General features: G+C 48.7%; 63 protein-coding genes. 42 read left to right on the forward strand and 21 right to left on the reverse strand.

Annotated features, from left to right (window positions below):
- On the forward strand, positions 1-300 hold a 300-nt coding region (locus tag Q1A48_RS13240), incomplete at its 5' end, for a site-specific integrase (RefSeq protein ID WP_299945643.1).
- A gap of 45 nt (positions 301-345) precedes the next feature.
- Complete coding sequence (locus Q1A48_RS13245) at positions 346-786, forward strand: hypothetical protein (RefSeq protein ID WP_299945645.1); 441 nt, start codon at positions 346-348, stop codon at positions 784-786.
- Positions 787-1,158: 372 nt separating this feature from the next.
- On the opposite strand, the gene Q1A48_RS13250 is transcribed toward Q1A48_RS13245, so the two are convergent.
- The 10 genes from Q1A48_RS13250 to Q1A48_RS13295 all read right to left on the reverse strand — a co-directional run bounded on the left by Q1A48_RS13250 (position 1,159) and on the right by Q1A48_RS13295 (position 6,268).
- Positions 1,159-1,800 (reverse strand): Fic family protein, encoded by a 642-nt coding sequence (locus Q1A48_RS13250; RefSeq protein WP_299945647.1) that lies wholly within the window; start codon positions 1,798-1,800, stop codon positions 1,159-1,161.
- Positions 1,801-1,824: 24 nt separating this feature from the next.
- A complete protein-coding gene (locus Q1A48_RS13255; RefSeq protein WP_299945649.1) occupies positions 1,825-2,070 on the reverse strand; it encodes a transcriptional regulator in 246 nt (81 codons plus the stop codon).
- 39 nt (positions 2,071-2,109) lie between these two features.
- On the reverse strand, positions 2,110-2,637 hold the full coding sequence (locus Q1A48_RS13260; protein WP_299945651.1) for a hypothetical protein: 528 nt from the start codon (positions 2,635-2,637) through the stop codon (positions 2,110-2,112).
- 88 nt (positions 2,638-2,725) lie between these two features.
- A complete protein-coding gene (locus Q1A48_RS13265; protein ID WP_299945653.1) occupies positions 2,726-2,965 on the reverse strand; it encodes a hypothetical protein in 240 nt (79 codons plus the stop codon).
- A 373-nt stretch (positions 2,966-3,338) separates the two neighbouring features.
- Positions 3,339-3,599, reverse strand: a complete 261-nt coding sequence (locus tag Q1A48_RS13270) for a hypothetical protein (protein WP_299945655.1) — start codon at positions 3,597-3,599, stop codon at positions 3,339-3,341.
- Positions 3,600-3,603: 4 nt separating this feature from the next.
- Positions 3,604-3,939, reverse strand: coding sequence for a hypothetical protein (locus Q1A48_RS13275; protein ID WP_299945658.1), 336 nt, complete (start codon positions 3,937-3,939; stop codon positions 3,604-3,606).
- 52 nt (positions 3,940-3,991) lie between these two features.
- Positions 3,992-4,264, reverse strand: coding sequence for a hypothetical protein (locus Q1A48_RS13280; RefSeq protein ID WP_299945660.1), 273 nt, complete (start codon positions 4,262-4,264; stop codon positions 3,992-3,994).
- 90 nt (positions 4,265-4,354) lie between these two features.
- Positions 4,355-4,885, reverse strand: a complete 531-nt coding sequence (locus Q1A48_RS13285; protein ID WP_299945662.1) for a hypothetical protein — start codon at positions 4,883-4,885, stop codon at positions 4,355-4,357.
- 97 nt (positions 4,886-4,982) lie between these two features.
- Positions 4,983-5,402: an antirestriction protein gene (locus tag Q1A48_RS13290; protein ID WP_299945665.1), complete on the reverse strand. Its 420-nt coding sequence runs from the start codon at positions 5,400-5,402 to the stop codon at positions 4,983-4,985.
- A 266-nt stretch (positions 5,403-5,668) separates the two neighbouring features.
- Positions 5,669-6,268, reverse strand: a complete 600-nt coding sequence (locus Q1A48_RS13295; RefSeq protein WP_299945667.1) for a DNA-binding protein — start codon at positions 6,266-6,268, stop codon at positions 5,669-5,671.
- A 167-nt stretch (positions 6,269-6,435) separates the two neighbouring features.
- Here Q1A48_RS13295 and Q1A48_RS13300 point away from each other — a divergent pair, with 167 nt between their 5' ends.
- Together Q1A48_RS13300 and Q1A48_RS13305 are read left to right on the forward strand one after the other, a co-directional pair.
- Positions 6,436-6,651, forward strand: a complete 216-nt coding sequence (locus Q1A48_RS13300) for an AbrB/MazE/SpoVT family DNA-binding domain-containing protein (protein WP_299945669.1) — start codon at positions 6,436-6,438, stop codon at positions 6,649-6,651.
- Complete coding sequence (locus Q1A48_RS13305) at positions 6,648-7,070, forward strand: type II toxin-antitoxin system VapC family toxin (protein ID WP_299945671.1); 423 nt, start codon at positions 6,648-6,650, stop codon at positions 7,068-7,070. Before Q1A48_RS13300 ends, Q1A48_RS13305 begins: the two co-directional genes overlap by 4 nt.
- Positions 7,071-7,262: 192 nt before the next feature.
- Here the strand turns inward: Q1A48_RS13305 and Q1A48_RS13310 are convergent, their stop codons facing one another.
- Both Q1A48_RS13310 and Q1A48_RS13315 read right to left on the reverse strand, forming a co-directional pair.
- Positions 7,263-7,460: a hypothetical protein gene (locus tag Q1A48_RS13310; RefSeq protein ID WP_299945672.1), complete on the reverse strand. Its 198-nt coding sequence runs from the start codon at positions 7,458-7,460 to the stop codon at positions 7,263-7,265.
- Between the two features lie 129 nt (positions 7,461-7,589).
- Positions 7,590-8,834 carry a tyrosine-type recombinase/integrase gene (locus tag Q1A48_RS13315; RefSeq protein ID WP_299945674.1) on the reverse strand — a complete coding sequence of 415 codons (1,245 nt, stop codon included), beginning with the start codon at positions 8,832-8,834 and terminating at the stop codon, positions 7,590-7,592.
- A 404-nt stretch (positions 8,835-9,238) separates the two neighbouring features.
- Here Q1A48_RS13315 and Q1A48_RS13320 point away from each other — a divergent pair, with 404 nt between their 5' ends.
- Positions 9,239-11,044: a ParB/RepB/Spo0J family partition protein gene (locus tag Q1A48_RS13320; protein WP_299945677.1), complete on the forward strand. Its 1,806-nt coding sequence runs from the start codon at positions 9,239-9,241 to the stop codon at positions 11,042-11,044.
- Between the two features lie 112 nt (positions 11,045-11,156).
- On the opposite strand, the gene Q1A48_RS13325 is transcribed toward Q1A48_RS13320, so the two are convergent.
- The 4 genes from Q1A48_RS13325 to Q1A48_RS13340 form a co-directional block, all read right to left on the reverse strand.
- Positions 11,157-11,465 (reverse strand): hypothetical protein, encoded by a 309-nt coding sequence (locus tag Q1A48_RS13325; protein ID WP_299945679.1) that lies wholly within the window; start codon positions 11,463-11,465, stop codon positions 11,157-11,159.
- 8 nt (positions 11,466-11,473) lie between these two features.
- Complete coding sequence (locus Q1A48_RS13330; RefSeq protein WP_299945682.1) at positions 11,474-11,788, reverse strand: hypothetical protein; 315 nt, start codon at positions 11,786-11,788, stop codon at positions 11,474-11,476.
- A 55-nt stretch (positions 11,789-11,843) separates the two neighbouring features.
- Positions 11,844-12,245, reverse strand: coding sequence for a hypothetical protein (locus Q1A48_RS13335; RefSeq protein WP_299945684.1), 402 nt, complete (start codon positions 12,243-12,245; stop codon positions 11,844-11,846).
- Positions 12,246-12,372: 127 nt separating this feature from the next.
- Entirely contained in the window at positions 12,373-12,513 is a 141-nt protein-coding gene (locus tag Q1A48_RS13340) for a hypothetical protein (RefSeq protein WP_299945687.1), read from the reverse strand.
- Between the two features lie 352 nt (positions 12,514-12,865).
- Between Q1A48_RS13340 and Q1A48_RS13345 the strand changes: the two genes are divergently transcribed.
- Both Q1A48_RS13345 and Q1A48_RS13350 read left to right on the forward strand, forming a co-directional pair.
- Positions 12,866-13,057 (forward strand): hypothetical protein, encoded by a 192-nt coding sequence (locus Q1A48_RS13345; RefSeq protein WP_299945689.1) that lies wholly within the window; start codon positions 12,866-12,868, stop codon positions 13,055-13,057.
- 200 nt (positions 13,058-13,257) lie between these two features.
- Positions 13,258-13,725, forward strand: a complete 468-nt coding sequence (locus Q1A48_RS13350; RefSeq protein WP_299945691.1) for a hypothetical protein — start codon at positions 13,258-13,260, stop codon at positions 13,723-13,725.
- Between the two features lie 416 nt (positions 13,726-14,141).
- Here the strand turns inward: Q1A48_RS13350 and Q1A48_RS21860 are convergent, their stop codons facing one another.
- Both Q1A48_RS21860 and Q1A48_RS13355 read right to left on the reverse strand, forming a co-directional pair.
- Complete coding sequence (locus Q1A48_RS21860) at positions 14,142-14,507, reverse strand: DNA topoisomerase (RefSeq protein WP_366523416.1); 366 nt, start codon at positions 14,505-14,507, stop codon at positions 14,142-14,144.
- A gap of 26 nt (positions 14,508-14,533) precedes the next feature.
- Positions 14,534-14,971: a toprim domain-containing protein gene (locus Q1A48_RS13355; protein WP_299945694.1), complete on the reverse strand. Its 438-nt coding sequence runs from the start codon at positions 14,969-14,971 to the stop codon at positions 14,534-14,536.
- 111 nt (positions 14,972-15,082) lie between these two features.
- Here Q1A48_RS13355 and Q1A48_RS13360 point away from each other — a divergent pair, with 111 nt between their 5' ends.
- On the forward strand, positions 15,083-15,925 hold the full coding sequence (locus Q1A48_RS13360; RefSeq protein ID WP_299945696.1) for a ParB/RepB/Spo0J family partition protein: 843 nt from the start codon (positions 15,083-15,085) through the stop codon (positions 15,923-15,925).
- 296 nt (positions 15,926-16,221) lie between these two features.
- Here Q1A48_RS13360 and Q1A48_RS13365 read toward each other — a convergent pair whose 3' ends face one another.
- Positions 16,222-16,476 (reverse strand): hypothetical protein, encoded by a 255-nt coding sequence (locus Q1A48_RS13365; protein ID WP_299945698.1) that lies wholly within the window; start codon positions 16,474-16,476, stop codon positions 16,222-16,224.
- Positions 16,476-18,524, reverse strand: coding sequence for a type IV secretion system DNA-binding domain-containing protein (locus Q1A48_RS13370; RefSeq protein ID WP_299945700.1), 2,049 nt, complete (start codon positions 18,522-18,524; stop codon positions 16,476-16,478). Before Q1A48_RS13370 ends, Q1A48_RS13365 begins: the two co-directional genes overlap by 1 nt.
- Positions 18,525-19,525: 1,001 nt before the next feature.
- Between Q1A48_RS13370 and Q1A48_RS13375 the strand changes: the two genes are divergently transcribed.
- The 25 genes from Q1A48_RS13375 (at position 19,526) to Q1A48_RS13495 (ending at position 42,048) form a co-directional block, all read left to right on the forward strand.
- Positions 19,526-20,335, forward strand: a complete 810-nt coding sequence (locus Q1A48_RS13375; RefSeq protein ID WP_299945703.1) for a hypothetical protein — start codon at positions 19,526-19,528, stop codon at positions 20,333-20,335.
- 68 nt (positions 20,336-20,403) lie between these two features.
- Positions 20,404-20,883 carry a lytic transglycosylase domain-containing protein gene (locus tag Q1A48_RS13380; RefSeq protein WP_299945705.1) on the forward strand — a complete coding sequence of 160 codons (480 nt, stop codon included), beginning with the start codon at positions 20,404-20,406 and terminating at the stop codon, positions 20,881-20,883.
- The gene (locus Q1A48_RS13385) at positions 20,834-21,526 is read left to right on the forward strand and encodes an OmpA family protein (protein ID WP_299945708.1); all 693 of its coding nucleotides are present in this window, start codon (positions 20,834-20,836) and stop codon (positions 21,524-21,526) included. The genes Q1A48_RS13380 and Q1A48_RS13385 overlap by 50 nt, the downstream gene beginning before the upstream one ends.
- 16 nt (positions 21,527-21,542) lie before the next feature.
- A complete protein-coding gene (locus tag Q1A48_RS13390) occupies positions 21,543-21,890 on the forward strand; it encodes a hypothetical protein (protein WP_299945710.1) in 348 nt (115 codons plus the stop codon).
- A 66-nt stretch (positions 21,891-21,956) separates the two neighbouring features.
- Positions 21,957-22,256, forward strand: coding sequence for a type IV conjugative transfer system protein TraL (gene traL, locus Q1A48_RS13395; protein ID WP_299945712.1), 300 nt, complete (start codon positions 21,957-21,959; stop codon positions 22,254-22,256).
- Positions 22,256-22,867 (forward strand): TraE/TraK family type IV conjugative transfer system protein, encoded by a 612-nt coding sequence (locus Q1A48_RS13400; RefSeq protein WP_299945715.1) that lies wholly within the window; start codon positions 22,256-22,258, stop codon positions 22,865-22,867. Before traL ends, Q1A48_RS13400 begins: the two co-directional genes overlap by 1 nt.
- Before the next feature lie 18 nt (positions 22,868-22,885).
- Positions 22,886-23,614 (forward strand): type-F conjugative transfer system secretin TraK, encoded by a 729-nt coding sequence (locus Q1A48_RS13405; RefSeq protein WP_299945718.1) that lies wholly within the window; start codon positions 22,886-22,888, stop codon positions 23,612-23,614.
- The gene (locus Q1A48_RS13410; protein WP_299945721.1) at positions 23,595-24,896 is read left to right on the forward strand and encodes a TrbI/VirB10 family protein; all 1,302 of its coding nucleotides are present in this window, start codon (positions 23,595-23,597) and stop codon (positions 24,894-24,896) included. The genes Q1A48_RS13405 and Q1A48_RS13410 overlap by 20 nt, the downstream gene beginning before the upstream one ends.
- A complete protein-coding gene (locus Q1A48_RS13415; RefSeq protein WP_299945724.1) occupies positions 24,883-25,293 on the forward strand; it encodes a hypothetical protein in 411 nt (136 codons plus the stop codon). The genes Q1A48_RS13410 and Q1A48_RS13415 overlap by 14 nt, the downstream gene beginning before the upstream one ends.
- The gene (gene traC, locus Q1A48_RS13420) at positions 25,283-27,886 is read left to right on the forward strand and encodes a type IV secretion system protein TraC (RefSeq protein ID WP_299945726.1); all 2,604 of its coding nucleotides are present in this window, start codon (positions 25,283-25,285) and stop codon (positions 27,884-27,886) included. The genes Q1A48_RS13415 and traC overlap by 11 nt, the downstream gene beginning before the upstream one ends.
- 17 nt (positions 27,887-27,903) lie before the next feature.
- Positions 27,904-28,341: a hypothetical protein gene (locus tag Q1A48_RS13425; protein ID WP_299945728.1), complete on the forward strand. Its 438-nt coding sequence runs from the start codon at positions 27,904-27,906 to the stop codon at positions 28,339-28,341.
- 31 nt (positions 28,342-28,372) lie between these two features.
- Entirely contained in the window at positions 28,373-28,840 is a 468-nt protein-coding gene (locus tag Q1A48_RS13430) for a S26 family signal peptidase (RefSeq protein WP_299945730.1), read from the forward strand.
- On the forward strand, positions 28,803-29,417 hold the full coding sequence (locus tag Q1A48_RS13435; RefSeq protein ID WP_299945732.1) for a hypothetical protein: 615 nt from the start codon (positions 28,803-28,805) through the stop codon (positions 29,415-29,417). Before Q1A48_RS13430 ends, Q1A48_RS13435 begins: the two co-directional genes overlap by 38 nt.
- Positions 29,414-30,487, forward strand: a complete 1,074-nt coding sequence (locus Q1A48_RS13440; protein WP_299945734.1) for a TraU family protein — start codon at positions 29,414-29,416, stop codon at positions 30,485-30,487. The genes Q1A48_RS13435 and Q1A48_RS13440 overlap by 4 nt, the downstream gene beginning before the upstream one ends.
- The gene (gene trbC / locus Q1A48_RS13445) at positions 30,472-31,302 is read left to right on the forward strand and encodes a type-F conjugative transfer system pilin assembly protein TrbC (protein ID WP_299945736.1); all 831 of its coding nucleotides are present in this window, start codon (positions 30,472-30,474) and stop codon (positions 31,300-31,302) included. Before Q1A48_RS13440 ends, trbC begins: the two co-directional genes overlap by 16 nt.
- Positions 31,289-34,867, forward strand: a complete 3,579-nt coding sequence (traN, locus tag Q1A48_RS13450; protein ID WP_299945738.1) for a conjugal transfer protein TraN — start codon at positions 31,289-31,291, stop codon at positions 34,865-34,867. Before trbC ends, traN begins: the two co-directional genes overlap by 14 nt.
- Positions 34,867-35,634 carry a conjugal transfer protein TraF gene (gene traF / locus Q1A48_RS13455; protein ID WP_299945740.1) on the forward strand — a complete coding sequence of 256 codons (768 nt, stop codon included), beginning with the start codon at positions 34,867-34,869 and terminating at the stop codon, positions 35,632-35,634. Before traN ends, traF begins: the two co-directional genes overlap by 1 nt.
- The gene (locus Q1A48_RS13460) at positions 35,631-37,100 is read left to right on the forward strand and encodes a conjugal transfer protein TraH (protein ID WP_299945742.1); all 1,470 of its coding nucleotides are present in this window, start codon (positions 35,631-35,633) and stop codon (positions 37,098-37,100) included. The genes traF and Q1A48_RS13460 overlap by 4 nt, the downstream gene beginning before the upstream one ends.
- A 9-nt stretch (positions 37,101-37,109) precedes the next feature.
- Complete coding sequence (locus tag Q1A48_RS13465; protein ID WP_299945744.1) at positions 37,110-39,845, forward strand: conjugal transfer protein TraG N-terminal domain-containing protein; 2,736 nt, start codon at positions 37,110-37,112, stop codon at positions 39,843-39,845.
- 29 nt (positions 39,846-39,874) lie between these two features.
- A complete protein-coding gene (locus Q1A48_RS13470; RefSeq protein WP_299945747.1) occupies positions 39,875-40,105 on the forward strand; it encodes a hypothetical protein in 231 nt (76 codons plus the stop codon).
- Between the two features lie 175 nt (positions 40,106-40,280).
- Positions 40,281-40,592, forward strand: coding sequence for a hypothetical protein (locus Q1A48_RS13475; protein WP_299945750.1), 312 nt, complete (start codon positions 40,281-40,283; stop codon positions 40,590-40,592).
- Positions 40,593-40,788: 196 nt separating this feature from the next.
- Positions 40,789-41,004: a hypothetical protein gene (locus Q1A48_RS13480; protein WP_299945753.1), complete on the forward strand. Its 216-nt coding sequence runs from the start codon at positions 40,789-40,791 to the stop codon at positions 41,002-41,004.
- Between the two features lie 90 nt (positions 41,005-41,094).
- A complete protein-coding gene (locus Q1A48_RS13485; RefSeq protein ID WP_299945756.1) occupies positions 41,095-41,271 on the forward strand; it encodes a hypothetical protein in 177 nt (58 codons plus the stop codon).
- A 119-nt stretch (positions 41,272-41,390) separates the two neighbouring features.
- Positions 41,391-41,864 carry a hypothetical protein gene (locus Q1A48_RS13490; RefSeq protein ID WP_299945758.1) on the forward strand — a complete coding sequence of 158 codons (474 nt, stop codon included), beginning with the start codon at positions 41,391-41,393 and terminating at the stop codon, positions 41,862-41,864.
- A complete protein-coding gene (locus tag Q1A48_RS13495) occupies positions 41,857-42,048 on the forward strand; it encodes a hypothetical protein (RefSeq protein ID WP_299945760.1) in 192 nt (63 codons plus the stop codon). The genes Q1A48_RS13490 and Q1A48_RS13495 overlap by 8 nt, the downstream gene beginning before the upstream one ends.
- 45 nt (positions 42,049-42,093) lie before the next feature.
- Here Q1A48_RS13495 and Q1A48_RS13500 read toward each other — a convergent pair whose 3' ends face one another.
- A complete protein-coding gene (locus Q1A48_RS13500) occupies positions 42,094-42,300 on the reverse strand; it encodes a hypothetical protein (protein WP_299945762.1) in 207 nt (68 codons plus the stop codon).
- A 204-nt stretch (positions 42,301-42,504) separates the two neighbouring features.
- Between Q1A48_RS13500 and Q1A48_RS13505 the strand changes: the two genes are divergently transcribed.
- The 9 genes from Q1A48_RS13505 (at position 42,505) to Q1A48_RS13545 (ending at position 48,190) form a co-directional block, all read left to right on the forward strand.
- Entirely contained in the window at positions 42,505-43,449 is a 945-nt protein-coding gene (locus Q1A48_RS13505) for a zincin-like metallopeptidase domain-containing protein (RefSeq protein WP_299945764.1), read from the forward strand.
- A 61-nt stretch (positions 43,450-43,510) separates the two neighbouring features.
- Positions 43,511-43,756, forward strand: a complete 246-nt coding sequence (locus Q1A48_RS13510; RefSeq protein WP_299945766.1) for a hypothetical protein — start codon at positions 43,511-43,513, stop codon at positions 43,754-43,756.
- Positions 43,757-43,853: 97 nt separating this feature from the next.
- Positions 43,854-44,396: a hemerythrin domain-containing protein gene (locus Q1A48_RS13515; protein ID WP_299945768.1), complete on the forward strand. Its 543-nt coding sequence runs from the start codon at positions 43,854-43,856 to the stop codon at positions 44,394-44,396.
- Positions 44,397-44,433: 37 nt separating this feature from the next.
- The gene (locus Q1A48_RS13520; RefSeq protein WP_299945770.1) at positions 44,434-44,826 is read left to right on the forward strand and encodes a group 1 truncated hemoglobin; all 393 of its coding nucleotides are present in this window, start codon (positions 44,434-44,436) and stop codon (positions 44,824-44,826) included.
- Positions 44,827-45,337: 511 nt separating this feature from the next.
- Positions 45,338-46,087, forward strand: coding sequence for a ParA family protein (locus Q1A48_RS13525; protein WP_299945772.1), 750 nt, complete (start codon positions 45,338-45,340; stop codon positions 46,085-46,087).
- Between the two features lie 2 nt (positions 46,088-46,089).
- The gene (locus tag Q1A48_RS13530) at positions 46,090-47,145 is read left to right on the forward strand and encodes a ParB/RepB/Spo0J family partition protein (RefSeq protein ID WP_299945779.1); all 1,056 of its coding nucleotides are present in this window, start codon (positions 46,090-46,092) and stop codon (positions 47,143-47,145) included.
- A complete protein-coding gene (locus Q1A48_RS13535) occupies positions 47,142-47,498 on the forward strand; it encodes a hypothetical protein (RefSeq protein ID WP_299945773.1) in 357 nt (118 codons plus the stop codon). Before Q1A48_RS13530 ends, Q1A48_RS13535 begins: the two co-directional genes overlap by 4 nt.
- On the forward strand, positions 47,495-47,824 hold the full coding sequence (locus Q1A48_RS13540) for a hypothetical protein (RefSeq protein ID WP_299945775.1): 330 nt from the start codon (positions 47,495-47,497) through the stop codon (positions 47,822-47,824). The genes Q1A48_RS13535 and Q1A48_RS13540 overlap by 4 nt, the downstream gene beginning before the upstream one ends.
- A 57-nt stretch (positions 47,825-47,881) precedes the next feature.
- Entirely contained in the window at positions 47,882-48,190 is a 309-nt protein-coding gene (locus Q1A48_RS13545; RefSeq protein ID WP_299945777.1) for a hypothetical protein, read from the forward strand.
- Positions 48,191-48,219: the final 29 nt, after the last annotated feature.

Raw genomic sequence — 48,219 nt, forward strand, 5'->3', positions numbered from 1 at the left:
TGCACAGGATTTTACGGTTTGAGATGGGACAGACAGGGCGAAACCGTAAGTTTCTGTTCAGATGCTCCCGCTAGGCCAGGCAGGCGAGTACAACCGGCCCTGCCGTTGGCAATCAATCCACATACCCTGCGCCACAGCTTTGCCATCAATCACCTGATACACGGCAAGACGCCTGACCAGGTGCGGCTTCTCCTGGGCCATACGGACAGGCGCTCCACTGACGTCTACCTGCGGGTACTGAGTGCGGATATTAGCCACCACGGCGCGGGGACACCGTTTCGACTGCCGATTGAGGCGTAGGGAAACAGGTTAAACAAACGCGGTAAAATACAAGAGGAGAAAGTTATGCACTGCGCTAACCAACCAGTATGGACGATTACCAACCACCACAGCAGTAAGGACGGGAAACACCAGTTCGTGATTACCAAAAAACGAGAACGAAATATACTGCTGGTATTTTTCGCAGTATTGCTATTTTTTGGGCCTGGAATAAGCCAGATTTCGCTGTATGAACAGCGTATGAAGCTGGACCAGTTGCGCCCACAAATGACAGAGCTGGCGGATAGTGGGCAGGATGCAGCGGCGCTGTGGTTGGTCCAGCATTTTTACGCTGAGGAAAAGGGTCGGTTGCCGGCATTGGTATTGAAGGGATTGCCGGAGGCTATCTATACGAAAGGTCGCATGGAAGTCATTGAAGGGGATCGGGCCGCAGGAGAGGCGTTGATTGCTCAGGCTGCCGCGCAGGGCTTTGCCCCGGCGATACAATACACGAAAACAGGAGACTAATGCTCTTACGAGGCAATTGGCTATCGCCTCGCTTCGCTCGTTGCTGACCTACTGCGGTGGTACATGAACCCGGCTATGCCGGAACCCTGGCACCACCTCAGTAGGTGGGTTTTTTGTGCATCTGTAATTCATTTTTTATTGGCAATTCTCTAACTTTTTTACACGTCTTCGCGCCACAATAAATAACGTGATTACAGTAACAATAAGTACCTGGAGAAAATCTTTATAAAAACTACCATTGCCCGTTACTATAGCAGTCAATAAACTAGCAATTGCTACTACAGTGAAACATGACAACAAGTCTATTACATTCAATGTCTTTAGATATTTTCTGGCAGTGTTCATCGCGATACCCTTCCTTTGCTTTCATCTTTAGTCAAACTTTATGTAGTGCTTCATTAAAAAATTGATCATCTCTGATTCATTTCCGCTATCGTAGAATCGAATCATTTTGGTATTGAATTCAAGTTTTGCTTTTGCCGGCACCAAAATAGGTGAAATCCCCTCAGACAATAGAACACCATTCATCATCAGCCGACCGGTACGCTTGTTTCCATCCCAAAAAAATTGGTTGCGAGCCATCTGTAAGAACAGGGAACAAGCACGTGTCTTGGTGTCTTTGATCGTCGCGACCTTGCCTACCATTTCGTTCCATCTGGCATCCAGGTTTTCAGGCTTCGGCGGAGTATACTCAGTACCAGATATACGTATATTTCCAGTTCTAAAGCATCCCCACTCCAGGGCCTCTTCTTTGGCAACCAAGTCTTGAAGACTGCACGCTACCTCTTTTGTCACCGCAAAGCGTTCGGACTCAATCAAGCCAAATAGCTTCTTCCAGCTCGCCTTCTGGTTTAGCACCAAATTCTGTTCGCTCAGGGTATGCCCGCCAATGGTAATTCCGTCTAGCAGAGTTTGTACCTCTGGCAACGTGAATGGTGAATCTTCCAAAGCGGCGGTATCAAATACGAACTGAGTTATGTATCTCTTGCATTGAAAAAGTAATTTCTTATCCATAGAAAGCTCACTGGCGTTTGTCTTTCAATCCTCATTTTCCCAGATTGTCCCTAAACCGGCGAAACTGCATAGTAACGCCCAGGACGGATAGGGAATCGGTGTTTCCTCGGCAACCCAACGTCTGATCGTTCGGCCACCCTGGTTTTTTAAACCGAGCTTCTTGGCTGCCTGACTGCCGGTAAGTCCTGCCAGGCGCAGCACTTCTCGAACTTCCTCACCTGTGGGCTGCTCCCATGTTTCACCTGGTCGGAGACATTGTTTCCGAATCATAATCATACTTGATCCTGTTTTTTACGATGTTCTGACAAATCAAGCGTCCAATGGCGGATATCCTGATAATGTAAACAGCTCACCAGACGCTATATTCATATCATTAGGTAAAGATTCTATTTCATCATGAGACCACTTGATAAAAGTTCTATCAGTAAAGTCATTACTCATAATTGGAACAAGCAGTGTGTCAACAATTTCTTGTGCTCTAATATCTTTATAGGCACACCATTGAGCTATTACTCTCAACACCCCATCAGAAAGAAATAAAGTGCAATCTAAAGTTGCTTTTACTGCTTTGTTCTGGTCGGTTCTTTGTCCAATATAAATGCAGTCAATTTCATGTTTTGGTATTTTTTCCAGAAAGCGTTCAAAGTCAGGACATGAAGAGTAATGAATAACATCAACTTTACCGTCATTATCACGCAACAATCGCCCTAGCTGATTTTTAAATGATTGAGCCGGCAACCTATCGGCAACGTCTGTAACGTTTGAAAGATCAACTCTGGGTGTTGATTTTCGCGTATCTATCTCACCGAATAACGGGTCTATATAAACACCTTTCATGTTTCTAGAATCTCCTATTTAAAGTACAAAATTAAGCCTTTCCGAATTTCTCATATCCCCACCTATTTGTGAATTCCATTGATATTCGCTACTCCACATCGCTATCGCGTACTGATCGGCTTAGATCCTCCATTTTCTGTCGATCCTGGTCAAAACGGTTACTATCCAGGTCATGGGCGACCTGCAACCACAAAAGGAAAATGCCGTGGGCTACCCCGCTTTGGTGTGTCCAAAACGCACCACCGGGGTCATCGCTTTCCCTCCTTTTGAGTGCGTCCGTAATCAGTCTTCTGGCCGCGCCTGTGATCTTGTCGTAATCCCCGTCCATTTTAAAATCCTCAAAATTACAAAACAGAAATGTATTGGTACTGCGAAGAAATGTAGTTCGATCAATTTATGCACTACTGGGTACACTGAAGCGATGTAATCAACACTATTACTTGTTAGTTACTTCCGGTTGGTTTTACACTATTTATCTGCGGTCACGATTCTTCCCATCTTCCATAGAGACAAGGAGGGAAACCCTAAAATCAGTGCTGTCATTATCAATTTTTCAGAAAAGCTCCAATGCTCGATGTCATTTCTCATGAGAGAAATAAAGATAGCAAGCACAAAGCAAAAAATGGTTAGAGATAATGACCACGTACGAAATCCCATACTTCAATCTCCCTTTGTTTGGCTTTACCTTACCGATCAAAACCTTAATATTGAGAATTCTTGTTGTAAAGTTTGAAAACCCCAGTCATAAGCCTTGAGGATTTTAGATACAACAATCGCTCGATTTCTAAGCGCTGCTTTTCATACTCGCTTAAACTCTCCGAGAGTTCGATTGATTTTCCGTTATAAAGAACCTTACCGTTATCAATACATTTCTGTAGTCGTCTTTCTGCAATCTTTCCACGGATTGCAATGACAATCACACCAATAAATAAGAAAAATAAAGCTGCTATGAAAATTTCCATATTCCTACCACTCCCCTAATCTACGCTTAGCAATGACAGTCAACACGACAATAGTGATGCCTAACGATACAAGAGCAGACACTAGGTGGCTTCCTGTGAAGTCTCCCAAAGTCAAAACAAGAAAAAATACAATCGCAAAGGTGTACAAAACATCTTTATTGTAAAGCACTTTTAGAAGTTTTCTAGATTTATCCATTCTTCCTCCATATAAGGAAAAAAGAGATAGCGTGATCATTACCGCCGTATATGCAGGAAGATATTTCAGCTCATCGAGAAATCCAAAAATAAGTGGCAATGCCATGACTACCGCCAGTCCTGCTGAAATATCTGAGAACTTCATATTCTGATCTCCCGATTCCTATTTAAATCCTTTAGATTTTCCACTTAGGCCATCAAGAATTTCCCGTTTCCTCCAGCTCCTCCAACTCCTCCAATTCTATTTCTATTAGCCTGATCTGGTGAACAATGCTCTCTATGTCCCTGTTGTAACCACCAGCACCGGCTCCCCTGGTCCGGCCTTTTGATATTCGCTTTATTTGGCGGTCTCGTAAATCAGATATTTTCTGCTCTAGACGCTCTCGCTTGGTTAGTCGTTTGGGCGTCAAGTCCACCTCATAACCCAAAGCGTCACTCAACAATTTTTGTATTTTATCCCTTCTGTTCATCGGATTTCTCCGGTTTTGACCTTGGCGGTATGCCCGGCCTTCAATTAGTATTATTGGACATAATGTCCTAATCATCAAGGGATCTTTTTCTTAAAAAAGGGATATTTGCTTATGCGCTTCCCCTTGTCGCGCCGCTGACAGGACCATCATTGCTGCCAACTGCACTTCGGGCTTGGCCCGGCTACCTGGCTCCAGGAGAGGCTTTACCAGGGCCTGTAGAGTACACTGATCTAAGTGTGCTGGAGCATCCAAAAAGAGATTTGGCCTATCAACCAGGACAAACCCCTGTCGCTCCAGCTCGGCCAACAGCTCGCCAGTGTGCCAATGAGGCAAGCGGATTTGCGGTGCGCCTGTAGTCCAGTTTTTACTAATCTCCCGCCATGACTCGTGGTCATACTGGCCGATCAGGTAGGGGGCTTTCAGAAACGCCTCTATATGCGCCTGAACTAACGAAATCAGCACTGTCTTATTCGGGATGCCGTCTCGCGCGGAGACGCTATGATAGCCTGTGTGGCTCGCTGCGCGGCCATGGTATTCAAACCCAATACAATTTTGCTCGACCTGGATACTCTCGCCGCGATGTTCAATATCCAGTTGAGAGAAACTATTCTTATCAATCATCGGTTTTATCCGGTTTTGACCTTGGCGAAATGCCCGGCCTTAGCGATTAATATCTTGCCTGGCCCCGACTTAAAACCGGGGCCGCACCTTATTAGTATTAGTCAATAGCCCGGAAAATGGCAGCACTTTCCGGGTGTTCACTGGCGAAGTTTTGTAAGAGGTAGTATCGGTCTATCAGTCTATCCTTGTCGGCGCCCTTGGCCCTGGATGCAATTGTTTGTATAGCAAATAAGGTCGTCACAATCCCCGCTGCGTCAGATGAAAGCTCACCATCAAAATAATTGCCAACAACCTGCAAACGCATCGGTTCGTTTACTTCCGGTGCCATATAAAAGCCGCCATTAGATAGCGTATAAAAATGCCAGTAACCACCGTTGTAGTCCTCGCACAGTTTATCCATCCATGAATATACAGATGCTTCTCCTTTCATCATCAGACGGCGACCAAAGCAGGCGGGAAGAAAATTCATTCGGACTTCATCATCAACTAAAGACGCGATTATTGTTTTATCGTTCATCGGAATTCTCCGGTTATGACCTTGGCAAAACGCCCGGCCTTCGATTAGAATGTTAGGACATAATGTCCTAATTATCAAGAGATATTGTCCTTATTTTCTCTTTCTTCAGTTTTGCTTTCGTCCTCTTCGTAACACTCAAGAAACCTGATCAAATCACAATCTGGCGTCTCGTCAATAGTGTCTTGCATCTGATACCACCACTCAGCCGGACAGCAAGCCTTAACTCTACTTTCAAGCTCATCTCTCTGGGACATTGTGTTTCACCTTTAACTATTTTTCGATCTGTTCTTGCCCTTAGCTATTGCAATAAGTTCCTTTTGCAACGCCTTATTATCTGCGCGTGCTTCTTTCAACTCGGATTTAAGGGATTCGACCTGTATAGATCGGTCGTCTACGCGAGCGTGCAGAGCGGAGTTTTCCGTGGTCAATTTAGATAATTGTTTTTCAGCCAGCTCGCCCTTTTGTTCACACTCTAATGATTTTGATTTCAGGCTTTCTATCTCAGTCTCCAAACGAGATACTTCAGACAGAGCCTCTTCCAGCTCCCGCTCCGCTGTATCAATTTTGGATTGCGCATCCTCTCGCAATTTCTCGATACCCGCATTAGCCAGTTTACTAGCGGCAGTCCAAATTTGAGCGAGTGAGGTTTCAACAACCCGCTTTAACTCTGCCGGCATTTCCAATGCGGCAGCAATTTCGGTTTTCCGCTGCTCTTTCCACTCCCGCATTACCGGGCTGATATGGGCCAGCGAGCCCTTCCCCATTTTTTCCCGAACCTGATCGTTAGTCGGAGTTCCGACGCCTTCAGCTACCAATTCCCTGGCTGCATTTAGGATACGGTCGCGGATTTCAGGCTTTATCTTCATTTCATTCTCCTTTTGTATGTATTTGTATGCTGTATTATACATACATATTCATACATAACAAGGCAAATGATGGATATGGCGCCAGTAATGTGCTTTTTCTTTACTTGTTGCAAAAAGTAAAGAAATGCGGTATCTTTACAACTAGCAAATAGTAAAGAGAGTTTTTTATGCCTAGAGTAAGTGCGAAGCGGCAAATCACACTACCCGCCTCTGGTTGTGATGAGTTAGATATTCATCCAGGGGATGAGGTGGAAATCCTGCGCCACGGCAACCAGTTCAATATCGTTAAAAAGCAAGTAGGTGCGGCAGCAGGGCTTCTCCGGGGCACCAAAGCGAATAGTGCTGTCAGTGACAAACAATCGCGCCAGGGGCATTTCGAGTGATTGCCATAGATACCAACGTGCTGTTGCGTTACCTGCTGGCCGACGACGCCAAGCAATTCCGCAAAGCCAAGACATTGATCGAAACGCGGCGCCCGGTGCTGATTACTGATGTTGTATTAACAGAAACCGTGTGGACGCTCACCGGCAAGCGCTATCAATTGGATAAGACTGGCATCTGCGAGGTTGTGCGAGGGATGATTGCTGACGGGGCGTTTCGGTTTGAGGACAACCAGGTCGTGTGGTCCGCATTAATGGACTATGAAGAAGCAAAGCCTGTGCGTGGCAAGGCGCTAGATTTTCCAGATGCGTTGATCATTCACAAGGCGCTATTTGTGGCGGATCAGAAGCATCAAGCGCTCGAAGGTTTCTACAGTTTTGACAAGGCGTTAGAGCCATTAAAAAAAGCAGTTTTATTGTAGTTGTAAAGAAATCTCACCTGCAAGTGACGGTGTAAGGGTTCTAGCCATAGGCTAGGTTCGTTACGCCGCCGCTGTAGGTCAGCAACGAGCGTAGCGAGGCGATAGCTCGAACTAGATATTCATCAGAGATTATCAAAATTATTCATACTGACTCATTTATATAGACTTTTTTGCATTCACTATTTAGTTTATTTATACTTCTGATTCAGTCTGATAAATAGCCTGCTGCATACGTTGACTAGATACGATAGCACCATCTTTAGCAATCAAATATCCGGTAATTATTAGAAAAAATGCTCCCGCGCTAGTCATTCCAAAGCTGAGATGTTCAACTGCGAATGCTATCACACCCAAAAGAAGGCAGCCAAAATATATTAGTTTATTTCCCATATCTCCACCTATCCTTTCACTTGTTTGTCAGACACAAATTTCCACGTATCAAAGAATATCCAGACCGCCGATAAATAGATACCTATCTTCAAAGGCAGAAATATCAAAAGCAATAGGCTTGCTGGTGATTCACTTCACATCCCTCCCTTTTCCGCTTTCTGCTCGAACCTGGCTTTCTGTATGGACATAAATAGTATCGGTCGTGGCCATGCTGGAGTGCCCCAAGTCCTCAGATAGATCTTTGAGAGCACGGCCGCGTTCAATCTCCATACTGGCGCCAGTATGCCTTAACCAATGAGTAGAAGCTTCCTTTAACTTGTGTGCCTTGTCCTCACTCTCTACTCGCCGCATTTTACTGTAGGCACGATCAAAAACTGTTTGAACTACTCGGTTAAGTTGTCTGGACGTCATGCCGCCTTGTCCACGAATTTTTTCAACGATAGGCTGGTTTTCTCTTGAAGTTGGTAGTGGGCTTAAGTTTCTATAGGTGCGGTAGCGCTTTAGGAAGGGGATAAAACTGTCTGGAACGGTAATATCGCGCAATTTTCGGCCTTTACCGAAGATTTTTAGCCACCAACTACCATCCGAGTCCTGCCAAAAGTGGCTCATGATCGGAGTCCATTGGGGGCGTTCAGACAATTCCGAAATTCGCAGAAACAATGTCTTTAGGGCACAAATTACGAATAGACTTCGCTCATAGATTGGATTTTCCTCGGCCATGGTCATTGCAACGTTGAATACATATTGCCACTGAGCTGTGGTCAGTCGTCGAACCTCTTTGATCTGAGCATCCTTGATGAAATGGCGACAATCCGGTTTGGCAATCTGTGCGGGGTTTCCGTACAGGATCTCCTCGCTCATTAAGTACCTATAGAAAGCAATGATTGCAGTAAACATCGCTACTAAGGTTTGTTGTGATGGCTTGTATTTTTTTTTGTCTGGCTTGGGGCCTGAGTTGTTACTCTTTTTCGGCTGTTTGAGCCTAAACGGAGCCCAGGAAGGGTTCTGTATATACCGTCCGTTATTGACCTGGAACTTTTCATGATTAGCCAAGCAGATCCAGGATACTGGCGGTTGCCAGCAGAAATCTGCGTACTCTAGGATGTCGGCTTTGCGCAGTCGCTCCATAGGCGTGCTTTTAACCAGGAATACCCACAATAAGAAACGTTCGGTTTCATTGCGGAAACGTGTAAAGGTATGCTCAGACTTGTTGCGTCCCGTGTAGCTCAGGAATTCCTGGCCCCAGCGCCAGTGAGACAGCCACCAGGAATCACCAGATTGCAAAAACTCTTGAAGATCTGCGTAGTCATTGAAGCTGAAATTCTTGAGTTCGGCATAGGTTGGATACAGCGAAACGGGTTTTGGAATTGCCATGAAGGGGCCTGAAGTCCAGTTTTTCGATAGTGGACATATTTAAGTTGTTCCAACAGGTTATGTCAAATACTAAACAGTATTTGATATAAGATAAATTATTGCCTGGTATAGAGAATTCACTCCCTGAACCTCCACGCTACGCTAGAGTTTCATCCCTTCGGGTAACGATCCCTTTTTCCTTCGGGCTGCGCCCTGCGCGCTCCGCTTACATTCTAAGGGGCGCCGCCCCTCGCGTACTCCAAGGGGTGTCCCCAACCTTCCGCGTTCGCTTCGCTCTCTTGTGCAGGTCGGGCGATCCCCCTCCCCTGTTCCGTTTGCTACCCCCGCGCTTCGCCAGCGTGTCAGGGTTTGCAGCAGCAGCTGCAACCCATTAACAAAAAGTACCAATAGGCAGGATTAAGACCATGACTCAAGAAATCACTTTTATTCCTTTTAAGAACCTGGAAATATCTCCCGTGAATGTCCGCACAGTGGACCCACATAAAACGAAGGACAAAGAATTAATTGCCTCAGTACGTCTTCGTGGCATTCTTCAAAATCTGGCTGTATTGCCCATCGACGAAGATCGCTTTGGTGTTAGTTCTGGGGGGCGCCGCTTTGCTGCGTTGACTTTGTTGCATAATGAAGGGGCTATTAGCGACGATACTCTAATACCCTGTATCATTGCCGGCAGTGAGCAACAGGCACGCGACTGGTCATTAGCAGAGAATCAAGGGCGTGAAGATATGCACCCCGCAGATGAATTTATGGCATTCCATGCACTGTCAGAGGATGGACAATCTATTGCCGATATTGCACGCAACTATGGTGTAGCGAAAGCTCATGTCAAACGGTTACTCAAACTCGCCAGTGTGGCACCTAAATTGATTGAAGAGTTTAGAGACGGCAAATTAAGCCTTGATGAGGTGCAAGCATTTACCGTAACTGACAATCACGAAAAACAAGTTGCTGTATACCAACAGCAGCCGCAGCGTAAACGCTCGGCTCGATCTATTCGTGTTGCTCTTGTTGGCGGAGCGGTGAGAAGCGATGATCGCCTTGTAAAGTTTGTTGGTTTGACTGCGTACAAACGCGCAGGTGGAAGTGTTTCTTCTGACTTGTTTCAGAATGTTAGTTATCTTGACGCTGAGTTGTTAGAAAGCCTTGCGTTGGAAAAACTTGGGGCTATTGCAAGCAAGGAGTTTGAGGGGCATGGATGGAAATGGGTTCGAGTGGACATGCAATATAGTCATTTATACCGTGGAGACTATGCGGGTTTTCTACAACCTGACCCGCTAACTGCACCCGCAAAACTGCGAGATGAGCTTAAAGCGAAAGAGAGTGAACTAGAATCTTTGCTAAATAAAGTTGATGATGAATGGACAGATACAGATGATGAAATTTACGAGACGCTTTCTGATAAGGTAGCCTCCCTGGAAGAAGAGGTGAAAAAAAACGCAGTTTATACAGAAGCAGATAAAGCGAATTCAGGTGTCTTGTTGCTAATCAATAATCAAGGCGAGATGGAGCCACACTACGGAATTATGACCAGCGAAGACGCTGGGGCGCGTAAAAAGACCGAAACCAAGGTAAATGATGATGGATTTGAGGATGATTCTCCTATCGAGCCAATGACACTTCAACATGATCTCAAAAGCTATAAACTCCAAGCAATGCAGGCTAAAATGCTTAGTGATCCCTCCTTGGCGAGCGATCTATTGGTGTTCACTCTGGCTGAGGAGTTGCTTGCAAAGGTTCAACTTCACTCTTTGCCTCTGTGTGTCTCTACTCACGCTGATTCCACATCGAAGCCCGCTGATATTGAAGAAACTATCGCTGCCACGCAGCTATCCGCGCATTTTCGCAAATTGAATATGAGTTGGAAGGATTATACAGGCCGATCAGAGCGCTTTCTTGATTTTGTTGGCCAATCAAAGAAGGATAAACAAGCGATTTTAACTCATTGCGTAGCTGTGATTTTGAAACGAGGAGCTGCGGAGCTTGATGAAACGCTGTCGGAGTTGATGAAATTCAATCTTAAAGATTACTGGAAACCAACTGCTAAAAATTATTTCAATCGGGTTACGAGTAGAAATTTACTTACAATAGCTCGTAAGCAATTGGGAGATAGTTGGTGCAAGGAGCGCATTTCTCTGAAAAAAACACAACTGGCTGAAGCGATGGCAGAGAGTGAGGATATGGAAGGCTGGCTTCCAGACTTTATCAAATAGTTATAAAGGAATTGGGGCCAAAATACTGGTCCCTTTGTTTTATTCTATCAAGAAAAGAGGATATTAGGAAAAGGCCAGCCCGAAGGCTGGCTGTATTGATAGAATACGTTAATCAGACTGTTTTTTTCAGTCGATTCTGGTACTCAAAAAATAGGTCTTCATATTGATCCCTATGACCGCAGGGATTATCCCAATAATGAACGATAAAGACCTCACCTTGCTCCTTCAGGAGAATAGGTTCGGGTTTCCCTCTCGGGCCACTGCATTTAGGGCAATAACTGGATACTTCTATTTCCATAGGAAAATAAATCCACGGATCAGCGCAGTGAAAAATACCGCGATACATGATCGTGATCTTCATTGCGTCTCTATTCTCCGGAAAAGTAGAATTGCTCACCATTTCCAGATTAACCTTAGACATAAATCCTCCTAATATTCCACTGGAAGAAGTACAGCAGTTGTTTTTCTATCTGCCTCTGTGATCACCCAAATTCGGTGGTTCACACCTTTAAGGCAGACGTTATACTGCGAAAACAGCCGACCACCTTCCTGTAGAGCAAGTTCATTTTGCTCGCGGTCTTCCTCATCCAACTGACCCCAATCACCTTTAGCGTGGCGTGCAATCAGAGACCATACCGAAAGGCCATCATCTACCAGACTAGAAATCCTCTGGGTCATTACAACGGCACCCAGAGGAAATAATAATCTGTTATCTCCAACTGTTTTATCGACTGACGATTGCATAAGATTCTCCTCATATATAGCCACTGAAAAAGGTCGCGGCGCACCTACCAATGATTTAGACTCTGAAGTTGAGTCCCGTGCCCTTCTCTATCGCCGCCGGCGAAGAAAAAGATTGCCCTGAGAATTTGAAAAGGTTTGGAGGGAGTTCTTTTCCAAACTCTCCAGAGAAAATACCCTTAATTTCAAAATTCTCTGTGCAACGATTTCTGGTTATTGTTATGTGATATTTGAAGTCCTTGGTGACTAAGCAATCACTTAACAATGCACAGGTGAAACGAGTTGAATCTTCATGAAAAATCAATCGCGCTCCACCACCTTCTTGGAAAACAAACTGCCGAAGTCCCATATCCACCGGGGGTAGTACTTCTAAGTAATACCAGTAGATTCTTTCCGACACTTCAACCTCTCTTTTTGCTTCCCATAATGATGGACGCAGATTAAACATTTCAGTGATCATCTTTTACTCCATAGCCACTGACAGCCGTGGCGCGCTTCCTTACCGGTAACAACTTTTTTCTGTTATGTCTGATAGCCGGGCCGGTCAGTACCTTGCCAAACTGCTCGACGACATCCAGGGGCATCTGTTACAGCAAATAACGCCATTGGATTTCAGAATTTAAAGTTGCTTTAGGCTTGGTGATTTCATCGCCACAGAGGTAAGGCTGCGGCGCACCTTGCTCAAACTTTGAGCACAAAAAAACCAGAAACGTGTGTTTCTGGTTCATCGAATACATTCCAGGACAGGAATGCGAGGTCGATTTTGCAAACAGGAACCAAGGTTCTCACCCAAGTAACCAGTTTGTAACTAGCTTTTCAGCCAGTAAAAATCAGCTTCTCAGCCGAACACTTTAAAGACTACTCCGTTGTAAAGTCATTGGCAACAGTTGAGAAAATACTACCGCCTAGCTGTTCCAGCATCAGATAAGACTATGGCGTCCTGCGATATAGTCAGTTCCCCTCCCCGTCTGCCAGCGCCTGTCATCGACTTTAATATTAATATCTGTTAATGAAGTGATTGGTAAACATGAGTTCAAATACAACACTGGATTCAGTGTTTCTTTAAAATAGGGAGATAAAATGGCGGAAGATGAAATTCTTTCAAAAGAAGCCTGGCCTTTGAATGGAATCCAATATTACTGTTGTATTGAGGACGGAGACTGGGGCTATCTGGTACATTATAAAAGTCGTGGTTTGATTTATGAGGCTAATAGGCCCTCCAATGAAGAGATTTTGGAGCGCTGGGGTTCGCGATTCTCAAAAGAATTATAAGCTTCAGGATATAGAGAGAGACGTTGTATTTTTTTTGTAAACAACCTTTTCCTTTTGCAGTCGAGAGCGCCGTATATGCAGCATTGTTCTAATTTTTTTTAAAAAATAGAACAAAAACTCTTGATTTATTGTCAACAAGGTAATAACGTTTTTTTCTGAAAACCGTATGTTATTCATCGGGATTCATAGGAGACTCAAAAATGACCTACATGGAGCGCTCCAGGATTGGACGCGCAGTTGTTTATGCGCTCGCTAATCAAGAGGAACTTGACTGTACGTGGCTTGAACTCGGACCACAAGGGAGATATTGCTGCGAGTTGGTGCTTAGTCCGACAATGACGGTTATCAATCTTCCCCAGATACCATTAGACCTCTATAAAGAAATTCATGCTCGTATCATCCCTCGTTTTGCCCGATTTTGGCAGCGCCGCACTTTAGAGAGCGATGCTGATAAGGTTGAATACTATCTAGTGGAGATGGCTGGCGAGCGTTACCCAGCTATTTTTACTCGCTACGACGCTTACGGAGCTATTGAGATCACCCACTGTCCACCGGCCCTGGGGAGAGCGATTGCCCGGACCTTGGCGGAGGTGGGGTTCTTTTCATATTGTAAAGGAGTGAATGTTCAAATTCTGGAAGCCGAATTGCCGCAGAGAGCAACTGCCTAGCAATTTCTTTCCTTATTCTGCTGCTGGTCTTGCTCCGCAGGCCAGTGCATGTCTGATCCATAAATCCCGATTATTCTTTAAATTTTCCGGCTGAGCACAGTAGATGGTGGCCAAGGCGTCAACAGCATTGTCAAATCGGACAGGTAAGATCTTCCGAGTCTGGCATCCAGGCTCGTAGAGTGACCACCCTCCGCTTTTCAACTCCACGGCTACTAGGCTGTGGTCCCCTGGAATTTGCTGAATAATTTTGTGTTGCATTGACGCATTCCATGCTTATGAGATAGCTTCGTAGAATCAAGTAGAAGGTATCACAGGTTCGCCATCAGAATCCCTGATGAACTGCACACAGTTGTCTATATCGCTATCCTGCAAGTGTATCCAAAAATGGAACTCTTTTGATTTGCAAAAAACTCGTTTTATGAGCTTTTTGCAGTTGGGACATTCTGTTGATTTAATCTGTGGCTCATGGCGGTATAAGTAGATGGCCTGCCAATGCCCAAGGCTTCCATTGCACGGATTAATGTTGCCTCGCTATAGCGTTTGGGGGGCCTTGGTGCGTTTTTTTTCGATAAACCCTGTCCCCGCATACTCAGCTCCCACTTTCGGGAGCTGATTGAACTGAATTTCCTGTTTTTCTTTTGCACTTTTAATATCGATTTTCTAAATGCGAGCGAGCGCTCGAAACCCGGCGCTGCGTTCACTCTTTGCCACGGCGATGAAAAGCAGCTTTGGGTTTTCCCTTTGAGCTGCACTTTTAATACCGCGTCCACCGCATCCGGCATCGAGGCCAGTAGGCTCTGTTGCCGGATTACCCAACCAAGCGGTCCAGCACTCTGCGGGTTTCCTGGGCCTGGTAAAGCGCCTTGTCGAGGGTTCGTGGATGCCGGTATGCAGCAATCACCGCCTTTGGTGTGATTTCCGCAAAACTGATTCGCTTAGGTGAGTGAATTTTCAGTTCGCGCTGCAAATGGAAGGCGGTGGCCTCCCCTTCCCTGTCCGGATCTGTCGCCAAGTATACTTCTTTTGCTCCTTTGACAAGTTTTCGCAGGTAGGCAACCGTTTTCTTACCGCTGGTGGTCAAGTTGTACTGAGGCCGCAAGTGTTCATCGAGTCCCAGACCCCTTTCGGGCAGATCCGCAATATGTCCAAATGAGACCACCACCTTGATGTCATTTTCTCCGGCCTCGACAAAAAATTTCTCGATCTTTTTTACCTTGTTGGATGACTCCACGATGATCAGTTTCATTGCGTGTTCCTCTGAATCAATATGGTATATTTTAATTTTTAAAATATACCATATTGATAAGAAGGCGATGCTTGCATGTGCGAAGAAAAGAAAACTCAGTTGGAAGAGGTTATGACTAAACTACCGATTTCCTTGATCGAACCCGATCCCGGCCAACCCCGCACTCAATTTAACGAAAAGGGGCTTCAAGAGTTGGCCAGCAATATTCGGGCTTGTGGCCTAGCTCAACCGATATCGGTTCGTCAGGACGGGGGGCGTTACCTCATAATTGCCGGTGAGCGTCGTTGGCGTGCCCACCAGTTGGCTGGTCTCAGCCATATTGATGTGATTATTCGTGGGGAATCCGTGGTCAACGGGTCTCAGCAGTTGGCCGAAAATTTTTTTCGGGAGGACCTAAACCCCTACGACAAGGCGATTGCGGTTCTAAACCGTATTACCAAGCTTGATGCTGAAGGGGATGGTCGGAAAAAGTTCTGCACTGAGCTGGGTGTTTCCGCCAGCTGGGTGTCCAAGGCTCTGGCTCCGTTAAATTTAAGCAAAGACATTCTCGCGCTGGTCAAGAAAAATTTGGTTCGAGATTACGCGTTGTGTAAGAAGCTGGATAAGCTGCGCGGTGATCGACGGCAGCGAGCGATCCAGCAGATCCGGAACGGGACCTTCAGTTCGGTGGAGTTTTTTAAACGCAAGCGGCCGCAGCGTAGTTCTGTGTCTGAATCACAGGAAAATTCCGCTCAGGAGGCTAACCCCAGTGTTCCCCGTGGAACGATGGCCATGAGGCGGAGACAGCCCAGAGCCAGCCTGCCCAGTGACCTCCTTGTCAACCTGCTAGATCGCGCTGGGCTGGGCGAACAGCTTGATGACGAGGTGCCAGGCTGGCGCGAGGCCCCAGACCCCCAGAAGAAAGCTCTGGATCGGGTTGCAGTCCTTTTGGCGGAATGTAGCGAGTCTGCTTAATTTACTGACAAGCTAGATTTTTTCGTTTGCTGGTGGGTGTTAGCTGTAGTGCATATCTGCCAGCAAGCTGTCACTGTAAATACAAAAGTTTCACACGTGAAACTTTATTGCTCGGTTTCATTCGCTTTAGCCTGAGTTTGCTGTTTCTCGAACTCCGTATAAGCAACATCGAATATTTCTCAGCACCCTGCCCTACTCATAAACGCCACTTTGTCTTTCCAAGCAACTCCTGAAATCGTTATACAGCTAGTCCAAAAAATAAGACAACTGTGTAATTGTTAAAAGACAAAAAACTATCACCCTACAGTAATGCCATAACTGCCCTTCCCTTCCCGACAGGCTTTATTAAAAGCTACCACACTCATTGGCTTGCCATCCATCAACAGCTGGTCCCCCACATCAAGCGCATCCCGGTGACAGAAACGCAGAGCCTCTTCCAGCTTGCGGGACCAGCAGCAGCTGGACACACTGCTACAGTATTTGGCAAGAAACAGTTCCTGCTCTCCGTAAATAAGCTGAATGACGTAATCCCGATTATCTACCAGTTTCATCAATCCTCACCCTCCTCCAGCGCCGACAGTTCGGATAGTTGATCTTGGTCGGACCGTTGTTGTTGGCTGAGATCTTGTAAGTAGGCGTTCAACTGGTCCTCATTCTGCGAATCTGCAGCTGGTGACGTGGATGCCTGCTTTTTAGGCCCCGACTGTTTCACGCGTGAAACTTTCTTCTCTTTACGCTTCGTTTTCCCAATGCCCCCCTTTTTGGCGTCACCTTTATTCGCGACGGGAATATCGCTCCTCTTCTGCGTTATCTCGTTTGGAGGGGTTTCACTTTTGGAATGTTTCACGCGTGAAACTTTTTTACTTTCGGGCTTTTCTTCTTCGCCCTTGCCGCTGGTTTTTTCTTCCAGCTTGGCGACGTACTGATTTAGAGGGTCAAAGCTCTTTACTGGCACGGGGCTGGTATATGCGATGATGGCTAGGTGCCCTGGCTGCACGAAGGCGCAGACCCTTCTGGGCAGAGTGAGTACCTTGTTAGTGGTAATCAAGTTCTCTTCAACCGATCCGATGGTGCGGCCCTTTTCCCAGACCTCGGCACCGCCGTCTTGAATTTCGGTCTTCTCTGTACGGGTGGTCTCCTTAAAGGTTGAGCCTGATATTTCAGCAATCCATTGGGCAGTTTGGAAGTCACTACCACCGTACACTGCCTTGATTTGCGAGTTAATATTTACCGACTGCTTGAGTGCCTGGCCGTTCAGGGTTTTGTCGTCTGGGTTCAGGAGATCGTCCAAGGACTGGTAGCCGAGTACCATATTCACTCTGAACCCAACAACTGTTGCACAGGCTTCTGCAACTTGGCGAGATACCAGAAACTTGACTTCATCGATGATGAATGTCAAATGGTGTTCCCGCTCACGGTCCAGTCGGCGAGCCTCCTGGATGACTTCGATGATAAAGGACTTGGTCGCAGCCTTTACCACTTGGTCATCGAGAGAGCCTTGTACATAAACAACCGCACCTTCCTTTAGTGCTTTTTCAATTGAGAAACCTTTGCGTTTAGGTGGGCACAGGGATTTCACATAGGACCAGCTTTTCAACTCTGAAAGTAGACGGTTAGCGTCGGAATCCGCTAACTCATTAAGCAGGCCATCAATTCGCCGAGTATGCTCAAATGCACTTTCCAACGAATTGCGCTCCTGTGACTTATAGTAGTCGGTACCTGGGTCGCCGGTCATTTCTAGTCCCAGGATTGTCTGCAGGCGTGCCAATGCATCGCGCTTGTCACCGCCGACAAACGGACCCCAGCGTCCCGGTCCTTTATCGTGTAGGGCCAGATAATAGAAGGGACGGCTTTCGCGTTGTGCTGCTGCATATAAGATGTGAGGGGCATACTTGTCATGCTTGGGGTCGATGTAGATCACAGCGTTGCCATGTTGAATAGCTTGATCCATCCAGCCCCCCATGATGATGCCTTTACCGTATCGGGTGGGGCCGATGACCTGAGCGTTGGTTTCGATAAAGGTATCGAAAGGAATCCAGATCGGCTTCCCATTTTCGTCGATGCCGACACAGATGCTGCCTTTCCGATAATGCTTGGTGATGTCAAAGTCCTTGGCGCGGTTTGTTTCAATCTCCTCTTTCACATCGGATAACTTATCATCGCTCTGAACATTTCGAATCTTTCGTTTGATCCGGCTTAAGATGGTAGCGCCATAGCGGAAGCAGGTAAAACGAATAAGAAAGCCGATCATTGCGGCGCCGGGTATCAGAGGCCATTTTTGCAGGGTGAGTTCGCGAAGCCACTGTAGAAAAACCCCGGCGCCCTCCCCAAGTTGGTAGCGCATTGTGATGTCGTAGACATACCACTCAATGATCGGCAGGGCGAGAAGTGCAATGCCAATTCCGATAATGATTTTCCTGACCCAGATGGTACAGACCTGAGGGAAGGAATGTTCGTGGTGCATCCTCAAGGGCGACATTGCAATCAAGGAACCGATAAAGAAGAGTAAGGCCCAGCTTTCGAACCACGATTCATTGGTCCAGCGCATTAACTGGTAGTTGGCGTTGGCCATCCAGTTGAGAAGCGTCCATTCATCCATCGATATTTCCTCCAATCTGCTGCCGCGCAAATAGTTGATTGTTTCTTGAGGCGGCCAGAAAGTTTCACGCGTGAAACCTTTTGAGGTTTTCCGCCGCACCGATTAAAAATTTCCGGGCGGAAATTTTTAATTAAAAAAATCAATACATCATCAATTGATCAATCAAGTTTACCCATTTTGATTTATGCTGTAAATTTGATGGAAGGTGTGATGGTGTATTTGATGGTGCGACGGGAGAGCGTTTTGCGGGGGAGCGCCCCGCAAAACCAGGCTTCGCCTCTTCGACGGACCTTGCGCTGGGACGCGCGGCGGCCCGACGAATTCACCGACCTACGGCGGGAGCGCCGCCTTCGGTCAGGGCTTCGCCCTCTTTGCTGCACTGGCTTGCTGAACGCTTAAGCCAGTGCAGCAAATTCACCCAAGCCGCCGTCAAGCCTCGGTGGTGCCCACCGAGTCTCGACCCCCCCCTTTCGGGGCGCTGCGTCGCAGCTCGCCTTCGGCTCACTAAGCGCTCCTTGTCCTTGGGCGGCTTCGCGCCCTGCGGATTGGTCTGGAACGACCAACCCCCGAAAGGGGGGGTCGAGACTCGCTGTACGCGAGGCTCGACGGCGGCTTAGCCGACCAGCAGCGCACGCCTGGGGGCGCGCCCTGCTTCTGTGTGGCTGGGGCCACTCAGTCGGCTTCGTGGTGGCTTGCCATCGCGCTGGGGCGCAATGGACCGCGCCATCCTGCGCAAAGCGCAGGATAGGCACGCCTTACGCGGTTGGGACCGCTTCAGGCTCAGCGTGCGCTGGGGCGCACGCCGGCCTACCGGGGCCGCGGTCTGGGGACCGCTCTCGGGCGTGTACTGCGCTGAAACGCGCTAGCACACGCCCTCACAATAAAGTTTCACGCGTGAAACTTTATTGTGCGCGCCTGAACGGAGTGACCCTCATTGCGCTCCGCGCTAAAACCAGAGCGGGCTTATTTTTAAATACAAATGAATGAAAGGAGAGACTGTTTTGATACTACGCACTCGCCAGAATGGCAACAAAAATGGCAGGCAGATACATAAAGAAAAAACCTTGCTGGTGCTTGATTGGCTATTGGAGTTTGGGTTTTCCAGTTACGAGCTACTCGCTCGTGTCCTGGAAAGTCCCGCCGCAGCCAATCAATCGCGCTTCTTTAATACTTTGGTGCGCGACAGTCTCGTTCAAGTATTTTCCAATGTTCATACGGCCCATTGTCGCCTGGTGCATTTGCGCCGCGGTGGCGTCGATTTCCTGGCAGGTTGCGGGCGCGATGTCAGCCGTGCGCGCACCCGCACCGGCTGGATGGGCTACTACAGCACCATTCTGCATGACCTGGGGGTTCAAAATTGTGTTTTGAATCGTCGCGAGCAATATCAGCAGGTCCGGTACGAGTGGCATTTACGCTGGAAGGGTAATCGGCCGGACGCGATTCTTTACAGCTCCGAAGGAGATTACTGGTCCGCGCTGGAATATGAGCGCAGTCGCAAATCTCGTTTGCGAGTGTTCGAGAGCTTCCTTTCAAACTGGAAACATATCCAGGAGAAACGCTTCGCCGGTGTCGTGTATACCTTTCAACGGAAACCGGATATGGCTATCTACCAGCAACAATTTTCAGAAATGGAGTGGCCAATCCCGAAAAGAGGGGGAGATAAGAAGTTGCGAGACTCAGGCCGAGTGTTAAGCGGAGAGCGATTGGAAAAAATAAAAAAACGTTTCGTTCTCCGCTTTGAGCCCTTTTGGCTAACACGGGGTGAAAGGGAGTTTGAACACCTGGCGCTGGTAACTACCACGAAGAACTAATGGGAATATTTAATTTTAAAATCAAAATAATCATTGCATACTATTTTGATGCACAATAATATCAAGCTATGAACATTTTACGCGCTCCGTTGATAGTGTTGATCGCGCTGGCCGCCTCTTCCCCCTTGGCGGTCGAGCGCGGATCTTTTTCATCCATTCCCTATTGGGACTGCTTTGCGCGTGCAGCTGAAGAATACAGTTTGAATCCTCTTCTGCTCGCGGCTATCGCCGAACAGGAATCTTCTTTTAATTCCAGCGCGATCAACACTAACAATGGTCGCGCGGTGGGGTTGATGCAGATTCATTCCTGGTGGTTCCCCAAACTTTCCGTTTACGGCATTTCAGAAAAGGACCTTTATAACGCTTGCACCAATGTGGCGGTTGGAGCCTGGATTTTCTCACAGAAAACGGCTCGATATGGCAATACCTGGAAGGCGGTGGGTTCCTACTTCGCGGGGACCGGAACCACCAAAGAGACCAACGAATTGAGGATCAACTATGCGGCTTCTGTTTCTCGCCGCTACCAGCGGCTTGCTGGCCGCTTGTAGCGCCCAGCTGACGCTGGAGCGGGTGTCTCCGCAAAAGCTGGGGACCATTGAGGTGCCGAACGAAGATACTGAGGGAGGCTACCAGTATGTCTACTGCATTGTCGGGGAGGGTGCATATAGCTGTGATCGCATGAGAGGGCGTTACGGTTTGGCCCGGCCTGATAAGGAAGGTTCCATGAGTGTCCGTAAAGAGGACGAGGGAGAAGACGGCGAGAAAGTTTCACAGGTGAAACTTTCTAATTCATTAGTTCAGGCTTTGAAAGAAGAGTTGCAGGTCAAGAACAAGGTGATACGAGTTCAGTTCCCATTTGATGTTTTCCACCTTCATCAGTCTGAAAAAGAAAAGATCGCTGCCGAAGCCTTAAGGCTGCGGGGTGAACAAATTTCTATTGTCGGTTTCACCGACGATGTTGGCACACAAGAATATAACGATGCATTGGCGCTTCGGCGCGCAGAATCCGTGGCGGATTTTATCCGCAGAAAAATTCCAGGGGTAACCATTATAAATATTGAGGGTAAGGGCCGTTGTTGTTACTTGGAAAAGAATATCGGAGAAATTAAAAGGCAAGGCAATCGACGCGCAGAGGTGATCATCACATTGAATAAATCCCGGCTGAATACAGCCAAGACTGAAACCAAGTAAAAAAGGAGTGAATGAAATGCAAAACATTTTGCAGAAACCCCAAGCAGCCATGAATCAAATTAATTGGGAGGGTATGGCCCGCAAATGGGCATTTTTTGCCTTGCTTGCAGCACTTCTATTAATTTCAACCGTCGCGGATGCTGGGACTGGGGGAGAGGCTTTCAAATTTATTTATGACTTTGTTAATGAGGCCGCGACTGGCTATCTTGGCCGGTCAATCTGCATTATCGGCGGCATCATAGGTCTTGTTTATGCGGCCCTTGCGGGGAAAATGATTCTTGCAGGTAGCGGTATTCTTCTGGCAATTTTTGGAATACTTGGCCCTCAAATTATTGATTTCCTGTTCCAGAGCGCGCTTATCTAAAAGACCTTTGGAAGTGAAATAATTCACTTCCAGTATTCATTTAAAGCTATTTCAAAAGGCTTGCCAATGACGGAAGAAGACCTCAGTAATTTTGCCATTCCCCGAACACTGGATGCACCGAAAATGTTTCTGCTCTGGGAATTGGATGTTGCAATGCTGTTCCTGATAATCGTCATTTTGTTTGCCGCAATGGGGGCGAAGGGGTTCCTTTTCGGAATAGGCGTGGCAATTGTTATCAGTCGCGGTTTCCTTCGACTGAAGGTGGAGGGTGGTAAGGGGCTTCTCAAGAGAGTTCTTTACTGGTTCGCCCCTTCCGAATGGGCATCCCAGAAACTGCAGTCACACATCAGGGAGCGGGTAGGATAATGCTCAAGAGTAAGTATGTCAGCGCAATTAGGAACGCCCTCAACAGAGCTAATATCAACCTGGTCTTTGCTATCGGAATGTTAGCGACAAATCTCCTGCTAGGTGTCCTTCTCTTGAATATCTCTACCGCTGAGAAAACCATCGTTGTCCCGCCGGGGGCTGACCAGAAGTTTGTAGTTGAGGGTGATCGCCTAGACCCGAATTATATATCCATGATGACACGTTGGATAACAGGCTTACTGAAGAATTACCACACAGCCAGCGCGCGGACTCAATTTGATGAGGCTGTGCGTTACATGACCCCGGAATACTTCAGCCTACTGAATGCGGGCTTCGATGCCGAAGTTAAGCGTATTCTCAACAAGAATGCTTCCAGTGTCTGGTATCCCGTTGGAATGGATATTAAGCAAAATACTGCTTATATCACCGGTGAGTTAATTGGCTACATCGGTTCTCGCGAAGTAAACCGAGAAGAAAAAACCTACGGTTTAATGTGGACCTTCAAAAATTCCAAAATGGAGCTGGAAGAAATCGGGGTTTATTTCAAGGACATGGGCGGAAAAGAGTGGATAAGAGATGAAAGGGAAACATTTTTAGATGTGGAAGGTTAAAGGCGAAAGGGCTGAATAATGAAGACGTGGATATTGATAGTTCTTTTGGGTTGGTCAGTAATGGGGGCCGCGCAACAGCGTTATCCCGTTAAGGACGGCGAAACGGTGCTTGTGACCGTTTCCCGCTATGAGATGAATAGGATGACTGCCGAAGGGGAAAATCGATTGGAAGGAGCGGTAGTGATCAAAGGGGAATATGAGGTTCTGAATAATAAGGAGCTGAACGAAGGGCTTTTTATCAAACCGAAAAACGACAAACCGTTTTCCTTCTTCCTGGAAGACAACATGGGTAATACCTTTACTGTGGTGGCTGAGCCCAAGAACGTGCCCTCGCAGACCATCATTTTCCAGGGTAAGGCCAAGCCGATTGCCGCTAATGAGCGGGCACGGTTCAGGGGCGACCCCCATCTGCAGAGAATCGCGGATCTCAACAAAGCGATGAGCAACCGCACGCCCCTGAAAGGGTACAACCGTTATGACCATGATGCGAAGCGGGATAAGGTCTGGCCGGATACGGAGCTTCGCCTGGTGATGACCTACGAATCTGCGATGTATCTCGGTGAGATATTTGAGCTGCGCAATATTTCCAGCAATACAATCACCTACCGAGAAGAGGATTTTATGAATTTTGGGAATGGCGTTTTGGCGGTCGGCCTAGAGCACCTGACGGTACCGACAAATCGGCGCACATTCGTCTTTGTAACCCGGAGCGCGGAGGCCGTTGATTATGTCTCAGCAGCCAAATGAAATTCGCAAAAAGCAGATACGTACCGCCTTAATCTGCACCGTAGGTCTAGGGTGTATGGTCTTTTTTGGGTTGTGGTTTTCAGACCCAAATAAAGGAAAGCTATCTGCCTATGAGCTTGCCAAGCTGAAAGAGCAGGAAGTGCAAGAAAAGTACCGAATACGGTCCAGCGATAGCGTCTCGGATGAGGATGAGTGGATTGCGAAAAGCGAGGAACGATTTGCAGCTTTGGAGCAGGCATTGAGGCGGTCGAATAACGAGAATCGGACCTTCAAGAATAAGCTGGATTCGCTGGAAGGTCAGTTAAAGGATGCTGGCAACCGGGGCTCCTCAGAGGGCAGGTTTACCAAGGTACCTCTGCAAGAGACGCAACCGCCAGGAGCAGGGAGCACGGGGCAAGAGGAAAATATCGATCTGGATGGCCCGCTGCCGCCGGCACCGATTCCTATTGGCCAAACTACAAATCAGCCAGAGGAAGAAGACTATGGGCGGGAGAAAGGTGTTTTGAGTTTACCTAACCTCCCTCCGGGGCCAGGCCGCGGTGGGCGAAGGGCTGCAGACCAGCAGGGAACCTCCATGGTGTATATCGACCTCAAAGGGGAAGCCAGCAGCAACAAGAAGGCCCGAATGAATATCGCCAGCGCTTTGCCTGCGGGTACTTTCGGCCGCGCTGTGCTGTTGTCGGGTATGGATGCGCCGACACTCAACAAGGGGCAGAGTAATCCCATACCGGCCTTGTTCGAGATGAAGGATCTCGGCCACCTACCAAATCTATTTGAAAGTGATATCAAGGGTTGCTTTGTAATTGCCCAGGGCTGGGGGGATATTTCATCCGAGAGAGCAAAGTACCGTCTACTGACATTGAGCTGTGTGCTTGATAACGGCGATATCGTTGATGCGCCTTTGAAAGGCACTGTGATCGGTGAGGATGGCAAAGAAGGGCTGCGTGGGAAACTCATAGAACGCAATGGTGCACTTCTGGGTAAGACCTTCGCCGCCGGTGCGCTTTCGGGAATAGGCAAGCTGGCAGCACAGGCTGCGCAAACACAGAGTACCAGCGCCCTGGGGAGTGTTGCGACACTGGACTCCGGTGACGTGGGCCAGGCTGCGGTGGGCGAAGGGCTGTCATCGGGAGCGGAGAAATTGGCCGATTACTATATGCAACGGGCAAACGAGGTACACCCGATCATTGAGGTGGGTCCAAACCGGATTGCGGAGATTTTTATCACAGAGGCGGTAGATCTGGATTTTGTTATCAGGGGGAATATCAATGGGAGTCGTTAACAATAGTGGTTTGATTGGGGTAATAATTTTGATAGCTCTGTCGGGCTGTGCCAACAACGATTTTACCTGTTCTGAGTATCCCGATACGGGCTGTCAGCCCATGAGTCATGCCTACCAGGAAAGCAACAGCAGTAATTTCCAGGATTACCGTTCCAGCTTTTATAGCAGTACTGCGGGCCAGGTGCAGAAAGCTAAAAGCAAGGTTGTGATTGACCGGACCTACAATGTGCTGCAAAGCGTTTATGAAGGGGATGCGGTGCTGACCCGCCCGAAACAGATGCGCATCATGGTGAATCACTTTGTTACTGAGAATGATGCGCTGGTGACTGGTGCGGTGATGTTTATCAAGACTGCTGAGAGCCAGTGGTTGTTGGAAGGGGGGGTGAATGAAAAATAATCTCACCCTACAACAGCGCTGGGCTCGGATTCGCAATAGGCTGGTGTCCTCCATTACCAATGTGCTTCTGGATGAAACGCCACCGGGGGAGCACTACATGAAGTCCGGTACCACAGCTACCATTGAGCAGATTAGGGCTTTTGGGGAGCGCCACAGACTGGCAGATATCCTTCCCTACGAGAGCTTTGATCCGGAAAGCGAGTTGTATTTTAACGAAGATACCTGCGGTTTTGTACTGGAGTGCGCGCCGGCCACGAGTCTTACTCCGGATACCTTAGGAGCGCTCAATTCCATATTCGCGGGCCGCCACGAGGCGGGTACTGTCATTACGGTGCATATGGTGCCGGAAACCAATATCAAGCGGAAACTGGCTATCTGGCGCGAGCACAACCAAAACCCTCCGGGAGAAATCAGTGATGTGCTCCAGGAGTTGGCGCGCCGTCGTATTGAATACTTGAAGCAAGGGCGCTGGCGTTCCCTCTTTTCGGATGAGGAAGTGTTGCTGCGTAATTATACGTTAGTGCTTTCCTATTCCCGTCCAGTAGGGGAGGGGGTAAGCCCACATGAGCTGGGAAGCGTCGAGCTGGATTCTCTACGCAAAATACGGCAGCAGATCTCTGCGGCATTGTGCAGTGCACATATTCCCAGCGTAGTAATGTGTCCGGAGCGCTTAGTGAATCTACTATGGGATGTCCTCAATCCGTCTAACAAAGACCGCAAGAAACTGCAATACGACGAGAACAACCTAATCCGTGACCAACTAGTGAGTGCGGATACTGTGGCGCTATTCGATGCGGGCTGCAGTTCGATCATCCATGAGGAGGAATGTTTTTCCTATATCCCATTTCATGTGCGACAGTTCCCGAAGTTTTGGCCAGCCTTCAAGAACCGTGATCTGATCGGCCATTTCGAAGATGCCAGCAAGCGGTTGACTTGCCCTTTTATCGCCACGCTGGTTGTGCATGTGCCTGACCAGGTTGCCGAGAAGGGTAAGGCGAAACAGCACATGACTCGCGCAACGCAGATGGCGGACACACCGGTTGCCAAGTATGTGCAGACTTGGAAGGACCGCAAGGCGGACTGGCAGTTTGCCTCGGAAAAACTAGAAGCTGGTAACAAGATGGTGGAGAGTTTTTTCACTGTTATGTTGATCACGCCGCAGGGGGCTGAGAAAAGTGCTGAGCAGCAACTCAAAAGCCTGTATGAGAGCTTTGGTTGGATGATCACAAAAAGCCGTTACCTGCCGCAGCACAGTTTGTTGGCGGCATTGCCGATGGGGATCAGCCAGGATACCAACCAGTCACTTAGGAAACTTGGGATGTATTACAAGCGACTCAGTTGGTCCTGTACCAATATGGCGCCCTGGTTGGGCGAGTATCGGGGCGGGCAGTCACCACTGATGCTGCTGATTAGCCGTCGCGGCCAGCTGAGTTTTTTCGATAATTTCGACAATGATGAAGGCAACTACAACATGGCGGTCACTGCGGCCTCGGGCGGTGGCAAGAGCTTCTTCGTTAATGAGGTAACGACGCGCACTCTAGGATTCGGCGGCAAGGTTTTTATTTTTGATGCGGGGCATAGCTACCGAAACATCTGTAACCTGCTGAAGGGCACCTACCTGAACTTTGAGCGCGGCAACAGTATTTGCCTGAACCCTTTTTCCCGACTAGACCCAAGCCAAGCCGAGCATTTTGTGGAAGACCAGCTGCCCTTGCTGAAGCTCCTCGTCTGCGAAATGGCGTCTCCAGACAATCCTCTGACCGCGGAAGAGCGGGCAACCATCGAAATGGCAATCATGGCGTCCTGGGAGGATCGGGGCAATCAATCCACGATTACTACGGTCGTCGAGAAACTTAAAACAGATGTCAACCCCGAAACCGGAAGAACCCGATCGGAGGCAGACAGGCTCTCTCGGGCGCTGTATTCCTATACCAAAAAAGGAATGTATGGCCGCTATTTCGAGGGCGAGTGCAACGTCAATCTGAGTAACCGTTTTGTGGTCCTTGAGCTTGATGGCCTCAATAATACACCGGATTTGCAGTCCGTGGCTCTGCTGGTTCTGATGATGGAAATCACCAATGAAATGTATTTGTTTGGTGATAAATCGGTGCGTAAGTTCTGCTGGATCGATGAGGCATGGCGGCTTCTTGGCAGGGGCAGGGCAGGTGATTTTATCGAGGAGGGTTACCGAGTTGCGAGAAAACACGGAGGCGCTTTCGGCACTATCACACAAAAGCCCAGCGATTATTTCCAATCAGATACCGCCCAGGCGGCATACAGCAACTCGGACTGGGCGATCTACCTGAGGCTCAAACCATCAGAGCTGCAGCAGTCCCTGGAAAAAGGGTACATCAATACATCCAATGGCCTAGGTGACCTGATCAGACAGTTGCGGACCATCCAGGGTAAATACTCGGAAATGGTGATCGAAGGTCCCAGCGGCATTACCCTGAACCGTTTTATCGTTGATCCCAGTACCGAGAAATTGTACTCGACCAAGGGGCCTGAGATGCAGCGGATCAAGAATATGCGGGAGCAAGGTATGGGGCTGTGGGATGCAGTGGATGTCTTAGCCAGTGAGTCCCGGCGTTAGGAAACAGGGAGAATCACATGAAAGCCACCTCCATTAGCCGCATTAACAAGATTTTTGGATTAATGTTTTTGGCAATAGCAGTAATTGCACTTTTTATCATCAACTACAAGATGCTAGACAGACCGTTTGAATTTCCCGTTGCAACGGTAGATGCCCGAGCATTGATGGCGGCTGCGCCCAACCGTTATGAGTTCGGTGAAGAGCCGGAGTTGATACGGCGGGCGGGAGAGCGCTTCGGTGATGCTCTGCAGGCGGCCGTAGAAACGGTTTCCAAGGAGGAGGAGGTCATTATCTTCGCTGCCGGTGCAGCTCTGAGCCAGAATGTTCCGGATTATACCAACGTGGTGCAGTTGCTCGTTGACCGGAAGATGAAGGAGATAGGCTTTCCAGTGAAAGCCGGCGTAACAGAACAGGAGAATCGAGATGCAACGCGCGTTTCCCTGGACCAGAATTAAGCGGGGTGATCCAAGCTGGCGCCGGCGCAGGGTGGTCCAGACACTGGTGACTGCAGGGTTTGTTTTATCCGTATTGGGAATTCTGTCACTGTGCAAGCCGTGGTTCTACTTCGTTTTCAATGCCAGCAATTCAATGTCGGGACTTGTCTACCTGGTATTGCCGGGGCGCACTCCTGCGCTGGGCGATGTGGTGGCTTTTTATCCTCCAGAGAATTCTCTTTATCACGGAAAACGCAGGTTTTTAAAGATTGTTAAGGGGATTGAAGGAGATCGAATAGACATCAAGGACCACCATGTTTTCCTGAATGGTATAAAAATCGGGTGGGTTCACGAGCAGGCAAATAATGGTTTATTACTGCGGCCAATAGAGAGCACAGTGATTCCAGAAGGTCGCTATTTTGTGTGGACGCCCCACGACTTTTCTTATGACTCCCGATACCGGGAGATTGGATTGATTTCTGATGATGCGCTTATCGGCACTGCTCACCGGATTCTTTAGTCTCCTAATGCCCGCCGGTGGGGAGGCTGCAGACCTTGGGACAATTGGGCCTGTGTACGAGGTACAGGAAGAGGATTTGGTGCAGGTAATGATGCAACAGGCAAGGCATTCCGAAGCGAATGGCTCCTGGCAGCAGAGGATGGAGTCGCACCGCGACCAGATGGCGGACAGTAGCCTGGTGGCCAACGGGAGTCTGCCGAGGGCGCAGGAAAGCCGCACCTATACTCTCGATCCTTCGGTGACGTTGCAACAGCCTCTGCTGCGAGCGGATGGCAGTGTGCTGTATCCGACCGGTACTCGGATTAATCCTCTAGATTATGTCAATTATCGCAAGACATTGTGTTTCTTCGACGCCGGTGATCGGGAACAGCTTGAATGGGTGCGTATGCACTGCGGAATGTCGGCGCGGGACAAGCGCATCGCCGTTGCAGGCGACGTACGGCTACTGGAGCCGGAGCTGGGGCGCGTCTATTTGGATCAGGAAGGACACCTTGTCGCACGTTTTAGGCTGACAGAGCTACCGGCGCGCGTTATGGCTCGGGAAAAGCTACTGCAGGTGGAGGTGATTGGGTTATGAAAATCCATGGTTTTCAGGGACTGTTGCTGCCAAGTGTGTTTGGCGCCCTGCTGATTGCTGCGATGCTGGGAGGGCAATGTGCCAAGGCGCAGACCAGCCCCCCCCCCGACCGGGAGACAGATGAGGTAGGCGGCGCCCCTGCAGGTTCCTGTCAAGGGGCCTGGCCCAACCCGGTATCCGATATCTGCTGGTTGTGCATTTTCCCCATTGAAATTGGACCTGTTGAGTTGACCTTTGAACAAAAGGGCAATGGCGATTCGCCGCCGCCACTTCTCTGTGGCTGCCCGGCGCCGCCGCCGGTGTTTTACCGCATTGGCTTGGGCGTCAGCTGGTGGGAACCCTACCGTGTGGCGGAAGTGGTGCGCACACCGGGGTGCTTCCCCAGTCTTGGAGGAGAAATCCTATTTGATATAAATGCACCGGATGGGGCTGCGTCCAACGGTTCCGACAAGTCAGAAGGTGCCTTCTACCAAGTGCATTGGATTACTTATCCCGTGCTCAATTGGCTGGGGATGGCGGTCAATTCTAGTCTGTGCATGAGTAACGACAGCTACGATTTCGTCTACCTGACTGAGATTGATCCACTCTGGGATGATGATGAACTGAGTTTCATCCTTAATCCGGAAACGATCCTGTTTGCGAATATGGCCGCGACTGCGGCCTGTATTGCGGATTCCGTCAAAGCTAACTTGACCAATTTCGGCATTGATTCTCTCTACTGGTGTTCCGGAGGGCAGGGCAGTGTCTATCCACTGACTGGCAATGTGGAGCACCACGAGGGTGTCGTTGATACGACCCTACTCCTCACTCACAGAATGAACTTTCGTTTGCATCGACTGGGCCTTGGCCAGGACACCAGCACTGATGCGGCCATGTGCTCGACCCAGTACCAGCCGGTGATGCGAAAGAAACAGTACAAGGTCTCAATGCTCTACCCGCGGCCCATGCAGGACTATGCGGTGGGTTATGGCAAGCCCTCTTATGCCTGGGGCGCCGGTCGCGAGTATCCCTACAAGGGCGAGGATGCGGCCTATCTGGTTTGGAGAAAACGTAAATGCTGCGCACTCTGACGCTATTGGAGATCCAATTGGGCGGCAAGGAATGCACCTGGGCAGGACTAATTGTGCTGTTACTCGCTTTGGTGTTCCCGCTGCGGGCGCAGGATCTGCAGGATCGGGAGCGGCGCGAGCAACTGTTAGAAGACGCTGCCACTAAGGGACAAGTCGTATCGCCGGAGGTGCGGAAGCAGTTGTACCAAGCAGAAGCTGTCAGGCCGGATGCGAAAGCAGAGCGCGCGAAGCAGCTGGATCAGTTGAGTTCAATCAGTGAGGAAAGTCTGTTTCAGGGATTCGATTTTGAGGCTTTGAAAGAGGCGCCTCGGGCATTGTCAGGCGGCCCTGGGTTACGAGAGGCCCTGGCGGCGGGCAAGGCAGAGATCGCGGAGGACAGAGCGCGTGGAGTTGGTGCGGGTCCCTTGGTATTTGTGTCCTTTTCCCTGGGAGACCAGGCCTTGAAGCGCTATCTGCGCTCGGCGCCAAAATACGGCGCGACGCTGGTATTTCGTGGTTTTAAGAACAATGACCTGAAGGCGCACCTGGCGGCTTTGAAGGCGCTGATTGAAGACGAGGAGAATCTGGCCGGCATGGTGGTAGATCCGACCTTGTACCATCGATTTGGAATCCACCAGGTGCCGAGTTTTGTACTGCCGCAATCCGCGGTACCGGCCTGCAATACCGAAGGCTGTAAAGAGGTTCCCTTTATCAAGGCCCAGGGTGCGGCAGGTATCGAGCGGTTTCTGGAGGAAGTTCGTCGCCGTGGTGAAGGCCCTTTCCCAGAATTGGCAGTAAATTTGATCGAGCGGGGCAAAAGATATGAAAAAAACTAAGCTCTGGCTGTATGGGGCACTACTGCTTTTCACAGGCAGTTTACTCACTGTTGTTACATATGGTGAGGATGCGACAGAAAAGGGTAAATCTTTGGCAAACCGGACCCAGGCTGCGCAATCTGATTCCATCGATACCGTTTCTGACAGCAATTTCCTGAGCCACAAGAGCCAGGATGTATCCGATCTCAAGGAAAAGCAATCAGGCGGTAATATGCAGGATGAAGCGGCAACCAGGGCGGCCAATGACGATTCGGCGGCACTTGTTATTGAGAATTACAGTAACCGGGACGCCTATAAGATCGACCCAGATACCGATCCGATCTTCGAGCGCAAGGCCGAGGCTGGCCGCGATGCCATGCTGGTTGCTGACGGTTACGAGGACTGCACGGAGCTGAAGCGCGATGGTGCCGACTACGGTGAGGAAAAGACTTGTGAGTCCACAGGTTCGGTGTATTCCGAGGATTACACCTGCAGGGAAACTACTACCGGCAGCTGCGGCGAAGATCAAATCACGCGGTACTTTGCCGTCTACGATACCGATCCACACTGTCCCTATGATGCAAACAATCCCTGGAAGCTGGAAGGTGGTGAATGTGTCAGGGGGGGTGTGGAGACGCTGCCGGCCATGCAGGAGAAGGTCTACAGGTGTCCGATAGATGAAGAGAACCCCTGGTCCCTGGTAGGCACCCAATGCACTCGTACTGTGAAGGATGAAAAAGAGGCTTACGGGGACCCGATCTTTTCCTGTCCCGATGACGGTAAGGAGTGGGAATTTAATGCAAACGACAACAAATGCCGGCATTACTGGACAGAGATCATACCAGCGAATGGAACACCAGTTTTCGGTTGCCTGGATGACAGCTACACTTTTGACCCAGTGCGAAAGGTTTGCTGGAAAGATACTACAGAAACTCGACCTTATGAGAGCAGGACGGTTTACTCCTGCGATAATGATTCCTGGATGCTAGAGGGAAGAATTTGCAAAAAAACAGCTGTGGAGAAAACTCCTATTAGTGAAATAGGTATTGGGGAGAGATATGCCTGCAGCTATGATTCTAAATATGTACTAGGAGGAATTACAACCTACACAAAAAAAACTGGGAACTGGCATGGCGATGAATTGTCAGCAATCCTATCAATAGATAAGGAGAACAAGAAGTGTGTTTATACACCGACTATAGAATACTTACCCAATATAAATTTACCCGGAAGACCTTCTAGCTGGATCTCCAGTGTTGCAAGATGGAGAGGCGCGCACCCATCCAGGCCATGGCACTATGGCTCAAGCACTTACCTTGCTCCACATGAACCGAATATTTATATGTGGAAAAATGCTTGCGGGAAAAAAGGCTCTAAATACGTTGCTCAAATTGCTCTTTTTACGGGTTATTCCGGAAATTCATATAGAAATTGGGGTGGCGCTAATGGTTCACCGGTAAGTTGTTCTAGGCAGCCTACAACCAAGCAGAACGCGCAAGTGCTCTCAACCGAACAGACTTGCCCGTCCGGGAAATATTGTGTTGATAATACAGACTCAGCGGTACTGAGCTGTCCCTCCGGTTATACGAAAAACGGTAATTACTGCGAGAAAACGATCACCCAGTCCAAACCCGCCAATCAGGACATTGAATATTATTGCCCGCTGGGTTGGACAGATAATGGAGTTGCCTGTGAGCGGGGTGGGCGAGACGAGCATCCGGCCGATCAGGTGGATACCACCTATGCCTGCCCGGTTGGATACTCTCTGCAAAACGAAGATGAATGCCACCGGCCCAGGGTCGATATTGTCGATGCAATTCAGACAGGTACCAACTACTACTGTGATGCCGGGTGGCTTTTGCAGCACCCGGATATGTGCTACCGCTTTCGCAACGAAAGCCGGCAAGCCGAGCTGGATTACATTATCTATTCCTGCGGAGCCGGTTGGACCCTGGAGGAGCCCGATTGTGTCCGGGGCTATGAAGATCGGATAGCGGCCCTGGGCTTCGAGGGTGAAACCTATCCGATTGAGATTCTTTCGTCATTCCCGCCTGGCCCAGGCGCTACCGGTGAGATCATTGAGAGCTACTACGATGCCGCCACGGTACCGGTGGATATACGCAATCTGGGAGGGGGGCAGCTGCAGCAGCCGCCGCAGTTCACCATCGATGATGGAATGGATCTGGGATTTATCTATGCGCATGTGAGCCTGATCCAGCCGTCTTCCATGCCGGTATGGGGTATCCAGGGCCATTTGTACCTGACGGTCGATTTGCGCCAAGGCAGGGTGATCAATTATACCTTTGAGCAGCCTGTGGCCGGCGATACGCCGGTACTGGCTGTGGATTTCGGGGTGTCTTCCCGCGTGGGTGCCCTGAAGGCCGGTGAGTCGGTGCCCTGGGAGACAGGCAGCGTTCCAGCACAAGTCTGTGACACTCTGCCGCTAGATGGGGATTTGCTGGGCATTGATGTTCAAGAAGATGCAGACATATTCAAAATCAGTGCTGGTGTCGCCGGCAGCAGTATCGTATCTGCGCCCGCCTGCGGAAACGGTCTGAAGGCCACCATTCGGATACCTTATACCTTCACGGGGCTCAATGCCCAGCCAATTCACACCGGTTTTGGGTTCTGGGCGGGCAGGGTTCTGGTATGCGATTACAGTGAGGAAACTGCCGAGGTATGTCCTTCCAACAAGCGATGGAATGCCCAGCATATTGACAGCAGTTGCACCCAGGGCGGGTGGGCACTGATCAACGGCTTTCCTGTATACCGCGGCTGCTGGAGCTGGGACCACGAATGGCTCTATGAAGAAATAGTCATGCAGGAGTCCCATGCCTGTGCCGATCTTCGAGCCCAGGGCTGCGGAGTATTGTCCTCGGCCTGTATTCAGGAAGATACCCAGGGGCGCTGCATCCGTACCCAGCAAACCTACAGCTGCGGTTCTGGAGGAGATATGCAAGTGGCTGAAATCTGCAAGAGCTTATTTCCCTGTATCGATGGCGAGTGCAACGCGGAATACGACACAGCGAAAGATGCTACTGAGGATCTGGCCAAAGTCGCCACTAGTATGGAGCTGATGAGCGAAATGATAGAAGGTATGGTCGATCCGGATAATATCGAGTTCTTTTCCGGCGAGGATGCGAAGTGCCAGAAATCCAGCCTCGGCATCAAGAATTGTTGCTCTGACAGTGGCTGGGGTGTCGATATCGGTATTACCGACTGTGATGCGGAAGAAGTGGCTCTTGGATATGCCAAAGAAGAAGGTCGAGTGGTCTATGTAGGCAAATACGAGTCCGGAACCTGGCCAGACAAGCGTAAGTACCATGTCCATTGCACCTACAGCTCGAAGCTCGCTAAGTTGCTGGTAGAACAGGGCAATGCCCAGTTGAGGAAAGGCTACGGCAAGCCCAAGAAACCTAGGTGCGATGGTTTCACACAGGATGAATTCAATCAGCTGGATCTCAATGCTATGGATTTCAGCGAGTATTTTCAAGATGCTTTGGACAAACTCGAAAACGAGTCACCGACACTCAACCAAGCTGCGCAAGATCTGGGCGAGTCTATCCAGGCGAGGACCGGTGACTGATGAGCGGGCAGTTTTGGGTGGTCACTATAGCCACAAGTGCAATCATAGCCATGGCTCAAGTTGAGGCTACAAATTATGGCGATGCAGGGAAGCGGGGCTGGTACTGGTATGAGGAGCCCCCCGAACCTATAGAGGAGCCAGAAAACGCGGAACCAGTGACACCACAGACGCCTCGGGAGCAGCTGAAGGCTAAGGGGGAGGCATGGGAGAATGCGGCCGCTCTGGCGATTCTACATTCGACGCCAGAGAACGTTGCTGATTATCTCCGACGCACACAGCAAATCACGCAGCAGGCCGGGAATTTTGCCGCCGCCGGACAGCAGCTGATCTGGACAGAACCAGAATTTGCATATGCTGGCCGGGGCCGCCCGACCAGCATCCATGAGCAGTTAGCATACGCCGAAGTACAGGATAAGGAACGGAATCAGGCGATAGAGAAAATACGGGAAACGAAGGGTTTGGTGTACTACTTCACCTCCACTTGCCCGTATTGCAGGAAATTTACGCCACTCCTGAAGCAGTTTGTGGAACAACACGATATCACTATTATTCCGGTGTCTCTGGATGGGCAGGGAGTGCCGGAATTTCCCTATCCGAAAAAAGATTTCCATTTAGGACGGAAACTTGAGGTTACTGGTGTGCCTTCAGTGTTTATGGTTGACCCTGATAGCAATGAGGTTGCCAAGGTCTCCTATGGGTATACCTCCGAAAGCGGGTTTATAGAAAGGCTAATGTCGGCGCTGAAGCGCATGGAGGAAGAGCCATGACTCAAAAATTAAATTATAGAGTTTCCTTTAACGTTATCAGGACGCTTATATCGGCATTGGCGCTGACGGTACTAGACGCCCAGGCGGACGTTGGCAGTAAAGTCCAGGAATGGTTTAACGAGCAGAACTACGCGAATGTAACGGCACCAGGTGTTTATGAAGGGCAAAAAGCCAGCTATTTTACGGCGGGCAGTGCCAACTGGCGCTCCCATCAAAAAAAATTCAACTTATATAATTTTTCGACACCTAATGTCAGTGCGGGTTGTGGAGGTATTGATCTCTATACTGGTGGATTCAGTGCGATCAACGCCGATGAGTTTGTCGAAAGTCTGCGTGCCGTTGGGGAAAACAGCCTGGGGCTTTTATTTATGTTGGGTATTGGGATGGTCTCTCCAAAACTAAAGGAATTGATCGAGGAGATGAAGACCTTCGCTAATAAGTATCGCCAGTTTGCCGGCGATTCCTGTGCAATGGCCCAGCAGCTTCTTGGCGGTGGCCTGGAGGCGATGGGCATGGCGAACTCCGACTGCATCATTCAGAGGATGAATAACAATGGTGAGGATTACATCACGGCACAAGAGCGATGTGGAGGCGGAGGGCAGGGCGCCACAACGCTTAATAATAATCCCGATGCGGGTGAGGTTGGCTTTGTCGAGGGCAATATGATGTGGTACTTCCTGATGGATGATCCATTTTTTACGAATGATCTCGATATTGCTGAATTGATAATGAACCTTACCGGGACATATATCAAGAGGCGACCTGATCCGAATTCGAACAACTTCAGTTTTAATACTTTGTCAATTCCGCCAGTTAAGGTAAGCCCTGATGGACAATTGACCGGACGTGCTAAGGAATTGTTTGCTGTGCTTCTTAAAGGAACCGAGTCTCCAAATAGTTTCAGTATGTTTCGCTGTGCTGAGGATAGAACTACCAGCAAGAAAGGATGCTGGGATTTGTCTGACAGCCCTGTTGTCTATAACAAAAATTTTACAGGCATAGAAACCCTGATCAGGAATGAACTTGCAAATATCGTTGAATCCATTAGAGACGATACCCCCCTCAATAATACTGCAGTTGGAATTATCAGGAGCACTTCATATCCGATATATCGATATCTGCGTTCTGTAACTGCAAATATGCCTATCAGCTACAGTGCGGACATGATGGTTGGAGATTTATCAGAGCCAATCGCCGATAGCATACTGAGTGAAAAATTAGTTGAGATATTGGAGCACGCTCAATTTGAACTCAAATCTAGCAAATATGGCAATGGGACAGACCAGAGCGATACCCTCTATAATAATATCGATGGAATTATTGAAGGACTGCAGGCTCGACAGGTTGCGGTCGATGAGCGAATGGATACCTATTTTGAAATGGTGCAGAGGGCACAGCTATTCGATAAAGCCTTAATGGGTCGGTTAGCGGCTGGATTTTATGCCACAGCTAACACCAGCTTTTAAGGTAATGTCGTGAATTACGAAATTATCAGCTACGGAGGCGCGGCCTTCCTGCGCTATATTTTCAACGGCATTGCCATGATTTTTGGTAATGAAAATTATGCTATAGCGCTTGCGACGGCCACATTATTGGGCTATGTAAGCTGGATGATAAAGGTAGCATTCACAAGTCAGGGCGACAGCAAAGCACTTAATCCAAGTTGGTTTTTTGGTGTACTCTTCCTGTTCTATGGTTTCTTGGTCCCAAAGGTGGATCTGATTATCAGGGATGATGTCAACCCCACAAACAGTAATGTCGTTGGCAGTGTGCCTTTTGGTTTAGCGCTAACGGCAACCATATTCTCCACCTTCAGCGAGTTCATGACCGAAACTGCGGAATCTGTATTTTCACTACCGAACGGTGTTCGATATACACAATCAGGCTTGCTGTTTTCTTCGCGGCTGGTGGATGAGATTAGCCAAGTCACGATACAGAATGCGCGCCAGTCGCTTAATTGGCAGGATTTTTTCAAGAACTGTGTTTATTACGATCTGCTTCTGAACAGGTATTCATGGGATCAACTTGCTAGGGCCAATAATCTACCTGCCTTCCTCAAAGATAATACCAGCGAGTCTCTGCAATTCACCTATGCGCCGCCCACTGGCGACCCGGTTATATCTGGCTGTAAAGCGAGAGTTGGTGATATGGTGGATGAGTTGGACAGTTGGATGGAGGATAATTATCAACCAGTGTTCATGGCTAGGCTAAACAATGTGGATGATCCGGATGCCCCGAACAGGAATGCACAGGCGGTGTCAAGGTATGCAGCAGCGATGCCTCTGGGGATAACCTATTTAACCGGGCTGTCAACTAATGCCTCTGACATGATGCAACAGTCCGCCTTGTTACATTCATTACGGCGTGGGCTCTCTAACTTTGCCAGTGATGCCAATGCTTCTGCCGCTGCCCAGGATTTCGCAACAACGCGGGCGGAAGCGGAGCGACGAAATACGTTCCTGGCGATGGGGGGGATCGCCAAGAAATTTATCCCAATGTTGCATTTGATTTTTGAGGCGATCATATATGCAGTGTTTCCGCTGATCCTGGTTATGGCGATGACGCCATTAGTTTCAAAAGTTTTGATATCCTATATAACTGTGCTTTTTTGGGTAAACCTTTGGCCGCCCTCATTTGCAATTATCAATTTTGCAGTTACCTATTTTGAAGCTATGGAGGCAAAATCGCGCCTAATTTATGATTCTGCCGGAGGAACTACGTTTAGCAGTGGTTATAATTTGATAACATCGGGCGGATTGCATGGATTGCATTCGGAATGGGCTGGTGTGGCTGGCTATCTATTAGCGTTCGTACCTATGATCTCATATATGTTGGTCAGTCGTAGCGGTGCCATGGCTGCTGGGATGGTTGGTCGTTTAATGCAGGGGTACGAGAAGCCGGTTTCTTCAGGTAGCGATGAGGCCACTAAGGGCAATATCGACCTGGGGAATACCCGTTTCGAAAATCAGAGTGCTTTCCAGACCAATATGTCTCCAAGCATGGAAACGGGTATGGCCAGTTACAGGGACGGAATGGGTGTCACTCATAATATGACCGGTGGTGGTGAAACGTCAGAACATTTGCAGACCCGGTCCGCACTCAGTATGGAGCACTTACAACAGAATACGAGTAGTAAATCTACGGCCTATCAGGAAGCCAAAGCGGAAACAGCCCAGGCATCTGCAACGTTTAATGAGCAGTCACAAGCGGTTATACGCAGTGCCTTTGGCGTTTCTACGGATGTTTCAACTGGCGCCAATGCTGGAACGGGTGTCAGTTCAGAATTTAGTTCGGGTCTGGATTCCAGGCTAGAGAAAGTCGAGCAAAAAATTGAATCCTATGGTGAAAGGGAGAGCTTATCCGAATCACAGGTCAATTCCCTTAAAGTTGCGTTTGGTTTGGGTGGTGGTTTAAAGGGAGTGTCTTTAGGCGCTTCTGCTGACACAGCATCTCAGTGGGGATCACAGGAGATGCAAGAGCATTTGAATCAGTTCCTGAGTCAGGAGCAGGTAAGGGACTCGGTAGCGGATATCGCAAAATTTACGGATAGCAATAAGTCAGACTGGAAGAATTCAGTTAGTGATGGCACCAAGGACGCTTTTGAGGCTTCTGAAGGTAAGTTTACCAGTGCTCAGGAGCAATATTCTCGATCTGTAAGTGATGAAATGAGAGCTATGGAAACGTGGCAAAGTGCCTCAACTCTTTCGAATGCTGTTAAAGTAGATAATATTGACTCCCTTCGTCAAGTCCTGTCGGGCAATGAGCTGGATGGCCTAATTCACCAGGCTTCCAAGGGAACGCTTGAGGAACAGCAGACAGCACTTGATACGCTTTCTCATGCTGCCATGCAGGTTTACCAAGGTGATGACTATCAGGCTCCTGCGTTTACGCCCAATTCGAGCGCTGTAGATGATTTTGCTTCTGGGGCGCGGGCTGTTGTTTCTGCTGAGAATACTGGGAATATTGATACTGCTGTCGATGAAGCCAATTCTAGGGGGGTGCCTGATGCGGTTGAGCCAAAATGGGACGCTATGGTACAGGACCAACAGGTATCAATCACAGCTGATGATGTACGTGGGAATTTGGAAGAGCATAAAGAACAGATGGATTCTAGGGCTAAGATTGCAGAGCAGCAGGGTGAAGATCTATCTAGCGAAGTGAAGGACCGAATGGAGCCCCCGAAACAGGAATGGTGGGATAAGGTTCCTTGAAATACTGAATTTTGGATGAGGATATGTACATGAAATTCACAAAATCTATTTTCAGGATCTTTACAGGCCCTGAAGTTGATGGTAACCAGGAGGTGCCTTTGCCGACTTCTCAGGCAGAGGACTATCCTTTCCCTGATCACCCTGAGCCGCATCCTCAGGGCGGGATAGCTGGTATTCGTCCACTGGGTGTTGATGTCGCCCAGGATAATACTGTTTTTGACAGTGTTGGGTTTGGGGATTCTGGTGGTCTTGGCCTCTAACCAAGTTTGCAAAGGTTACGCTTTAAAGCCCCTTTCAAGCCTTCAATGCGTGCAAAATATGATCAATGTGTCCGTAAAATAGCCTTTTCGGTGGCTGGAAATATGTACGACAGGATGCACTCTGCTCTGTCTTAGGTACAATCCCTGCAAATTTTGTTCGTACACCGGGTAAGCTATGACCGAACTCAAGCCTGACTATGAACCTATCGAGGAAACCCAGCTAAAGCGCTCCTATGGTGAGGGTGCGCATATCATCATCCAACCAATCCTACAGGATGATGTGATCCACTACTGGATTTATGCCTCCATTCTTGTTGGGCGCCGCCGGCGCCTGGCCCAAATGAAAACCCAACGCGGCAATCCCAAGGCTTTTGTTAGCTTCCAGCGTGCTCTGCAATGGGCTCAGGGCATGGAACGTGAAAAGATCATCATGCCAGAAGTTGACTTTGACGACCTTCCTTTGGCCAGTGATATGGATTTTATTTGACTTCCATCAAAATATAATATATTGATTGTACTGATGTGACGCTTTTTAGCTGTCACATTGGTGGTGCGCCGCGACCTTTGACTGTTGGCTTATGAAGATCACTATGCACACGATCACTGTTGTTGATGACGGTGATGTAGAGTGCTCGCATTAAACCTAAGCGCGCCGCGGCTGTCAGTGGCTATGGAGAAATTTGATGAAGACTAAACCCTACAAACTGGGTTGGTACAAGGTTGTTGAAGAGTGGAAGAATGACGGTTCTGTTGATATGAGCGTTCATGATGAACGTGATGGCACTATAGTCGAACTCCATTGTGATACCTTTGTTGACTACGATCAGGTCCTTGAGCGCCTGGCTAGACGCCCTGAGGTCGGGACCCTTGAGAAGATCAGGCAGCTTATGGCTGCATGATCTTTGCCGGCAGGATACAGTAGCGCTTTTTAGCGCTACTGTCCTGCCGGTGTATTTACCACAATATACTTTTCAACCTTGGTTATGGTGATGAAAAATCAGATCGCGCAGGTCTGCAAATGTAAAAGCCTTGTCCAAACTGCTAAAGAATTGAATGCAATGCCTGGTGTGCGGGTTAATGTGACCAGCCGTCAAGAAATATTGCAGAAGCTGAAGCAAGGGGAGCGAGTGTCGCCGACAACCCGGCGCCTGCTTATGCTCAGCTAACCGAATATCGAAGCTGCGCTTCGGTATACCGGTGGCCTGATGGCCGTAAATGTTATCAATCAGCACCGCTGGTTGATAACAACCGGTGGGTGCGCCTCTACCTAAAACTGGGGCTATTTATGATTTGTATTAACGATAATGGTGAAGTATGGCTGTCTTACCATCTGGATATGGTCGAAGATGGGGATGTCGAAAATCTCCGATTCGCCATAGGGGAGTTCGCTCACCTGGTAGAAAGGAACAAGCAAGTTCCTTTCTACCAATGGGTGAAACTGATTCAGAACCATGTCGATATCAATGCTCGAACATCTGATATCCAGCATAGGGATGAAATCTGTGAAACTCTGGACCGCTGTGCCCAGGTTTACTCCTTCGATTTCCGCCTAGATGTCAATAAGGGAGAGGAATCAGTCCAGTACGAAGTACCCAATGTTTGTGCGGAAAATGTATCTCAGGCACTTGAAAAGGTGAGCGGGATAGATGATTTTTATCCCTACTTGAACGAGATGAAAGTCACCTCCACCCCTATGGACAAGGAGTTTAGCAGAACAATACGCTGCTCAATTTCGTCTAAGGAGGTGAGTGGTGTTTGAGGTAAGAGTCTACGACTACGGTGCATGGGAGACTGAGCCTTGCCAAGCGTTCACCAAAGCGGTGGATCTCGCACACAGCCTTACCGGTTCAGATGCCGGTATCGAGCGCGTGTGTGAGGTGTACCATGGCACTGAGCTGGTCTATGCCACTCTGTGCGAACCTGTTCAGGGCGCCGCTCTTTGAGTTGGCCTGCACTGAATCCTCCAGGCGGCCCTAGGGCCGCCTTTCTTACTTCTTGGGCATACACAGGGTGATATAGGCTTGCTCTGGCATCGCTCGAATTGACTCATAGCGTGCGACTACCTGTTTTTTCCACTCTTCTGCAGCTGCTTCGCAGGCTTTCTTACTCTCGAAGGTTTCCATTGAAACACTAGCGCCGCCACTGCCACTTGTGGGGTTTAAAGCCAGTGTCAGTATCAATACGAACTGTTCCATATTTCTTTTCTCCATTTGGCGCGCAGGGCTACTGGTTTTGTTGCGTATTCGGGTTTTATTTTAGATCAAAATAGTATATTTTGATTTTGTTGATTGGAGAAATTTTCGCTATGAGACAACGATCTCGATTGTACCGTCAATAGTTTGCCGGTCAACCGGGACCAGCAGGTGCGCCTCGGCCATACAGGGGTAATGGAAATAGCCATGTCCGATAAAGTCTATGGAATCCTGACTCAGCGTGTTATCGAAATGCTCGGAGAGCCCGAGCAGGCCAATGGGTTTCCCCCCTGGCAAAAGGAGTGGTCTGGTGTTACCAGCCCAATGAATCACCTCAGCGGGAAGATGTACCAGGGGGTGAATGCCTTGATGCTGATTTTGGCCAGTCTGTCGAAGGGATTTGCCAGCAACCGCTGGATGACCCTGAAGCAGGCCAATGCCAAGGGCGGTAAGGTGAAGAAGAATACGAAGGGATTCCCCGTGATCTTCTTCAAGGTGCAGAATTTGGAACGTATCAATGAAGATACGGGGGAGATTCTGGAGAAGCGCCAATACTCGGTCGTGCGCTATTCGTTGGTCTTCAATCTGGACCAGATCGAGGGTGTTGCAACTCCCCCGATCATCGAAAGCGAGGGTGGAGATGAACCCCTGACGTTATCCCGTGAAGCCCTGTTAGCTTACATGCGGGCTGAAGGTATCGGGCTGGTCCAGGGTGGTGGCAAAGCCGCCTATAGCCCGGTGAGGGACCGAATCCAGATGCCAGAGGGGTTTACCTCCGAAGCTGCCTACACCGCAGCCTTAGCTCACGAATGTATGCACTCCACAGGTCATGCCAAGCGGTTAAACCGCTTCGGCGCCGAGGGTTCTAACCAGCAGTTTGCGAAGGAACACCGGTATCCCTTCGAAGAGTTAGTGGCCGAACTCGGGGCGCTGTTTTTTATGTCCCGTAACGATTTGACCTATTCCCTGGAGAACCATGTCAGCTACCTGAAGTTTTGGGTAGATGCCATGCGGGTTGAGCCTCGGTTTCTGGTGAGAGCCGCATCCCGAGCGGAGAAGGCGCTGGCATACCTGTTCGAATCAGTAGGTAAGGCGGCGCTGGAAAACGCTCAGCAGAATCATCAGCTGAGTTTAAAGGAGGGTGCTGTTTAGTACCGTCCACTTTGTAAAGCGGCCTTAGTGCCGCTTTATTTTGATGGGGAACAGGAGATGTATGAAAGCCATTATATCTGAGTTGTTTCAGAAGTCGATTCCCGAAATCAATGACTACGAGTGTGGGGTCGATATAACTGATGCGGAGATACTTAAGATAGTTGAGCGGTATCGCTACTCGAATCAAGAAATGAAGGATATGGCTATCAATTATATCAAAGATTTTTTATTCCCTCAGGCAAGGATTACACACCTGGATGCTTTGGCCCGCTGCTTTGCTATTGGGCTTAATGCACTGAACTGTTGATCTGTATTGCAGTACCCCTTTGTCGAAGTGTGGATTAGCGGTGTGATGGTGTGCAACCACACTTTTTATTCATTACTTCCAATTCGGAGTAAACAAGATGCGGGATTTCTTTAAAATTTTTAAATCTGCGGAATCCAAGCAGATTCGAGGGCCAGCTGAGCTTATTGATAATTATGACCCCGATTTGATTCACAAATTGAAAGCAGACCATAAGGAACTACTTCATGTATATGGACAAATCAAAAATCTGCTAGACGGTCATGGAAGTAAAAGTCCGCGTGAAAGAAATAGGAAGATTTCTGCTCTAATTCCGCGACTTAAAACCATATTCGTTGATCATATAATGCTTGAAAATGGCCGTCTTTATGGCCAAATCAAACTGGCGTATTCCCAAGACGATGATGTCATCGAATCTGTTCATGCCTTTAAGTCCCAAATGTCAGCGATTCAGAAAAAAGTATACAGCCTGCTGAGTTCCTGGACTTTTGATTTTATTACTCTTTCTCCACATAAATTTCGAGAGCAGTTTCGTGCATTGGGCAAATCCCTGGGGGAGAGAATCAATCGCGAAGAGGCGTCCCTGTATCCCTTCTATGAGGAGATCCCCAACCTCCACCGTGCCAATGCCCTGATTGGTTAGGGCCTATGAATTTTTAACAAATGATAAGGAAGATGCCATGTCCGAAACTAACACTATAGTAGACCAAGAGGAATCCTTGTTTGATCGAGTCGGGGGTGGACCGGTCGTCAATGCCATTGTAGATGGTCTCTACAAACGTATTCTCGCCGATGACCGAGTGAATGTCTTTTTCAAGAACACCGATATTCCCCACCTGAAGGGCATGATGATTCAGTTCCTACACGCTTTGTCTGGAGGTCCTGTAGGCTACAAGGGCAAGCCCATGCGTGAAGCTCATGCGAAATCAAATATCCAAGACAAAGACTTCGATATTGTCGCTGAGCACCTGTCAAATACGCTTCAGTCGCTAGATATCCAAAAGCAGGAATACGACGAGTTCATGATGGCCACAGCCGGGTTCAGAAACCAGATCGTTATTCGAGAGTCTTGACCTGTGGTACCTGGAGGCGGCCTGTAGGCCGCTTTATTGAAGCAGTCTTTTGCTAGCGGGTTGTATCAATAATGAGTGCATATCGCTTGAAAGTAATGAGCCCGAAGGGCCAAGTTGCCGAAGTGGCAGTCAGTAGTGTGACCGCAGTGTTGTGTCGTCTTAATGAGTTTTGGCGGGAATATAGCTATGACAGTCGCCTGATGTGCCGATTCGGTCGCGAGGGAACCCAAGGAATCCTCTGGCTGCCGTTCTGGACTGAAATGCTTAACCCTTTCCGGATGGGGCGGGCTGCCTTTAGACGTAAGATCGAGGGTATCTGGTGCGAGCTAGATGCAATGGCTGCACTACAGCCTATCTGCCTTAGTGAAAATATGAACAAATTGCCGGAATCATAAACAGCGCGCCATTTTTTTGAGAAAATAGTATAATTTGCTGAAAAAATGTTGCTTTTGTGAATCATTACATGGAATAATGATTCCGATCTACAAAGGCATCGGCTGAGGAAAAACCTATGGAAAACAAGGTAATTTGCATCGCTAATGGCAAGGGAGGAGAGGGTAAAACTACCTGTGGCGTCAACCTTGCCACGACTCTGCGTCTCTTGGGTTTCGATGTCGTCTATTACGACGCGGACGAGCAGGGTAACGGCAGTGACTGGATCGACAGGGCCTTGAGTAGGGATGAGGACAGCCCCATCTGGCCTAACACCGCGGCCCCAGGCGGAGTCAAAATCAAAAATGAAATCCAAACCCTGCAGCGGGCTTACGATTTCGTGATCGTTGATACTCCTGGGACACTGATAGGTGAAAGCCTTTCGTTAATAAACCAGGCTATCGCTGTATCAGATTTGGTATTAATTCCTCTTAAGCCGACTTTGATGGATATAGCCACGACACAAAATTTTTGTCATGTGGTTCAGAACATTCAGAATCTTTTTGACGGAAAACCACCGGCATACCTCTGGATAAATCAAGTGCACAACCGCGCCGGCACGCGGACAGAACGTGCCTTGATCGCTGACGCAGAATCTGAAGATGCGATGATGGGCTACTCGGTATTAAAGTCCCGCAGCTTCTATTGTGAGGCTATGGCTAATATGTTTGGCAGTGGCGCCTGTGTTCATGACTGTGATGACATGGATTATGTGCGCCGCCATAAAGCTAAACAAACCAAGGACTTTTTTAATTTGGCCAAAGAACTCGCCGAAATACTTGGAGTGGAATTGGAGGCTACCGCGGCTGAATTGGTAGCGGAGGCTTGATCATGGCGAAATCAAGTCTTTTCGATAATCTCAAGGGGCATAAATCCAAAGCGGGTGAACGCTTGGTTGCGCGTGTTGAAAAAACTCTGAACGAGAGCAAGGCTGATTTACAGGCTGCCGAAGTGGCTAACCAGGGGGTGAAGTCCGGTCGCGATATCTATATTGACCCGGCTGTTGTTCGTCCCGACCCGAAGCAGCCGCGCCGCCATTTTAACGAGGCCGCCCTGCAGGAACTCGCAGATACCATCGACTCCAATAGTCAGCTCCAGCCCGTTCTTGTGCTTCCAATTGACAATAACCCTAAGCATCAGTACCAGCTGGTGGCCGGTGAGCGGCGTTGGCGCGCTATCTCGACCCTTTGCAGGAAGACCAAGAAGCTTTGGGCAGTACCTGTAGATCTGAAGAGTCGGAAGATGATCTTGGAGGCCCAGATCATTGAAAACGACGCACGTGAAGATACTTTGGTGATGGAGAAGGCCATAGCCTACGCACAATTGGTAGAGCAATACAAGCAGGAGGGTGTTAAAGGACCAGCCGAGCGGGTGCGGGAGAAGCTGAAGATCAGTAAGGCCAATATGTCCAAGTATCGAGCCTTAGCGGACCAGTCGGAGGTATTGTTGCCGCTGAATATCCAGTACCCTACGGAGGGCTTTGTCGGCCTCTATATGCTGGCAAGTCTGCTCAAAACTGATTCGGTGTCTGCAAAGAAACACATCAAGGATTTCAAGACGCAGAAGGGTAAAAAATCCCTTAGGGCTCTTCTAGAAAGCATCGAACAGGCTCCGGCTACTACGCCCAAATCTAAGGTGGTTACTTCTGGAACCGAGAAAGACGATGGAAATGACGAGAGGGCATTAACTGACGGTAATTCCAAAGAGAAACCTGGAAAAGCCAAGGTGGAACCCAAACCCCGGCGCGTGGATGATATCGAGTTCAGTGTGAATGGGGACCAAGTACATTTGACTCTGTTTCTAAAATCTGGCAAGCAGCTATTTGTCACGGATATTGGCGTTATGGAAAAGCTGGCAGAAGAATTGAATCAAGAGGCGATTGCATGACGGATATCAAGGAAGAAGCTGCGGAATGCACTTCAAAAATAAAAAAAATTAATTTTGGTAATCACTGGGCTGTACTTAAAAACCAACGGGTAATTGTATTCCCCATGTACGTTGCTAGCAATATGCCGGTGGATAAGTTCGCTGAATACCGCAACAAGATCCATGAAGCCTTAAAAATGCTGGGCGGCAAGGTGATGACCGGAGAGTTGATTGAGGAGGAGAGCAACGGAATTCGCCAGCGTTTTTTTGTAAAGAAGCAGAACGGGAAGCAGCGTACAGCAGGTAAACCCCCTCAGAAATTCAAACTGTACAATCCGGGTTTTGATCAAGAGGAAAAGGAGGGGGACGCGTGAGCAATATTCTAATTACCAAATATCCGGCGAAAGCTTTGGCCCGAGACATCAATGATTTCCCTGTTGGGGAGGCCTTGGTCCGAGTCAATGATGATGGCAAATATGAGATTTTCATTATCTCTAAAGACAGGTCCCGCGCCTGGAAGATTTTCACTCACCGCTGGACGCCGAAAAGCTACGCCAGTATTGATCGCGCTATTCGATTCCTAGAAGAGTCTGGCATTCCAGAGGAAAAAATTGCTGTTCACAATGGTAAATTTATCTGGTTGCACAAGAACAATCAAGAGATGGCAAATATGGATAAATTGTTTTCCATGATTGCTTGATTGATTCCGTAGAGAGCTAAATTTGACTGTGAATAACAAACAACCGGAGAAATCCCTATGAGCAAAACTATACAAGATCCGAATTTTGCACAGCAGGATGAAATGTCTGCCTCTGGTAATGAACAACGAAAACATCGCAGCTTCAGCAACCCGCTCTATCCCAGCGACTCATTGACCAGCTGTAGGGCCTTTATTTCCGATGTCAAATCTCGCAAACAGGGAGAGGACACTCTTTACTTTGCCCGTCTCGGTTTGATCCAGGGCAGGGAGCTGAATGGTGATGAGTACAAGTCCAAGGTAGGTAACAATGTGGATTTACTAGTCCAAAAGGGAGACCCCCCGGCTTTGCCGGGGAGGCACGCATAGTTTGACAGATCCGGAAGTCCCATAGTAAC

The organism is uncultured Microbulbifer sp. (assembly GCF_947489355.1).
Taxonomy (GTDB): domain Bacteria; phylum Pseudomonadota; class Gammaproteobacteria; order Pseudomonadales; family Cellvibrionaceae; genus Microbulbifer.

Bases quoted from the DNA above. Each gene is read 5' to 3' on its own strand.
- Q1A48_RS13245 (WP_299945645.1), top strand. From the start codon at position 346: ATGCACTGCGCTAACCAACCAGTATGGACGATTACCAACCACCACAGC.
- Q1A48_RS13250 (WP_299945647.1), bottom strand. From the start codon at position 1,800: ATGGATAAGAAATTACTTTTTCAATGCAAGAGATACATAACTCAGTTC.
- Q1A48_RS13255 (WP_299945649.1), bottom strand. From the start codon at position 2,070: ATGATTCGGAAACAATGTCTCCGACCAGGTGAAACATGGGAGCAGCCC.
- Q1A48_RS13260 (WP_299945651.1), bottom strand. From the start codon at position 2,637: ATGAAAGGTGTTTATATAGACCCGTTATTCGGTGAGATAGATACGCGA.
- Q1A48_RS13265 (WP_299945653.1), bottom strand. From the start codon at position 2,965: ATGGACGGGGATTACGACAAGATCACAGGCGCGGCCAGAAGACTGATT.
- Q1A48_RS13270 (WP_299945655.1), bottom strand. From the start codon at position 3,599: ATGGAAATTTTCATAGCAGCTTTATTTTTCTTATTTATTGGTGTGATT.
- Q1A48_RS13275 (WP_299945658.1), bottom strand. From the start codon at position 3,939: ATGAAGTTCTCAGATATTTCAGCAGGACTGGCGGTAGTCATGGCATTG.
- Q1A48_RS13280 (WP_299945660.1), bottom strand. From the start codon at position 4,264: ATGAACAGAAGGGATAAAATACAAAAATTGTTGAGTGACGCTTTGGGT.
- Q1A48_RS13285 (WP_299945662.1), bottom strand. From the start codon at position 4,885: ATGATTGATAAGAATAGTTTCTCTCAACTGGATATTGAACATCGCGGC.
- Q1A48_RS13290 (WP_299945665.1), bottom strand. From the start codon at position 5,402: ATGAACGATAAAACAATAATCGCGTCTTTAGTTGATGATGAAGTCCGA.
- Q1A48_RS13295 (WP_299945667.1), bottom strand. From the start codon at position 6,268: ATGAAGATAAAGCCTGAAATCCGCGACCGTATCCTAAATGCAGCCAGG.
- Q1A48_RS13300 (WP_299945669.1), top strand. From the start codon at position 6,436: ATGCCTAGAGTAAGTGCGAAGCGGCAAATCACACTACCCGCCTCTGGT.
- Q1A48_RS13310 (WP_299945672.1), bottom strand. From the start codon at position 7,460: ATGGGAAATAAACTAATATATTTTGGCTGCCTTCTTTTGGGTGTGATA.
- Q1A48_RS13315 (WP_299945674.1), bottom strand. From the start codon at position 8,834: ATGGCAATTCCAAAACCCGTTTCGCTGTATCCAACCTATGCCGAACTC.
- Q1A48_RS13320 (WP_299945677.1), top strand. From the start codon at position 9,239: ATGACTCAAGAAATCACTTTTATTCCTTTTAAGAACCTGGAAATATCT.
- Q1A48_RS13325 (WP_299945679.1), bottom strand. From the start codon at position 11,465: ATGTCTAAGGTTAATCTGGAAATGGTGAGCAATTCTACTTTTCCGGAG.
- Q1A48_RS13330 (WP_299945682.1), bottom strand. From the start codon at position 11,788: ATGCAATCGTCAGTCGATAAAACAGTTGGAGATAACAGATTATTATTT.
- Q1A48_RS13335 (WP_299945684.1), bottom strand. From the start codon at position 12,245: ATGATCACTGAAATGTTTAATCTGCGTCCATCATTATGGGAAGCAAAA.
- Q1A48_RS13340 (WP_299945687.1), bottom strand. From the start codon at position 12,513: ATGAACCAGAAACACACGTTTCTGGTTTTTTTGTGCTCAAAGTTTGAG.
- Q1A48_RS13345 (WP_299945689.1), top strand. From the start codon at position 12,866: ATGGCGGAAGATGAAATTCTTTCAAAAGAAGCCTGGCCTTTGAATGGA.
- Q1A48_RS13350 (WP_299945691.1), top strand. From the start codon at position 13,258: ATGACCTACATGGAGCGCTCCAGGATTGGACGCGCAGTTGTTTATGCG.
- Q1A48_RS21860 (WP_366523416.1), bottom strand. From the start codon at position 14,507: ATGCCGGATGCGGTGGACGCGGTATTAAAAGTGCAGCTCAAAGGGAAA.
- Q1A48_RS13355 (WP_299945694.1), bottom strand. From the start codon at position 14,971: ATGAAACTGATCATCGTGGAGTCATCCAACAAGGTAAAAAAGATCGAG.
- Q1A48_RS13360 (WP_299945696.1), top strand. From the start codon at position 15,083: ATGACTAAACTACCGATTTCCTTGATCGAACCCGATCCCGGCCAACCC.
- Q1A48_RS13365 (WP_299945698.1), bottom strand. From the start codon at position 16,476: ATGAAACTGGTAGATAATCGGGATTACGTCATTCAGCTTATTTACGGA.
- Q1A48_RS13370 (WP_299945700.1), bottom strand. From the start codon at position 18,524: ATGGATGAATGGACGCTTCTCAACTGGATGGCCAACGCCAACTACCAG.
- Q1A48_RS13380 (WP_299945705.1), top strand. From the start codon at position 20,404: ATGAACATTTTACGCGCTCCGTTGATAGTGTTGATCGCGCTGGCCGCC.
- Q1A48_RS13385 (WP_299945708.1), top strand. From the start codon at position 20,834: ATGCGGCTTCTGTTTCTCGCCGCTACCAGCGGCTTGCTGGCCGCTTGT.
- Q1A48_RS13390 (WP_299945710.1), top strand. From the start codon at position 21,543: ATGCAAAACATTTTGCAGAAACCCCAAGCAGCCATGAATCAAATTAAT.
- traL (WP_299945712.1), top strand. From the start codon at position 21,957: ATGACGGAAGAAGACCTCAGTAATTTTGCCATTCCCCGAACACTGGAT.
- Q1A48_RS13400 (WP_299945715.1), top strand. From the start codon at position 22,256: ATGCTCAAGAGTAAGTATGTCAGCGCAATTAGGAACGCCCTCAACAGA.
- Q1A48_RS13405 (WP_299945718.1), top strand. From the start codon at position 22,886: ATGAAGACGTGGATATTGATAGTTCTTTTGGGTTGGTCAGTAATGGGG.
- Q1A48_RS13410 (WP_299945721.1), top strand. From the start codon at position 23,595: ATGTCTCAGCAGCCAAATGAAATTCGCAAAAAGCAGATACGTACCGCC.
- Q1A48_RS13415 (WP_299945724.1), top strand. From the start codon at position 24,883: ATGGGAGTCGTTAACAATAGTGGTTTGATTGGGGTAATAATTTTGATA.
- traC (WP_299945726.1), top strand. From the start codon at position 25,283: ATGAAAAATAATCTCACCCTACAACAGCGCTGGGCTCGGATTCGCAAT.
- Q1A48_RS13425 (WP_299945728.1), top strand. From the start codon at position 27,904: ATGAAAGCCACCTCCATTAGCCGCATTAACAAGATTTTTGGATTAATG.
- Q1A48_RS13435 (WP_299945732.1), top strand. From the start codon at position 28,803: ATGATGCGCTTATCGGCACTGCTCACCGGATTCTTTAGTCTCCTAATG.
- Q1A48_RS13440 (WP_299945734.1), top strand. From the start codon at position 29,414: ATGAAAATCCATGGTTTTCAGGGACTGTTGCTGCCAAGTGTGTTTGGC.
- trbC (WP_299945736.1), top strand. From the start codon at position 30,472: ATGCTGCGCACTCTGACGCTATTGGAGATCCAATTGGGCGGCAAGGAA.
- traN (WP_299945738.1), top strand. From the start codon at position 31,289: ATGAAAAAAACTAAGCTCTGGCTGTATGGGGCACTACTGCTTTTCACA.
- traF (WP_299945740.1), top strand. From the start codon at position 34,867: ATGAGCGGGCAGTTTTGGGTGGTCACTATAGCCACAAGTGCAATCATA.
- Q1A48_RS13460 (WP_299945742.1), top strand. From the start codon at position 35,631: ATGACTCAAAAATTAAATTATAGAGTTTCCTTTAACGTTATCAGGACG.
- Q1A48_RS13470 (WP_299945747.1), top strand. From the start codon at position 39,875: ATGAAATTCACAAAATCTATTTTCAGGATCTTTACAGGCCCTGAAGTT.
- Q1A48_RS13475 (WP_299945750.1), top strand. From the start codon at position 40,281: ATGACCGAACTCAAGCCTGACTATGAACCTATCGAGGAAACCCAGCTA.
- Q1A48_RS13480 (WP_299945753.1), top strand. From the start codon at position 40,789: ATGAAGACTAAACCCTACAAACTGGGTTGGTACAAGGTTGTTGAAGAG.
- Q1A48_RS13485 (WP_299945756.1), top strand. From the start codon at position 41,095: ATGAAAAATCAGATCGCGCAGGTCTGCAAATGTAAAAGCCTTGTCCAA.
- Q1A48_RS13490 (WP_299945758.1), top strand. From the start codon at position 41,391: ATGATTTGTATTAACGATAATGGTGAAGTATGGCTGTCTTACCATCTG.
- Q1A48_RS13500 (WP_299945762.1), bottom strand. From the start codon at position 42,300: ATGGAACAGTTCGTATTGATACTGACACTGGCTTTAAACCCCACAAGT.
- Q1A48_RS13505 (WP_299945764.1), top strand. From the start codon at position 42,505: ATGTCCGATAAAGTCTATGGAATCCTGACTCAGCGTGTTATCGAAATG.
- Q1A48_RS13510 (WP_299945766.1), top strand. From the start codon at position 43,511: ATGAAAGCCATTATATCTGAGTTGTTTCAGAAGTCGATTCCCGAAATC.
- Q1A48_RS13515 (WP_299945768.1), top strand. From the start codon at position 43,854: ATGCGGGATTTCTTTAAAATTTTTAAATCTGCGGAATCCAAGCAGATT.
- Q1A48_RS13520 (WP_299945770.1), top strand. From the start codon at position 44,434: ATGTCCGAAACTAACACTATAGTAGACCAAGAGGAATCCTTGTTTGAT.
- Q1A48_RS13525 (WP_299945772.1), top strand. From the start codon at position 45,338: ATGGAAAACAAGGTAATTTGCATCGCTAATGGCAAGGGAGGAGAGGGT.
- Q1A48_RS13530 (WP_299945779.1), top strand. From the start codon at position 46,090: ATGGCGAAATCAAGTCTTTTCGATAATCTCAAGGGGCATAAATCCAAA.
- Q1A48_RS13535 (WP_299945773.1), top strand. From the start codon at position 47,142: ATGACGGATATCAAGGAAGAAGCTGCGGAATGCACTTCAAAAATAAAA.
- Q1A48_RS13545 (WP_299945777.1), top strand. From the start codon at position 47,882: ATGAGCAAAACTATACAAGATCCGAATTTTGCACAGCAGGATGAAATG.